We start from the raw sequence: 57671 nt of genomic DNA on the forward strand, positions 1-57671 counted from the left end.
CTGCCAGCCCCGCCGCGACCGCGCCTGCCGCCGCCCCTGCCGCTGCTGCCGAAACCGTGTCGCGACCGGCGGCACCGCGCGCATCCCCGCTCGCCTGCGCCGCCGAGATCGGCACCGCCGCGGCGGCGAAGCGCGTCGCCATCTGCCGCAACGTCTCGCCCGCCACGCACCCGCCGTGCAACGCCGTCAACAGCTGTGCGATGATCGACGACGAGATCGCACGCAGCTGCGCGCTGTTCGACGGCAAGGGCGCGCCGATCGCCGGCTGCACGCCCGCGCCGAAGAGTCCGGCCGCCGCCGCCGCGGTGGTGCGGCTCTATTATGCCGCGCTCAACGCGGGTGACTATGACACCGCCTGGCAGCAATGGGGCGACGGCGGCAAGGCCGGCCAGACGTTCGCCGCCTTCACACGCGGCTTCGCGCAGACCCGCGCGACACAGGTGACGATCGGCACGCTGCCGCCGGCGGAGGGCGCGGCGGGATCCCTCTACCAGACCGTACCGGTGACGGTCGCCGCGACGCTTGCCGATGGCCGTCGCCAGCGTTTCGCCGGCCGCTATGTCGTGCGCCGCGTCAATGACGTCGACGGCGCGACGCCGGGGCAATTGCGCTGGCACCTCGATTCGGCGCAGCTCAAGCCGGTCGGCTGATCCGCCGCTGTCATCAAGCGGTCACCGATACCGCGCATCGCAACAGCTTGGCAGGCGCGGGATCGAGGCGATGGTGACGACGACAGGACCGGCGCTGACCCGGCGCGCGATGATCGGCGGATCGGCGGCGCTGCTGTCGGTCGGCGCACGCGGTGCGGTGCCGCTGCCTGCCGGCCTGTTTTCGCTCGGCGTCGCCTCGGGCGATCCGCTGCCCGATTCGGTGATCCTGTGGACGCGGCTCGCGCCGGTGCCGCTCGATGCCGCGGGCGGCATGCCGCCGGTCGCCGTGCCGGTGCGCTGGCAGGTGGCGAGCGACGAAGGCTTCACCCGGATCGTCCGCGAGGGCGAGGCGCGCGCCGAACCGCGCTGGGGCCATGCGGTGCATGTCGACGTGCGCGGCCTGCGCCCCGCGTCGCGCTATTTCTACCGCTTCCTCGCCGCGGGGGAGACCAGCGCCACCGGTCGCACCCGCACCGCGCCGGCGGCGGGCGCCGCGGTGGAGCGGCTGCGCATCGCCTATGGCTCGTGCCAGAAATATGAATCGGGCTTCTACGCAGCCTATCGCCATCTCGTCGCCGACGATCCCGATATCGTCCTGTTCCTCGGCGACTATATCTATGAGGGCGCACCCACCGCCAAGGATGCGGTGCGGCTGCACCAGAATCCCGAGCCGGTCGATCTCGCCGGCTATCGCGTCCGCTACGCCACCTACAAGAGCGATCCGCTGTTGCAGGCCGCGCATCAGGCGGCGCCCTGGGTGCTGACGTGGGACGATCACGAGGTCGCCAATGATTATGCCGACGCGCTCGACCAGAACAACACCGACCCCGCCGTCTTCCTGCGCCGCCGCGCCGCCGCCTATCAGGCGTGGTACGAGCACCAGCCGGTGCGCGCCGCACCGCCGCTCGGGCCGGCGATGCGCATCTATCATCTGCTCGACTGGGGGCGGCTCGCGCAATTCCAGATCGTCGATGACCGGCAGTATCGCGGCCCCCGCGCCTGCCAGCCCGCCGGCCTCGTCGCCGCGCACCAGCGCTATCGGACGCTGATCCAGCCCTGCCCCGATCTCTCCGCGCCACGGACGATGCTCGGCGCGGCGCAGGAACGCTGGCTGTCGCAGGCGCTCGGCGACAGCCGGGCGCAATGGAATCTGCTCGCGCAACAGACGCTGATGCACCAGCAGGGGCGGATCGACGCCGAGCATCCCGAGCGCGGCGTGCAATATTCGGCGGACAATTGGTCGGGCTATCCCGCCGCCCGCGACGCCATCTACCGCCGCTGGCTCGCCGCCCGCACCTCCAACCCGATCGCGCTCGGCGGCGACATCCATGCCTTTGCCGCCGCCGACATCCACGATCCCGACCGCCCCGACGCCGCGCCGATCGCCGCCGAATTCGTCGGCGGATCGATCACCTCGCTATTCCACGACGCGAGCTTCAAGCAGCAGGCGGCGGCGAACGGCCTCGTCTTCGCCGAGAATGAGGTGCGCGGCTACGGGCTGGTCGACCTGACGCCGCAGGGCGGCAGGATCGCCTTCCGCGGGCTGCGCGATGCGCGCGACCCGCAGTCCGGCATCCGCGACCTCGTCCGCTTCACGCTCGAACCCGGCCGGCCGGGCATCCGCGATCAGCAATCCGTCACCGACCTGTAGCGCCGGTGTAACCGACCGTCCTCCAACCCTGCGCTCACTCGCTCCCCGTCGCGGTCGCCTTGGCTGCCTTGTCGGGTGTCGTTCCCGCGCCGGTGAAGGGCGTCAGGCGGAAGGCGACACGCGTGGGAGCGAGCGATACGCGATATTGCGGCAGCGGCTTGCCGACCGAACTCCATTGCGTGTCGCCGCCGACGCCCCATTGCGCCGAATCGATCAGCAGCGTCACCTGATCGTGCGGCACGACATCGGTCGATTTCCACGTTCCCGGCGCATGGCGGTCGAGGTCGGCATAAGGGAAAGCGAGCGCATTCATCATCAGCGGCGTCGCGCCCTGTACGCGCACGCCGCGGCCCGCGCCCGACAGCTCCATCCAGCGCACGTCGACCTTGTTGCCGGTCTCCTGCGGGCGGATGTAATCGTGGTTCTGCTCGGCGATCGCGCCGCGCCACAGGCCGATCGGCGCCGAGGTCTTGCGATCGACATAGCTTTCGTGCGGACCGCGGCCATACCATTCGACCGTCGTCACATCGGTCGGCATCGCAAAGGCGAGGCCGACACGGAACGGCGGCGGCAGGTCGGTCCTGACCGGCGTCAGCATTCCCGTCACCGCGACCGATCCGTCACCCGCCATCGCATAACTGGTGGTGAAGGTCGCGGCGCCGTCGCCGAGCGCATAATCGACGGCGACGCTCGCGCCGTCGTCGGTGCGGCGGCTGCGCACCGCGGTGACGCGGCGGGTGTCGCTCATCGTCTTCCACATCTTGAGCTGTTCGGCGGTGCCGATGCCGAGGTCGTTGTCCGTGACCGCGCGCCAGAAATGCGGCGTGCCGCCGGTGGCGAGGTCGCGGCCGTCGGCGGTGTAGCGGCGTACCAGCCCGGTGGTGCGATCGATCTCGAGCCGCGCCGTGCCGGCCGACAGCGTGATCGCGCCGTCAGACTCGCGCAGATCGACCGCCCCTGCCGGCGCGGCGGGCAGCGCCGGCGCGCCGCCGAGCGCGAATTGCTCGAAGCCGATCGTCGCGCCCTCCGCCACCGCGGGCACCGCCCCCGCCCTGGCGCGGACGCGCACCGTCACATAATATTCGGCATCGGACCGGCGGGCATAATGTGTCACCGGCAGCGTGATCGCCGTCGCGGCGCGCGGGCCGACCGCCGGGGTCGGCAGATCGCCGTGCGCGACCGCGACGCCATCCTCGAGCAGCGTCCAGTCGAAGGCGAAGCCCGAAAGATCGCGGAAGTCGTGCCGGTTGCGCACCGTCACCCGCCCGCTGGCGGGATCGAAGCCGTCGAACTGCACCGGCGCATAGACCTTTTTCAGCTCGAACAGTTGCGGATTGGGCGTCCGGTCGGACTGCAGCAACCCGTCGCCGAATTCGATGTCGCCGCCCGGATTGGGGCCATATTCGCCGCCGTCCCCCCAATAGCGCCGCCCATCCTTGGTATAGCGGTACATCGACTGGTCGACCCAGTCCCAGGCGAAGCCGCCCTGCAATTTGTCGGGATGGGCGTAGATCGTATCCCAATATTCCTTCAGGTCACCGCCCGAATTTCCCATCATATGGGCATATTCGCACTGAATGACCGGCTGTTTGTAGTTCCAGTTGATGGCGTAATCCGCGAGCTTGACTGCGGGATCGTACATCGGCGCGTAGATGTCGGCATAATCATTGGGGCGATGATCGCCGATCCCATCCCACGTTCCCCAGCCGAGATAGCTGATCAGCCGGCCGGGATCGCGCGCCCGCGCCGCCGCGGCGGCCGCCGCGAAATTGGGGCCGATCCCCGCCTCGTTGCCGAGCGACCAGAAGATCACCGAGGGATGGTTCTTATCGCGCTCGACCATGTTGACGACGCGGCTGACGTGCGCCTTCTGCCACGCCGGATCGAAGCCGACCTGATATTTCGCGCGCTCGCGCGGCCGCCGGTTGGCATAATCCATATAGGCGTGGCTCTCGATATTCGCCTCGTCCATCACATACAGGCCATAACGATCGGCGAGTTCGTAGAGATACGGATCGTTGGGATAATGCGAGGTGCGGATCGCATTGATGTTGTTCTGCTTCATCAGCTGGATATCGCGCTCCATCGACGCGCGGCTGACGACGTGGAAGGTTTCGGGATCATGTTCGTGGCGATTGACACCGCGAATCGTGATCGGCTTGCCGTTGACGGTGACCTGGCCGCCGAGCATCGCGACGGTGCGGAAACCGATCGCGCGCGCGGTCGATTGCAGCAGCGCGCCGCGCGCGTCGAGCACCTCGGTGACCAGCGTGTAGAGTTGGGGCGTCTCCGCGGTCCACGGCCGCACCGCCGGCACCGTGCCGCGCAGCGTCACCGGGCGCTCGCGGGTCGAGGCCGCCAGCGGCTGCGTCTGCGTCAGCACCGGCCGCTCCCCGTCGAGCAGCACCATCCGCACACTCGCCGCGTTCCCCGGCGTCACCGCGACCTCGACGGCGAGCAGGCCGTCGCGATAGGCCGCGTCGAGCCCGGCATGGACGAAGACGTCGCGCGCGCGCAGCTTGGGCGCCGCGACCAGATAGACCGAGCGCTCGATCCCCGAGACTCGCCAGAAGTCCTGATCCTCCAGATAGCTGCCGTCCGACCAGCGGATCACCTGGATCGCCACGACATTCTTGCCGGGCCGGATCCAGCGGGTGACGTCGAAGTCGCTCGGCAGCTTGCTGTCTTCCGAATAGCCGACCTTCTCGCCATTGACCCAGACCGTATAGGCGGAGCCCGCCGCGCCGATATGGAGGATGACGTCCTGCCCGCTCCACGCCGCCGGCACGGTGACGTCGCGGCGATACGATCCGACCGGATCGGTGGCGTGCGGAATCAGCGGGCGGTTGGCGGGAAACGGATAGGTGATGTTGTTGTAGCGCGGCTGGTCATAGCCCTGCGTCTGCCAGTCGGCCGGCACCGGGATCTGCTTCCAGCCCGATACGTCATAGTCGGGCTTCTCGAACCCCGCCGGCAGACGGTCGGCATCGGGGGAGAAGGCGAAATGCCACAGCCCGTCGAGCGGCACGAAGCGCGCCGACGCCGCCTCGTCGCCGGCGAGCGCCTTGGCGCGCGATTCGAACGGAAAGCCGGTGGCGCTCGCCGGCAGCTTGCCGCGCGCGAACACCGCGGGGTTTTCCCAATCGGGGCGGGTGGGGTCGATCTGCACCGGCTGCACCTGCGGCGCGCCGTCCTGCGCCCAGGCGGCGCTCGCCACCACGCTGCCGATGATCCCCGCCCAAAGCCATGACGCCCGCATGTTGCCGCTCCCCCACGTTATCATGTCAGACATATCGTATACGAAGCGTCGTGCAAGCCATCTTGATCGCCAGTGTTCCCGGCCCGGGCGGAGACGGTGCTTGCGCCCTCCGTCGGCCGCTGCAATTCTACTCCGACATAAGGACTTGAAGCGAGAGGAAGCAGGATGAGCCATGTCAGCCGCAGGGGCGTCACGCGCCGGACGCTGCTCGCCGGCGCCAGCGCGCTGGTCGTCGCCGGGCGGGCAAGCGCCGCCCTGCCCGCCGATCGGATCACCAAGGTCGCGCCGGTGCCGATGCGCGACGTGACGCTCAAGCCGTCGCCCTTCGCCGACGCCTTCGCTGCCAACCGCCGCTATCTGCTGTCGCTCGATCCGGAACGGCTGCTGCACAATTTCTACGTCTCCGCCGGGCTGCCCGCGCCCCGGCCGGTCTATGCCGGCTGGGAGGCGCAGGGGATTGCCGGCCATTCGCTCGGCCACTGGCTGTCCGCCTGCTCCCTCGTCGTCGCCAATACCGGCGATGCCGCGGTCGCCGCGCGGCTCGACCATGCGCTCGCCGAGATGGCGCGCATCCAGGCTGCGCATGGCGACGGCTATTGCGGCGGCACCACCGTCGATCGCGACGGCAAGACGGTCGACGGCAAGATCGTCTTCGAGGAGGTGCGGCGCGGCGACATCCGCACCGGCGGCTTCGATCTCAACGGCGGCTGGGTGCCGCTCTACACCTGGCACAAGGTCCATGCCGGATTGCTCGACGCGCATCGCCTCGCCGGCAATCGCCGCGCGCTGCCGATCACGCTCGGCCTCGCCGGCTATCTCGCCGGCGTGCTCGAGCCGTTGAGCGAGGCGCAGATGCAGCAGGTGCTGCGTGCCGAACATGGCGGTCTCAACGAGGCTTATGCCGATACCTATGCGCTGACCGGCGATCCGCGCTGGCTGCGCATGGCGGAGAAGATCCACCACCGCGCGGTGCTCGACCCGCTCACCGCGGGGCGCGACCAGCTCGCCGGGCTGCACGCCAATACGCAAATCCCCAAGCTGATCGGCCTCGCCCGGCTGTACGAGCTGACCGAAACGCCGCAGCATGCCGCGGCGGCGCGCTTCTTCCACGATCGCGTCGTCCGCCATCACAGCTATGTCATCGGCGGCAATTCCGAACGCGAACATTTCGGTCAGCCCGACCAATTGTCGAAGCGGATCACCGAGGCGACGTGCGAGGCGTGCAACAGCTACAATATGCTGAAACTGACCCGGCACCTCTATGCGTGGCAGCCGAGCGCCGACTGGTTCGACACCTATGAACGGATCCAGCTCAACCATATCCTCGCGCACCAGCGCCCGGATACCGGCCAATTCGTCTATTTTATGCCGCTCGCGCCCGGCGCCCGGCGCAGCTATTCGACCGCGGAGGAAAGCTTCTGGTGCTGCGTCGGCTCGGGGATGGAGAGCCACGCCAAACATGCCGATTCGATCTTCTGGCACGATGTCGCCCCGGCCGGTGCGCTCTACGTCAATCTCTACATCGCCAGCCGCCTCGACTGGCGGGACCGCGGCCTCGCGCTCGATCTCGACACGCGGATGCCGGCGGAGGGCGAGGCGACGCTCACCATCCGCCGCGCGCCGCGCGCCGTGCAGCGGATCGCGCTGCGCATGCCGGGCTGGGCGGCGGGCGCGACCGTCGCGCTCAACGGCCGGCCCGCCGCGGCCACGATGCGCGACGGTTACGCCGTGGTCGAGCGGCGCTGGCGCGCGGGCGACCGGTTGCGCGTCGTGCTGCCGATGCGGTTGCGCGCCGAGCCGGTCGCCGACGATCCGTCGCTGGTCGCCTTCGCGCACGGGCCGCTGGTGCTCGCCGCCGATTGCGGCCCGGCGTCGGCGGCCTATGACGGCATGGGTCCGGCGCTCGCCGTCGACGGACCGGCGGTGGCGGCGCTGCGCGCGGACGATGCGGCGGACGTCCATCGCTTCACCGCGCGGGGTGCGCTCGGCGAACCGCTGACGCTCAGCCCCTTCTACGCGCAATATGACCGGCGCACCGCGGTCTATTTCCCGACCTTCACCACCGCCGCCTGGGTCATGGCCAAGCCCGGCTATCTGCGCGCGCAGGCCGAGCGGCAGGCGCTCGCCCGCCGCACCGTCGACGTCGCCTATCTCGGCGAGATGCAGCCCGAGCGCGATCACCTGTTCACCGCGAGCAAGCCCGAGACGGTGCAGCTGCACGGCCGCTCCGCCCGCAAGCTGCGCGCCGGCGAGACGATCACGCTGACGCTGCGCCGCCGCCCCGGCGCGGCGGTGCTGCGCGTCGTCTATTGGGGCGATCAGGTGAAGGACCGCGCGCTGACGATCCGCGTCGACGGCACCCCGGTCGCGACCGAACGCCGCGAGGGGCCGGCGCAGGAGGGGTTCGTCGCGATCGACTATCCGCTCCGCGCCGCGGGTGAACAGGGCAAGAGCGCGGCGGTCGTGCAATTCGCCGGCGAGACGGGCGAGATCGACCTGTACGAGGTGCGCATGATGAGCGCGGTGGAGGCCGGGCTGGTCTGATCGGCGGGGCGCCGGGCCGCATGCCTCCGGCGGGCGAAAGGCCCCTTGCATCCATCGTGTTGCCGCGGACATAAACATGTCCGAATCTGCCAGACAGTGGATAGCGAAAGGGACGCGATGCGAAGCGAGGCAATAGCGGACGGACGATGGCACAGGCTGGTCACGCGGGTCGGTCTCGCGCTTGCGTTGCTGACCACCGCCGCGACCCCCGCGCCGATCGCCTCGCGGACCGTCACCGTGACGCTGCGGCCGGCGATCGATCGCCCGTCGACGCGGTTCGAGGGCTGGGGCACCGCGCTGGCCTGGTTCGCCAACGTCACCGGCGGCTGGCCGGAGGCGGACCGCAGCCGCCTTGCCGACCTCTTCTACGGCGCGAAGGGGCTGGGCTGGACGATCGCGCGCTACAATATCGGCGGCGGCGGCGCGGCGGATGCCAAGCCCTATCTGCGCACCGGCGCGGCGGTGCCCGGCTTCTGGCGGCTCCCGCCGGGCGTCGCCGGCACGGACTGGCGCGCCGACGATCCGTTGATGTGGGACTGGACGCAGGACGCCAACCAGCGCTGGTGGCTCGATGCCGTGCGGGATCGCGTGCCGGGTGCGATCTTCGAGGCTTTCTCCAACTCGCCGCCATGGTTCATGACCGTCTCGGGCCGCGTCTCGGGTGCCGAGCGGCGCACCGACGACAATCTGCTGCCCGGCCGCGAGCCGCTGTTCGCCGCCTATCTCGCGCGCAGCGTCGCCGAATTGCAGCGCCGCCACCATATCCGCTTCCGCACGCTGTCGCCGATCAACGAGCCCAACACCGATTATTGGTATGCCGCCAATACGCAGGAAGGCGCGCACTGGAGCCCGGCGCGACAGGCGGCGATGATCGACGCCGCCGACACCGCGCTCAAGGCCGAGCGGCTGACCACCGTGATCGCCGCGCCCGACGAGACCAATGCGCGACTGTTCCTCGCCGACCTCGCCGCCTATCCGCCGGAGACGCTGGCGCGGATCGGCCAGCTCAACGTGCACAGTTACGGCACGCTGTATCAGACGGGGGTGCGCGATGCGGCGCGCGCCGCCGGCATCCGGCTGTGGATGAGCGAGAATGACACGCCGCTCGACGGCGACCGCGAGAATTTCGACGGCATGCCCTCGGCGCTCGCCTTAGCCGATCATGTCGTCGCCGATCTCAAGCGGCTCGAGCCCGCCGCCTGGATATTCTGGCAGGCGGTCGAGAACCTGTCCGGCGGCAACGGCAAGCCGACCTCCAACTGGGGGCTGATCAAGGCCGATCTCGCCGCGCCGGCCGCCGGGCCGCATGCGATCCACGTCACCCGCAAATATTGGGCGATGGCGCAGTTCAGCCGCTACATCCGTCCCGGCTACCGACTGGTCGCGGTCGACGACATGGACAGTGCCGCGGCGCTGTCGCCCGATGGTGCGACGCTGGTGCTGGTCCATGTCAACGGCGGCATCGCGCCGCGCCGGCTCGCTGTGCCCGCCGGCTGGCGCGTGCAGGCGGTGCGCACCGATGCGACGCATGACGCGCGCTGCGTCGCCGGGCTGATCGCGCCGCCGCAGTCCGTGACGACGCTGATCCTCACCCGCGGCGGCGCGCGCACCACCTGTGCGTAGCGCGCGGTGCACATTGGGCGGCACACGAAGGCATATGTAGGACAACACCGGACCGAAAAGCGGCGGCGAGAGTGCCTCAACCGCCGCGCATCGCCTGTTCGGTATCCTTGCGCGCCTGGTCGATCAGCGCGGTGGTGGCCGCATGCGCCGCCGCCGGATCGCCGCGGGCGACCGTCTCGAACAGCAGCTGATGCTGCGGGATCGAATCGACATATTCGGCGACGACGCGATATTTGAAGAAGGTCGTCCAGCGCACCGCCGACGAGATGCTGCTCGACAGGCTGGCGAGCAATTCATTGGCGGTCGCCTCGAGCAGGACCTGATGGAACTGCTCGTCCGCCGCCTGTCCCGCGACGCTCTCCAGCCCGTGCTGCGTCATCAGTTCGAGCGCATGGCCGAGCCGCGCCAATTGCCGCGCCGTCCGGTTGGTCGCGGCGAGCGCCGCCGCGGCCGGCTCGACGATCAGTCGCAGCTCGAACAGGCTGCGCACGAAATTGACCGGCGGCGCGCCTTCGAACATCCAGCCGAGCATCTCGGTGTCGAGCAGGTTCCAGTCGGCCCGTTCGCGCACCCGCGTCCCCGTCTTGCGACGACTTTCGATCAGCCCCTTGGCGGTGAGCATGCGCAGCGCCTCGCGGATGACGTTGCGTGCGACACCGAATCGATCGGCGAGGTCGAACTCGCCGGGAATGGTCTGCCCGGGGTGATAGTCGCCGGTGACGATGGCGACACCCAATGTCCGGGCGATGGTGACATGGGCCGGCCTGATCCGCTCGCGCTTCGCCAATTCTGTGAACCTTCCCAACGATATGACCCCGGATCGTCGCGCCTTCCGACGACCGCGGCAAGCCATGCCGAAAATTTCCATTTGTAGGGCATTTTAGTCGTAGTTGCCCGATCCCCGCTTGCACGGGTGAAGCAAGTCCTCATACATGAAAGCTTGAGCGGACAGAGAGTTGGTCCGGGGGAGAGAGATATGATCAAGCCGACCGGGGTGATGCGCAGCATCGCGATCACCAAGCGCCTGCTCGCCGCCGGCGCGTCGCTTGCCGCGCTCGCCGCGCTGCCCGCCGCCGCCGACCCGCTCGCGATCGTCGATCGCAACGGCGGCATCGTCTCGATCGAACCCTATGCGCCCAATATTGTCCGCGTGACGATCGCGCTCGACAAGGCGCTGGCCGTCGCACCACCGGGCGAAGGCCCCAACGCCAAGCCCGACGCGAGCGGCTGGACCCACCGCACCGACGCGAGCGGCGACGTCTTCGCCTCGCCCGCGCTGACGCTGACCGTCGCGGCGCAGCCCTGGCCCGGCGCGCCGACGCAGATGCAGCGCTATTTCGCGCCGTCGCTGCCGCCGGTGGCCATCTCGGTGCGCGGTGCCGACGGCCGCACGCTGCTCGACATGACCGGCTGGGAAATGGCGCCGCATACCGTCAACGACGAGAAGACCTTCCGCGTCGGCGCCAGCTTCGCGGTGCAGCCGGGCGAACATTATTACGGGCTCGGCCAGAATCAGGAGGGCGTGCTCGACCTCAAGGGCCGGACGATCGACTGCCGCCACAATTACGATGCGCCGGCGGGCGAGAGCGTCTGCGTACCCTTCATGGTCACCAACAAGGGCTATGGCATCGTCTGGGACAATCCGTCGGCGACCATCGTCTCGCCCGGCCTCAACAATGCCACCCACTGGCAGTCCAACGTCGGCGAGCGCGTCTCCTTCTTCGTCATCACCGGCGACACCACCGACCAGCTCTACGCCGGCTATGCCAGGCTGACCGGCGCGACGCCGCTGCCGCCCAAGGCGGCGTTCGGGCTGATCCAGTCGAAGGCGCGCTACGAGACGCAGAAGGAATTGCTCGACGTCGCGCAGGGCTATCGCCAGCGCAACCTGCCGCTCGACGTGATGGTGCTCGACTGGTTCTACTGGACGCGGATGGGGCAGCTCGACATCGATCGGACCTATTTCCCCGATCCCAAGGGCATGAACGACACGCTGCACCGGCTCGGCATGCATTCGATCATCAGCGTCTGGCCGCGGTTCGAGCGGGAGTCGCGCTATTACGACTTCCTCGGCGCCAAGGGCTGGCTGCTCCATGACAAGGACGGCAGCGTCGTCGACGGCCTGCCGATCCGTGCCGATCGCGCCGGCGCGCTGATCGATTCGACCAATCCGGAGGCGCGCCAGTGGTTCTGGGGCAAGATCCGCGACAATATCGCCAGCCAGGGCTTCGACTGGTTCTGGCTCGACGAGACCGAGCCCGATCTGGTGCCCGATGGCCATCAATTCTCGATCGGCTCGGGTGACCGCTACCACAATCTCTATCCGCTGGTGCATACCAGCAGCGTCGCGGAGGGCTCGGCGAAGGACCGGCCCGACATGCGCAACCTGATCCTCGCGCGCGCCGCCTATCTCGGCACGCAGCGCAACGGCGCATTGTTCTGGTCGTCGGACGTCCAGTCGACGTGGGAGGCGCTGCGCCGCCAGGTGCCCGCCGGGCTCGGCTTCACCGCGACGGGCATGGCCTATTGGAGCAGCGATACCGGCGGCTGGCAATATCCCGCCGGGCCGAAGGCGGAACGACCGCCGCTGCTCGATCCCGCCGGGGCGACCGCGATGGCGCCGAGCTATGCCGACTATCCCGAGCTGTTCACGCGCTGGTTCGCCTATAACAGCTTCACCCCGACGCTGCGCATCCACGGCCAGCGGCCGGCGACCGCGCTATGGGACTATGGCACCGCGGCCGAGCCGGTGCTCGCCAACTTCCTGCGGCTGCGCTACGCGCTGATCCCCTATCTCTACGCGCTCGGCCATCGGACCGCGGAGACCGGTGCGCCGTTCATGCGCGCGCTGTTCATGGACTTCCCCAACGATCCCGCGGTGGCGACGATCGGCGATGAATATATGTTCGGCCCCGCCTTCCTCGTCGCGCCGGTGACCGATCAGGGCGTGACCAGCCGCAAGGTCTATCTGCCCGCCGGCGCGGACTGGTATGACTATTGGACCGACAAACGCTACACCGGCGGCCAGACGGTCGATGCCGCCGCGCCGATCGACAAGATCCCGCTGTTCGTCCGCGCCGGATCGATCGTACCGATGGGCGTGCAGGTGCCGAGCACCGCGACCGCCCAGCCGCTGGAGAGCATCCGCGTCTATCCCGGCCGCGACGCCAGCTTCACGCTGTACGACGACGACGGCGTGACCAACGCCTATCGCAAGACCGGCGGCAAGACCGCGACGCTGCGCTGGAGCGAGGCGAGCGGCAAGCTCAGCGCCTCGGGCCGGCTGCCGACCGGCCAGGACGTGGGCGGACTGGTCCGCGTCGTCGCCGCCAAATAGGCCGTGCCACCTTCCCCGTCGAATACGGGGAAGGTGTGGCTTTCCAGACACGTACATTCACGAAGCCGACACAATCGGGTCTTAGCGCGAACCTCCGTCGGGGGGCGGGCACCACTATCACCGGCCGGCTGCACGGATCAATTCCGGCGCCGGTCGGGCGGGCCGCCCCCCTCTTCTTCAGGGGGACCATTCGTGACCAAGACGTTCAAGACCTTGCTGCTGCTCGGCGCCGCCGGACTCGCCGCGCCCGCGCTCGCCCAGACCGCGACGCCCGCGACCGATGCTGCCGCCACCGACACCACCGCCACGCCCGACGCCGCCGCCGATCTCGGCGACATCGTCGTCACCGCCGAACGCCGCTCGGAGAATCTGCAGCGCGTGCCGCTGTCGGTCGCGGTCGTCGGCGGCAGCGATCTGCGCGCCTTCCAGGCGGGCGGCGAGGACATCCTCGCGCTGTCGGGCCGCGTGCCCGGCCTCTATATCGAGACGACCACCGGCCGCATCTTCCCGCGCTTCTACATCCGCGGCCTCGGCAATATCGATTTCTACCTCGGCGCGAGCCAGCCGGTGTCGATCATCCAGGACGATGTCGTCCTCGAACATGTCGTGCTCAAGTCCAACCCGGTGTTCGACGTCAATCAGGTCGAGGTGCTGCGCGGCCCGCAGGGCTCGCTATTCGGCCGCAACACGACCGCGGGCATCATCAAGTTCGACACGATCCGCCCGAGCCAGACGTGGCAGGGCCGCGTCGCCGCCTCGGCGGGCAGCCTCGGCACCTTCACCTATGACGCCGGCGTCGGCGGCCCGCTCGTGCAGGACAAGGTGGCGATCCGCCTGTCGGGCCTGCTCCAGCACCGCAACGACTGGGTCGACAACAGCTTCGCCGGCACCAGCCAGGACGGCACGCGCACGCCGCAGAAGAACGCCATGGGCGGCTTCGACGAGCGCGACGTGCGCTTGCAGGTGCTGCTGACCCCGAGCGACGCCTTCTCGGTCAACGTCTCGGGGCACGCCCGCGGCTATCACGGCACCTCGACGATCTTCCACCGCGCCGCGCTGCGCAAGGGCTCGAACTCGGTCTCGGCCGAGCCGCGCGACCGCATCGCGCTCGACGAGGGCAACAACAACCCGCAGGATTACGACACCTACGGCACCTCGGTGAACGCGGCCTATGACTTCGGCCCGGTCACGCTGACCTCGATCAGCGCCTATGAGACCACCTCCGGCTACAGCCGCGGCGATACCGATGGCGGCGCCGGCGCCAACTTCCCGGTCAACGGCGTCGCCAACGGCTTCGGCCAGAGCCAGGGCAACATCCGCGCGCTCGGCCAATATACGCAGGAGGTGCGGCTCGCCTCGCAGGCCGGCCAGCGCTTCACCTGGCAGGTCGGCGGCTTCTACTTCCGCCAGAACGACACGACCGACTTCTACCAGCGCAGCTATTTCCTCACCACGGCGGCGCGCAATCCGAACAATTGGGTGCGGCTGCGCGACATCAACACCAGCTGGGCGGCGTTCGGTCAGGCGAGCTTCAAGGTGACCGACGCGTTCACGATCACCGGCGGCGCACGCTATACGCAGGACATCAAGCGCACCACGCTGGTCAAGCCGGTGTTCAACGTCGCCGGCACGGTCAACCAGTTCCGCCTGATCAACCCGACCGCGCCGACGTCGGTGCGGCTGGAAGGCAAGGAGCCGAGCTGGGACGTGTCGGCGCTCTACACGATCGATCCGTCGAGCAGCGTCTACGCCCGCGTCGCGCGCGGCTTCCGCGGCCCGACGATCCAGGGCCGCTCGGCGGTGTTCAACTCGCCCTTCACCACCGCGTCGAGCGAGACGATCACCTCCTATGAGGTCGGCGCCAAGGGCATCTTCCTCGACGGCCGGCTGCGGCTCAATTCGTCGCTGTTCACCTATACGGTCCACGACATCCAGCTCAACGGCAACGACGTCAACGGCAATGGCGTGCTGTTCAACGCCGACAAGGCGCGCGCTTGGGGTGTTGAGATCGACAGCGAGTTCCGCCCGGTCCGCAACCTGACGCTGACGCTCGGCGCCAGCGCGCTCAAGTCGAAGATCGAGGACAAGCGCGTCTATGCGCAGGTCTGCATCCTCAACGGCGTGGTGGTCTGCACGGTGCAGGATCCGACGATCAAGGTCGGTGCCAACACCTTCGCGCAGATCGACGGCAATCCGCTGCCCAATGCGCCGCGCTGGAACCTCGACGCCACCGCCCGCTACGACCTGCCGCTGTCGAACGACGGCAAGCTGTTCGTCGCCACCGACTGGAACATCCAGGGCTATACCAACTTCGTCCTCTACAAGACCAAGGAGTTCTACGCCGACGGTAACTTCGAAGGCGGCGTGAAGGTCGGCTACACCTCGCCCGACAACAATTACGAGATCGCGGCGTTTGCGCGCAACATCACCAACGAGAAGAACCTCAAGGGCGTGATCGAGAATTATATGGCGGCGGTGTTCAACGAACCGCGCGTGATCGGCGTCTCGCTGAGCGGCCGGTTCCGGTAATCCGGGGGGTGCGCTTCGGTCTGCCGGGGCGCACCTGTCGGTCTTTTCCGGAGAGACCGGCACGCGTCAGACGTGACGGATCGCTTTCGGCGATATTCCGCAAGAGCGATCTTCCCGCGAAAAGCACCACCTCACCCCCCTGACGCGCCACCCCGGCGAAGGCCGGGGTCCAGATGGGTGACGGTAGGCATTATCCAATGGCGTTTTCCCAACTGGGCCACGCCTCCGCCGGAGCGGTCCGTGAAAATCGCTGACGCCTTACCGCCGGGAATATAGCAGCTGCGCAGAACAGAAGTGCACTGCTCCTCGTGTCTGGGCGGCCTCCAGCGCGGGAGCACCAGACACCGCACGCTTCCCGAACAAAGCAGAGACAAAAAAGGCCGGTGGATCGCTCCACCGGCCTGTCTTCATTGCAGCGACTGGGTTACGCCGCCTGCTTCGCCCGGCTGGCGCGCTTGCGCTCGTTCGGGTCGAGGAAGCGCTTGCGCAGGCGGATCGTCTTCGGCGTGACTTCGACCATCTCGTCGTCGTCGATATAGGCGATCGCCTGTTCCAGCGTCATCTTCTTCGGCGGGGTGAGGCGGATCGCATCGTCCTTGCCGCCGCTGGCGCGGAAGTTGGTCAGCTGCTTCGCCTTCATCGGATTGACCTCGAGGTCATCCGTCTTGGCGTTCTCGCCGATGATCATGCCCTCGTAGAGCGCCTCGCCATGGCCGACGAACAGCACGCCGCGATCCTCGAGCGGGCCGAGCGCATAGCCCTGCGCCTCGCCGGCCCCGTTGGAGATCAGCACGCCGTTCTTGCGGCCTTCGATCGTGCCCTTGTGCGGACCGTATTTCTCGAACAGCCGGTTCATGATGCCAGTGCCGCGCGTGTCCGACAGGAACTCGCCGTGATAGCCGATCATGCCGCGCGACGGCGCCGAGAAGGTGATGCGCGTCTTGCCGCCGGTCGACGGACGCATGTCGGTCAGCTCCGCCTTCCGCAGGTTCATCTTCTCGACGACGGTGCCCGAATGCTCCTCGTCGACGTCGATGATGACGGTCTCATACGGCTCGGTCTTCTTGCCGTTCTCGTCCTCGCCGAACAGCACGCGCGGGCGGCTGATGCCGAGCTCGAAGCCCTCGCGGCGCATCGTCTCGATCAGCACGCCGAGCTGAAGCTCGCCACGGCCGGCGACTTCGAAGCTGTCGCGGTCGGCGGCTTCGGTCACCTTGATCGCGACGTTCGATTCGGCTTCGCGCAGCAGGCGATCGCGGATCATGCGGCTCGTCACCTTGGTGCCCTCGCGACCCGCCATCGGCGAATCGTTGACCGCAAAGCGCATCGACAGCGTCGGCGGATCGATCGGCTGCGCGTGCAGCGGTTCGGTGACGGTCGTGTCGGCGATCGTGTTGGCGACGGTGGCGACGGCGAGGCCGGCGAGGCTGATGATGTCACCCGCCTTGGCTTCCTCGACCGGCACGCGGTCGAGGCCGCGGAACGACAGGATCTTCGACGCGCGGCCCGTCTCGATGATGTTGCCGTCGTTGTCGAGCGCGTGGATCGGCTGGTTGAGCTTCACCGTGCCCGAATTGACGCGCCCGGTGAGGATGCGGCCGAGGAAATTGTCGCGGTCGAGCAGCGTCACCAGGAAGGTGAACGGCACGTCCTCCACTTCCACCTTGGGGGCGGGGACGTGATTGACGATCGTCTCGAACATCGGGATCAGCGTGCCTTCGCGCGCGTCCATGTCGGTCGAGGCATAGCCGTTGCGGCCCGAAGCGTAGAGCACCGGGAAGTCGAGCTGCTCGTCATTGGCGTCGAGCGACACGAACAGGTCGAACACCTCGTCGAGCACTTCCTGGATGCGCGCGTCGGGACGGTCGACCTTGTTGACGACGACGATCGGCTTGAGGCCGAGGGCCAGCGCCTTGCCGGTGACGAACTTGGTCTGCGGCATCGCGCCTTCCGACGAATCGACCAGCAGGACGACGCCGTCGACCATGCTGAGGATGCGCTCCACCTCGCCGCCGAAATCGGCGTGGCCGGGCGTGTCGACGATATTGATCCGCACCGTCTCGCCGCCGCCCGGAGGCGCCCAGTCGACCGAGGTCGGCTTGGCGAGAATGGTGATCCCACGCTCCTTTTCGAGGTCGTTCGAATCCATGGCGCGCTCTTCGACACGCTGGTTGTCGCGGAAGGTGCCGGACTGGCGGAAGAGCTGGTCGACCAGCGTCGTCTTGCCGTGATCGACGTGCGCGATGATCGCCACGTTGCGGAGGCTCATGGGAATTCCTGAATCAATGGAGCTTGGATTGCGCGCCCCCATAGACGAAATGTTGCGCCGCGGGAAGGGGAGGCGTTCGGGGCTCCTCCCCGCCCGGCCATTGCACGGCACCGCCTGCGCGTATTACAGCTCCAACACACTTGCCGTCGCGCGCGAACGCGACCATTTTGCGCAAAGCTGGTTGGGAGACGAATGGCATGGCGACGAATCTGGACACGCCCGAACGCGACCTGGTGCTGACGCCGCCCGATCCGGTGCCGACCGTCGCCGCCGAGCGCGCCGCCGGGCTGGTGCCGATCGACGATGCCAAGAAGACGCAGCTCGAACAGCGCGTCGACGCCTTCGTCGCCGATCTCGTCGCCGAGGACGTCAACAGCCCCGAATTCGGCAAGCGCGTCGATGCGATCACCGCGATGGGCGCCAAGGAGATCCGCGAGGCGGCCGGCCAGTCCAATCGCTTCCTCGACCGGCCGATCCGCGCGATGGACAAGGACAGCGGCGTCGGCGCCGATCTCGCCCAATTGCGCCGCGTCATCGAAGAGCTCGATCCCGGTCGCAAGGGCGCGCTGTCCGGCCCCAAGAAGATCTTCGGCATCATCCCCTTCGGGTCGAAGATGCGTGATTATTTCGAAAGCTACCAATCGTCGCAGACGCATATCAGCGCGATCCTCAAGAACCTCGCCGCCGGCAAGGACGAGCTGCTGATGGACAATGCCGCGATCGATACCGAGCGCGCCAATCTGTGGAGCGCGATGGGCCGGCTCGAACAGATGATCCACCTCAGCAAGGCGATGGACGCCAGGCTTGAGGACAAGGCGAACGAGCTCGACGCGACCGATCCCGCCAAGGCCAAGGCGATCCGCGAAACCGCGCTCTTCTACACCCGCCAGCGCACGCAGGACCTGCTCACCCAGATGGCGGTGACGGTGCAGGGCTATCTCGCGCTCGATCTGGTCAAGAAGAACAACGTCGAGCTGGTCAAGGGCGTCGACCGCGCCTCGACCACCACCGTGTCGGCGCTGCGCACCGCGGTGACCGTGGCGCAGGCGCTGACCAACCAGAAGCTGGTGCTGGAGAGCATCACCCAGCTCAACACCACCACCGCCAACATCATCGATTCGACCGGCAAGCTGCTGCGCTCGAACACCGCGGCGATCCACGAACAGGCCGCCGCATCGACCATCCCGCTGGAAACGCTGCAGCGCGCCTTCCAGAACATCTACGACACGATGGATGCGATCGACACGTTCAAGCTCAAGGCACTCGATTCGATGAAGACCACCGTCACCACGCTCGGCAACGAGGTCGAGAAGTCGAAAGGCTATATCGCCCGTGCCGAGGGCGCGAACCAGGCCGCGCTCAAGGGTCCCGGCGCGACCGATACCTTTCGGCTCGAGGCGGTGTAAGCGATGACCGAGGTCGACCAGCAGATCGAGCGCGCCCGCGCGGTGATGGCGCGGATCAGCGAGGATTATCGCGGTCAGGCCGGCGCCGCCTATCGCGCGCACGGCAAGCGGATCAAGCGCCGCGCGACCAGCGTCGGTCGGCGGCTGGCGCTGATCTGCGCGGTCGATGCGCTGATCCTGATCGCCGCCGCGGTGATCGGCATGATCGTCCCGCTCGGCCTGTTCGGCGCGCTCGCCGTGCTGCTGCTGATGGCGGCGGTGACGATCGGCATCGCGCTCGCGCCCGTCGCCCGCGCCCCCAGCGAGAAGGTGCTGCGCGAGGCGGACATCAAGGCGCTGCCCGCCAAGACCGAACGCTGGCTGGAAGCACAGCGCCCCGCTCTGCCCGCCCCGGCGCGCGGGCTGGTCGACCAGATCGGCGTGCGGCTCGAGACGCTGTCGCCGCAGCTCGGCCGGCTCGACGGCAAGGAGGAGGCCGCCTATGAGGTGCGCCGGCTGATCGGCGAGCAGCTCCCCGCCTTCGTCAACGATTATGCCCGCGTCCCCGAACCACTCCGCCGCGTCGAGCGCAACGGCCGCACGCCGGACGCCGAGCTGATCGCCGGCCTGCAACTGATCGAGCGCGAGATCGCCGACATGACCGCGCGGCTCGCGCAGAGTGACCTCGACAGCCTGTCGACCCGCGGCCGCTATCTGGAGATCAAATACCGCGACGAGGGGCATGGCGCGGGGTGATGGTGGGCGATGACGGGCTCGAACCGCCGACATTCTCGGTGTAAACGAGACGCTCTACCAACTGAGCTAATCGCCCCCTTTCGGGAGAACCCGCGTCATACCGTCATTTTCGGGACGGGCAAGCGGCGGATCGTCTCCCGCCCGATCAATCCGCCAGCGGCGCATCCGGCAGATAGCCGACCTTGCTGATCGCGGTGCCGTTGGGGTTCTTGCCGGCGCGGTAGAAGGCGCTGACCTTCTGGCGCTGGGCCCAGGTGAGTTCGTCCCAGTCGGCGCGATCGTTGCTGGGGTGGCGCTGGCCGACCGCCACCCGGTCGGTCGCCCCGGCCTTCGCCGGCGCCGGCCGCGGCCTGGGGCGGCCGATGCCCTTGTCCTTCAGCTCGTCGTCGAACTCTCCCTCGCCCACCGCCTGTTCGAACATGGTGAGGAATTCGGCGAAGCGATCGACCGGCAGGTGATTAGTCGCGGCGCCGTTGATCTCCAGCACCTCGCCGCCGACCTTGACGGTGAAGGCGACGACGTTGTTCTTGATCTGCCACCAGCGGCTGGCGACGCGCGTCTGATCGTCACCGCGGCTGGCGAATTGCTCGCGCGCGCGGCGGATGCCGTCGAGCACCGGCTTGCGGATCTTGCCGGGATCCTCGACCTGATTGTTGAAGGCATCCGCCAGACCGACATTGTCGATGAAGCCCGCCAAAGTCCCTTTGATGCCCATAACGCTCCCTCGTCAGGGAAGGGCGGCTACGCATCAAAACTTACCGATTGGTCAACATTTGCGGCGTGCGGCCGCCCCTCATCCCATCGCCTCGATCTTGCGCATCGCCAGCATATAGGCGCGCATCGCCTCGCTCGCGCGCGGCGAGAGCGTCATGAAGGCGCGGCGGCGATCGGTCGGATCGGGATGGCGGATGAACAGGCCGAGTTCGGTCATCTTGGCGATCCAGCGCAAGGCGGTGGTCGGCGCGACGCCGGCGGCGATGCACAGGCTCGACACGCTGACCTGTGCGCCCTCCAATTCGGCGGCGAACAGGTCGAGCAGCATGTCCCAGGCCGGGTCCTCGAACAGCGCCTCGCCGCCGAACTGGCCGAAGAACTTGCTGCGCAGCTGGCGGCACTGGATCAGCCGGCGCACCTCCTGCGCGCGCACCGCGGCGCCGACCGCCGGCTCGCTGCCGTAACTGGCGCGGCGATCGCCGAGGTCGGCGGGGGTGCCGCTCATCCGCATCACCTCGGCGGCGAAGCGCGAGATGCGCGCCATGCCGTCGGTCAGGCGGCGCAACCGCTCCTCGTCGGTCTCGCGGATATTGGGCTGGTACGGCTCGCGCTCGGTCTGCACCGCGTCGCGCAGCCGGTCGCGCAGCCGCGGCCGTGCCGGACGCATCGCCGCGACAAGGCTGGTGACGCGCTGCTGCGGATCAGGATCGCAGAGCAGGTCGGCGGCGGCGCCGAGCAGGTGCCGCGCGATGACGTCGATCTGCACGCCGTCGAAGGCGATCACCGCGGCGACGTCATGCTCGGCCAGATGCGCGGCGATCAGCGGCAGCGTCTCGTCGAGCACCGGCGCGGCGAGGCCGCTCGCCTCGACGACGATGACGTGCCGGCCGGCGAGCAGCGGCAGCGTCGCGGCCACCTGCGCCCAGCCGATCCGCCGCAACAGCCGGCCGCCCGCCTGCGCGACGGCCGTCTCGAACGGGACCGAAACCGGGGGTTCGGCGATCAGCAGCACCGGGCGCCCTCGATCGACATAGGATCGCGTTCGCTCTTCGGTCTCATCGATTGTGGTAAACGTCGCGGTCCCCATGTTCGTAGGATAAGCGGCACGGCAAACGGATCGCGTCTATTCACCTCCATTTCCGGCCCACTCATGGACCTGAAAACATTGGTTCCGACCTTATCATCTCCAGAATGGATATACCGCAGAGTCAGTCGAGTGATTTAACGATTTCCTCCACCATCTTTTTAGCGTCGGCGAGCAGCATCATGGTATTGTCTCTGTAGAAAACATCGTTGTCGACGCCGGCATAGCCGACCCCGCCCATCGACCGTTTGATGAACAGGACGGTCTTGGCCTTCTCGACGTCGAGCACCGGCATGCCGTAGATCGGCGAGCTGCGGTCGGTTTTCGCGGCCGGGTTGGTGACGTCGTTGGCGCCGATGACGAAGGCGACGTCGGTTTGCGCGAATTCGGAGTTGATGTCCTCCAGCTCGAACACCTCGTCATAGGGAACGTTCGCCTCGGCGAGCAGCACGTTCATATGCCCCGGCATCCGCCCGGCGACCGGGTGGATGGCATATTTGACGCGGACGCCGTGCGCCTTGAGCTTGTCGGCCATCTCGCGCAGCACGTGCTGCGCTTGCGCCACCGCCATGCCATAGCCGGGCACGATGATGACCTGTTCGGCCTGGCTCATCAGGAAGGCGGCATCCTCGGCGCTGCCGCGCTTCCACGGCCGGTCGACCTTGACGCCGTCACCGCCGCCGCCGCTCTCCGCGCCGAACCCGCCGGCGATGACGCTGACGAAGCTGCGGTTCATCGCCCGGCACATGATGTAGCTGAGGATCGCGCCCGACGATCCGACCAGCGCGCCGGTGATGATCATCGCGCTATTGTGCAGCGTGAAGCCCATCGCCGCCGCCGCCCAGCCCGAATAGCTGTTGAGCATGCTGACCACCACCGGCATGTCGGCCCCGCCGATCGGCACGATCAGCAGGAAGCCGATCGCGAAGGACAGGATGGTGATCGTCCAGAAGATCCACGCGCTCTGATCCTGGGTGAAGGCGACGATCAGCACCAGGATCGCGGCGAGCACGCCGAGGTTGATGAGGTGGCGACCGGGCAGCAGGATCGGCTTGCCACCCATGTTGCCGTTGAGCTTGAGGAAGGCGATGACGCTGCCCGAGAAGGTGATCGCGCCGATCGCGACGCCGAGGCCCATTTCGATCCGGCTGACGGTGTGGATCACCGCGAACGGCTGGCCGATCATCGGGATTACCCGATCCGCGATGCCGAAGGCGAGCGGGTTGAGGAAGGCGGCGGCGGCGACGAGGACGGCGGCAAGCCCGACGAGGCTGTGGAACGCCGCGACGAGCTGCGGCATCGCCGTCATCGCGATGCGGCGCGCGGTGACGATGCCGATGGCGGCGCCGATACCGATCGCGGCGAGCAATTCGGCGATCGTCGCGCTGTTCAGGCCTCCGCCGTCTGCCGCTGGCACGTGCGTCACCAGCGTCGTCACCACCGCGATCGTCATGCCGATCATGCCGAAGCGGTTGCCGCGCTGGCTCGACACCGGCGACGACAGGCCGCGCAGCGCGAGGATGAAGCACATTCCCGCGATCAGATAGGCGAGTGCCGCCCAAGGATTGCCCGCTACCTGCTCCATGTACCCCCCAACCGTCATCCCGGCGAAGGCCGGGATCCACCACGCCGCGAGCGCTGGTGGATGAATGGACCCCGACCTTGGCCGGGGCGACGAAATCAGTGTTTCGAGGCCGCCGCCGGCCGATCCTTCTTCTTGTACATCGCGAGCATCCGCTGCGTCACCGCGAAGCCGCCGAAGATGTTGACGCTGGCGAGCACCACGGCGAGCAGCCCCAGCCATTTCGACCCGGCGCTTCCCGCCGCCGCCCCGGCGATCAGCGCCCCGACGATGATCACGCTGGAGATGGCGTTGGTCACCGCCATCAGCGGCGTATGCAGCGCCGGCGTCACCGACCAGACGACATAATAGCCGACGAAGCAGGCCATCACGAAGATCGACAGGATCGCAACGAAATCCATCTATTCCTCCCCGGAACGGGGAGGAATGGTCACGACAGCAACCGCGGATGCACTACCCGCCCGCCCTGCGTCAGCCGGATCGCGTCGCCGATCTCCGCGTCGAGCACCGGGCGGCCGGCGTCCTTGTCCCAGAAGGTCGACAGAAAATTGTAGAGGTTGCGCGCAAACAGCGCCGAAGCGTCGGCGGCGAGGCGCGAGGGGACGTTGCGGTGGCCGACGAGGCGGACGCCGTGCCGCTCGAGCACCTGCCCCGCCACCGCGCCCTCGACGTTGCCGCCCTGTTCGACCGCCAGGTCGACGATGACGCTGCCGGCGCGCATCGTCGCGATCTGCGCGTCGCTGATCAGCCGCGGCGCCGGTCGGCCGGGGATCAGCGCGGTGGTGATGACGATGTCCTGCTTGGCGATATGCGCGGAGACCAGTTCGGCCTGCGCCGCCTTATAGGCGTCGCTCATCTCGCCGGCATAGCCGCCGCTGCCCTCGCCTGCGATCCCCTCGACCGCGTCGACGAAGATCGGCTTGGCGCCGAGCGACTGGATCTGCTCGCGCGTCGCGGCGCGCACGTCGGTGGCGGAGACCTGCGCACCGAGTCGCCGCGCGGTGGCGATCGCCTGCAGGCCGGCGACGCCGACGCCCATCACGAACACCCGCGCCGCCGAAATCGTCCCCGCCGCGGTCATCATCATCGGCAGCGCGCGGTCATATTCGGCCGCGGCATCGAGCACCGCCTTGTAGCCGGAAAGGTTGGACTGCGACGACAGGATGTCCATCGCCTGCGCGCGGGTGATGCGCGGCATCAGCTCCATCGCCAGCGCCTCGACGCCGGCCGCGGCATAGGCATCGACGCGGTCGCGGTGGCCGAACGGGTCGAGCGCGGCGACGATCCACGCCCCCGGCGCCGCGCCCTGCAGGGCGGCCGGCTCCGGCCCCTGCACGCCCAGCACGATCTGCGCATCCGCGACCACCGCCGAGCGCTCGGCGACGCGCGCCCCCGCGGCGGCATAGGCCGCGTCGGGACAGGCCGCGGCATCCCCCGCGCCGCGCTCGACCGCCACCTGCGCGCCGAGGGCGATGAATTTCTTGACGGTTTCAGGGGTCGCCGCGACCCGCCGTTCGCCGTCTGCTGCTTCCTTGAGGACGGCGATCTTCATGGCGGCGGCTATGCGATCAGCCAGATCACCAGCGCGACAATCACCGCACAGGCGATCGCACCCCAGAACAGCATCTTGGTGACGCTGATATAGGTCGATTCATGCGCCTTGAGGTCGCCATTGCCGGCCATCATCCATCCCTCATCTGTCATGGCCTGTCCGCCATTGTCGACGATACCTGCCCGCAAAGCCGCGCGGCCGTCAAGACGATGCCCTCAATTCGGGTTTAAGTCGGCCTTTACCCGTGACTTGTATCAGATGCCCCGAACCGGGACGGGAAAGAATCATGACGCGCAATGGACAGCGCCTGCTTTTGCTGATCGACGACGAGCCGGCGCAACGCCGCCTCGTCTCGGCGCTCGCCGCGCGCGCCGGCTGGCGATCGATCTTCGCCGACGATGGCGAGATGGCGCTCGCACAGCTCGGCACGCAGGACGGGATGCAGCTCGATGCGATCCTGCTCGATCACTGGGCGCCAGACGCCGATGCCGCGCCGCTGATCGCCGAGCTGCGCGAGCGGCGCCCGGCGCTGCCGCTGCTGATGCTCACCGCCAACGGATCGGTCGCGCATGCGGTCGCCGCGATGCGTGCCGGGGCGACCGACTTCCTGGTCAAGCCGCTCGCGCCCGAACGGCTGCTCGCCGCGCTCGAATCGGCGGTCGCCGGCACCGCCGCGGGCGAATTGCGGCCGCTGACCGAAAAGATCCCGGCGCTGCTCGCCTTCGACGAGATCGTCGGCTCCTCGCCCGACTTCCGCGCCGCGCTGGCGATCGCCGCCAAGGCGGCGCGCGCCCGCGTGCCGGTGCTGGTCGAGGGCGAGAGCGGCGTCGGCAAGGAGGTGGTCGCCGACGCGATCCACGCCGCCAGCCCGCGCGCCAAGAAACCGATCGTCACCGTCAATTGCGGCGCGATCCCCGCCAATCTGGTCGAATCGGAATTGTTCGGCCATGAGCGCGGCGCCTTCACCGGCGCGTTCGAACGCAAGATCGGCAAGTTCGCCGATGCCGACGGCGGCACCATCCTGCTCGACGAGATCGGCGAGATGCCGCTGGAAACCCAGGTCAAGCTGTTGCGCGTGCTGCAATCGGGCGAGATCCAGCCGATCGGCGCGCGGCATGCGCGCGAGGTCGACGTCCGCGTCATCGCCGCGACCAACAAGAAACTGCTCGAGGAGGTCGAGGCGGGGCGGTTCCGCGAGGATCTCTATTACCGGCTCAACGTCGTCCAGGTGACGATCCCGCCGCTGCGCGAACGGCTTGCCGACGTGCCGGCGCTCGCCCGCCATCTGCTCGCGCGGATCGCGCAGCAACCGGGGCTGCGGCCGCTCGGCATCACCGACGATGCGCTCGCGCTGCTCGTCCAGTACGACTGGCCGGGCAACGTCCGCCAGCTGCAGAACGCGCTGTTCCGCGCCGCGGTGCTGTGCGAGGGCGCGGCGCTGACCCGCTCCGACTTTCCGCAGATCGCCGCGCTCGGCAACCGGCGCGGCGCCGCGACCGGATCGGCCAATGGCTCGGCGGGCGGCATCACCCTGTTCCGGCCCGACGGCAATCTGCGCCCGCTCGAGGATATCGAGGCCGATGTCATCCGCCTCGCCATCGGCCATTATCGCGGCCGGATGACCGAGGTGGCGCGCCGGCTCGGCATCGGCCGCTCGACGCTCTACCGCAAGCTCGGCGAACTCGGCATCGACAACGCCGCCTGACTTTCCGCAATGCGCCCGCCCCTCTATGAAGAGAATCATGCCGGCGCGTCACATCCTCGTCACCGGTGCCGCCTCCGGCATCGGCCTCGCCACCGCGACGCAGCTCGCTACCGGGGACACGCGGCTGGTGCTGGTCGATCGCGATGCCGAGGCCCTGGCGCGTGTCGCGCTGCCCGGCGCGGTCGAGACGCTGGCCGGCGACGTCGCCGACGAGCGCTTCTGGGAGGAGGCCGCACCGCGGCTCGCCGGGATCGATGCGGCAGTGGTGAATGCCGGCGTCGCCGGGGCGGGTGCGATCACCGATCTCGCCTTCGCCGAATGGCGGCGCATCCTCGGCGTCAATCTCGACGGCGCGTTCCTGACGCTGCGCGCGGCGATGCGCGCGATGACCGGCGGCGGTGCGATCGTCGCGACCGCCTCGGCGGCGGGGATCAAGCCCGAAGCCGGCGTCGCCGCCTATGGCGCGTCGAAGGCGGGGCTCATCCACCTCGTCAAGGTCGCCGCCAAGGAAGGCGCGGCGCGCGGCATCCGCGTCAACGCGATCGCGCCCGCAGGTGTCGAGACGCCGGTGTGGGATGCGGTGCCGATGTTCGCCGACCGTGCCGCGGCGATCGGCCGCGACGCGGCGTTCGCCGAACTGGCCGCGCTCGCGACCCCGCTCGGCCGCTATGCCAAGCCCGCGGAGATCGCCGCGCAGATCGCCTTCCTGCTGTCGGATGCGGCGGCGCTGATCACCGGTGCCTGCCTGGTCAGCGACGGCGGCTATACGCTGTAATCACCACAAGACGCCCTTGACCGGCTTCAGCGGCTCGGGCGCCGGATCGCCGATCGACTGGAGCAGGTCGATCTCGATCGTCCGGCACATCGCGGTCAGCGGCACGTCGTGGACGGTGTTGGCGAAGGGATCGACCAGATCGTCGCCGATCTGCAGCACCGCGAGGAACATCAGCCCGGCGAGCGTCGAGCCGAGCGGCGTCGCATAGCCCAGGGTCTCGACCAGCCCGATCGGCAGCAGGATGCAGAAGATGTGGGTGAACAGCGTCGGGAAGAAGCGATATTGATTGGGCAGCGGCGTGTTCTTGATCCGCTCCATGCCGCCCTGCGCGTTGGCGATATCGACCATCGTCGCTTCCATCCGCGTCTGCTGGATGGTGTCGATCCAGCCGCGGCGGCGGGCATCGTCGACGCGGCGGCCGGTGCCGTCGAGCAGGCCGTTGGCGATGTTGGTGCGGGTCAGCGCCGGTTCGGCCTCGCCGCGCGACAGGAACTTGAGCACCTGCTCGTCGACCGGCTGGCGTCGCAACTGACAGCGCAGCGCGTTCACATAGGCGATCTGGCGGATGACGATCGTCCGGCGCAGGTCGTGCGCCTCGTCCGCCGGCAGGAAGTTGCGCGCCTCACGGCTGAGGCTGCGCGAGGCGTTGATCATCGCGCCCCACAGGACGCGCCCTTCCCACCAGCGCTGATAGGCCGAATTGTCGCGGAAGCCGATCAGCAGCGCGAGCACGGTGCCGAACAGCGTCAGCGGCAGCGACGGCGCCTTGAACTCGAGCGCATAGTAACTGACGGTGACGATGACGTCCCAGATGAACAGGATCACCAGAGGTTTCCAGACCTCGGCGACGACGCGGGTGAAGCGGGGCGTGGTTGCAACGATCATAGTGCGTCCAGATGGGATCGAAGCGGCCCGAACGCATCAACATTCGCTTCGCTGCAACGCAAAATCACAATTCAGCCACCGACCAGCGCCTGGTCGCGCAGCCCGCGCCAGACGCGCAGCGCCTGCACGCTCGCCTTGACGTCGTGGACGCGGAGGATCTGCACGCCCGCCTCCGCCCCCTTGAGCGCCAGCGTCAGGCTGCCGCCGAGCCGCTCCGCCACCGGCGCCTCATGATCGAGCGCGCCGATCATCCGCTTGCGGCTCGCGCCGAGCATGATCGCGCAGCCGAGCCCGTGAAAGATGGCGAGGCCGTTGATCAGCGCCAGATTCTCGGCGAGCGTCTTGCCGAAGCCGATGCCGGGATCGACGACGATCCGCGCGCGATCGACCCCCGCCGCGACCACCGCCGCGATCCGCGCCTCGAGCCAGTCGAACACCTCGGTCAGCACGTCGCGATAGCCGGTGCGGGCGTGCCCGCCCTGTTTGGGATCGGGCGAGTGCATCAGCACCACCGGGCAGGCCGCCGCCGCGACCACGCCGAGCGCCTCGTCATCCCACAGCAAGGCCGATACGTCGTTGACGATATGCGCCCCCGCGGCGAGGGCGGCGCGCATCACCGCCGCCTTGCGCGTGTCGATCGAGACCGGCGTACCGCTGCGCGCGAGCCGTTCGACCACCGGCAGGATGCGCGCGATCTCATCGCCTTCCCACACCGCCGCCGCGCCGGGCCGGGTCGATTCGCCGCCGAGGTCGATCAGCGCCGCCCCCGCCGCCGCCATATCGACCCCCGCCGCCGCCGCGGCAGCGGGATCGTCGCCATAGCCGCCGCCGTCGGAGAAACTGTCGGGCGTGACGTTGAGGATGCCGGCGACGAGCGGCTGGTCGAGCCGCAGCGTCCGCTCGCCGAGGTGCAGCGGCGCGCGGGGCGCGGTGATCGCGGCATGGAGGCGGACGGCATGCTCGCCGAGCGTGGCGACCTCCGTAACGGGGATCGTGCGGCGTCGACCGGCTTCGATCACCTCATAGCCGGCGAACCATTGCAGCCCGCCGGCAAGCCGCGCCACCGCGCCGTCCGCCTGCGTGACCGGACTGTCGACGAAATGCACGGGGCGAAGATGGAAGCGCATCGCCGATCCTTCCGACGCGGGCGCCATCGACGCAAGCGCCAATCCTCCCCGGCCGGGGAGGATTTTTATGGTTGCGTCGCCAGCAGGTAGGTCTGCCGCAGCGTATCGATCGGCTGGAGCTTGCCGGCGCCGTCGTGGTGCCAGAAGGTCCAGCCGTTGCACGCCGGCGCGCCCTGCAAGGTCGCGCCGAGCTTGTGGATCGACCCCGCCGCGCCGCAATCGGAGACGAGGCTGCCGTCGGCGCGCACCGTCACGCGGAAGCGGCGCTTGGCGTCGGTCAGCGTCGCGCCGGGGTGGAGATAGCCGTTCTCGACCAATATGCCGAACGCCACCTTGGGCTGCTGGCGCGGGCTCTGCATCGTCGCCAGCGCCGATTCGTCGAGCGGCAGCGCCGCCGCGATCCGCTCTTCCGCGGCGGCAATGTAATCGCCCTCGCGCTCGATGCCGATCCAGCGCCGGCCGAGCCGCTTCGCCACCGCGCCGGTGGTGCCGGTGCCGAAGAAGGGATCGACCACCACGTCACCCGGCTTGGTGCAGGCGAGCAGGATGCGGTACAGCAACGCCTCGGGCTTCTGCGTCGGATGAACCTTGACGCCGTCCTTCTTGAGCCGCTCGCCGCCGCCGCAGATCGGGAATTCCCAGTCGGAACGCATCTGCAACTCGTCGTTGAGCGTCTTCATCGACCGGTAGTTGAAGGTATATTTGGCGCCCTCGCCCTTCGCCGCCCAGATCAGCGTCTCATGCGCATTGGTGAAGCGCGTGCCGCGGAAGTTGGGCATCGGATTGGCCTTGCGCCAGACGATGTCGTTGAGGATCCAGTAGCCGAGGTCCTGCACCGCCGCGCCGACGCGGAAGATGTTGTGATAGCTGCCGATCACCCAGATGGTGCCGTCGTCCTTGAGGATGCGCCGCGCCTCGGCCAGCCAGGCGCGGGTGAAGGCGTCATAGGCGGCGAAGGTGTCGAACTTGTCCCAATCGTCGGTGACCGCATCGACATGGCTGCCGTCGGGGCGGAACAGCTCGCCGCCGAGTTGCAGGTTATAGGGCGGATCGGCGAACACCATGTCGACCGACTTGTCGGGCAGTGCACGCATCGCTGCGATGCAATCGCCACGGACGATCGTGTCGAGCGGCAACGCCGGTGCCGCCATCGGCGCCGCGACGCGCGTCGCCACCTGCACCTGCCTGAGCTTGTCGATAACCGCCATGAGGTCCCCCTTGCCGGCCCATTCGCGCGAAACCGGGGACTCGCGTCAAGCGATCATTGGTTAATCCATCGCCGGCACGCGGCTCTGCCGCGGCGGGCGGGAGCGGCCTCAACCCAGATATGGGGAATCGGCGGCGCGCCCTGCCCCCAAGGCTAGCGTGTGTGACTCAAAAGACTCATCGGCCAAATTGGTGACCGGCGCAGCGCCGATTTCGGCGCCGGCGGGGGTCTCGACGCGCCCGGCGGTGATTCGGGCGACGGCGGCGGCGACCGGCGCGAAGCTGCGGCGGTGGAGCGGCGTCGGGCCATGCTCGCGCAACGCGGCGAGATGGTGCTTGCAGCCATAGCCCTTGTTCGAATGCCAGTGATATTCGGGATGGACCAAAGCATGGTCGCGCATGATGCCGTCGCGGACGTGCTTGGCGACGATCGACGCCGCCGCGATCGACAGGCTGTGCGCATCGCCCGAGACGATCGCGGTGGCCTGGTACGACCAGCGCGGCAGACGGTTGCCGTCGACCAGCACATGGCCGGGATCGCAGCCGAGCCGCGCGACCAGCGCATCGACCGCCAGTGTCATCGCCTTCATCGTCGCCCAATAGATGTTGAGCGTGTCGATCTCGGCCGGCTCGACGATGCCGACGCCATGGACGCCGCGGGTCGTGATCAGCCCGTACAGGCGCTCGCGCTCGGCCGCGGCGAGCTTCTTCGAATCGTCGATGCCGCGCGGCGTACCCTTGGCGGGCAGCACCACCGCCGCGGCGACCACCGGCCCGGCGAGCGGCCCGCGCCCCGCCTCGTCGACCCCGGCGACCGGCGGCAGGCACGCCTTCTCGTGCTTCCAGCCCGGCACGTCAGCTCTCCATCGCATCGAACGGCACCACGCCGAGCGTATGGCCGATCGGCCCATGGCCGCCGCCGAGCGCGGGCGCGTTGACGATCGCGATGCGGACGAAGCGCACCGCGCGGCGGAACGCCGCCTCGATCCCCATGCCGCCCGCCAGCCCGGCGGCGAGCGCGCTCGCCAGCGTGCAGCCGGTGCCGTGCGTGTCGACGGTGTTGAAGCGCCGTCCGACCGCGCGCGCGATCTCCCCCTGCGGCGACAGCAGCCGGTCGACGATCTCCTCGCCGTCGCCATGCCCGCCCTTGGCGACGACGTGACAGCCATGCGCGAGCACCGCCGCCTCGCCGCCCAGCACCGCCATTTCGGGGACGTTGGGCGTCACCACCGAGGCGACGTGCATCAGCCGCCCGAACGCACCCATCGTCGCGGCATCGGCGAGCACCGCGCCGCTGGTCGAGATCATCACCGGATCGAAGACGATCGGCACGTCGAGCTGTTCGAGCAGGTCGGCGACGGCATGCGCGACGCTCGCCGAGCCGATCATGCCGATCTTGACCGCATCGACGCCGATATCCTCGATCACCGAGCGCATCTGCGCGCCGACGACATCGGCGGGGATCGGGTGGATCGCCTGCACGCCGAGCGTATTCTGCGCGGTCACCGCGGTGATCGCAGTCATCGCATGGCCGCCGAGCATCGTCACGGTCTTGATATCCGCCTGGATTCCCGCGCCGCCACCCGAATCGGAGCCGGCGACGATCAGCACGCGCGGGATCATCCTGCGCGGCCGGCGTGGCGGTGGTGGCGGGGCTGGCGGATCGTCGATGCCATGCCGCGCCCTTGCCACAGCTTCACCCGCCGAAACAGGGGAAGGTTGCGGCCGCCCTCCTCGCCGACGCTCCGCCAACCCACCGGAACGTCCGATGCCTCGGACGCCCAGCGTCGCCAGCGCTAGCTCTGAAAGCGGCGCTCCCCCGCCGCGGGATGCGCTTTCAGCACCTTGCCGGAGCGCGTCGGCCGGTCGAGCAGTTCGCCGCCGCATTCCGGGCAACGCTCGTCGAGTTCGTCCGCGCATTCCGCGCAGAAGGTCGTCTCGAGCGAGCAGATGAACGCGCCCGGCGCGTCGGCGGGCAGATCGGCGCCGCAGCGCGTGCAATCGGGGTGCATCGCCAGCATCAGGCGGCCGCCTGCCGCACGGCGTCGCAGATGCGATCGACCACGGTCTCGACCTGCCGCGCGTCGTCGCCCTCGGCCATGACGCGGATCACCGGCTCGGTGCCCGACGGGCGGATGACGAGGCGGCCGGTGCCGGCGAGTTCCGCCTCGGCGTCGGCGATCACCGCCTTCACCGCCTCGTCGTCGAGCGGCTTGCCGCCGGCGAAGCGGACGTTCTTGAGCAGTTGCGGCAGCGGCGCGAACCGGTGCAGCACCTCGCTCGCCGGCGCACCGGCGCGCTTGATCTCGGCGAGCACCTGCAACGCCGCGACGAGGCCGTCGCCGGTGGTGCCATAGTCGGACAGGATGATATGCCCCGACTGTTCGCCGCCGACGTTATAGCCCGAAGCGCGCATCTTCTCGAGCACGTAGCGGTCGCCCACCTTGGTGCGGACGAGGCCGAGCCCCTGCGCCTTGAGGTGGCGTTCGAGGCCGAGATTGGACATCACCGTCGCGACCAGTCCGCCCCCGGCGAGCCGCCCGGCGCGCGCCCAGCCCGCGGCGATCGTCGCCATCAGCTGGTCGCCGTCGACCACCGTGCCGGTCTCGTCGACGACGATCAGCCGGTCGGCGTCGCCATCGAGCGCGATGCCGATATCCGCCCCCGCCGCGACCACCGTCTCCGACAGCGTCTGCGGCGCGGTCGAGCCGACGCCGTCGTTGATGTTGGTGCCGTTGGGGGTGATGCCGATCGACACGACGTCGGCGCCCAGCTCCCACAGCGCCATCGGCGCGACCTTATAGGCGGCGCCATTGGCGCAATCGATGACGATGCGCAGGCCGTCGAGCCGCAGGTCGCGCGGGAAGGTCGATTTGGCGAAGTGGATATAGCGGCCCTGCGCATCGTCGATGCGGCGCGCGCGCCCGATCTGCGCGGGCTGCGACAGCGGCACCTCGCCGTCCTTGGCGCTGTCGATCAATTGCTCGATCGTCGCCTCCGCCTCGTCGGACAATTTGTAGCCGTCGGGCCCGAACAATTTGATGCCGTTGTCGGCGAAGGGATTGTGGCTGGCGGAGATCATCACGCCGATGTCGGCGCGCATCGACTGGGTCAGCATCGCCACCGCAGGGGTCGGCAGCGGGCCGACCATGATGACGTCCATGCCGACGCTGGTGAAGCCGGCGACCAGCGCCGATTCCAGCATATAGCCCGACAGCCGCGTGTCCTTGCCGATCAGCACGCGATGCTTGTGATCGCCGCGCTGGAAGTAGGCGCCCGCCGCCATCCCGACCTTCATCGCCATGCTGGCGGTCATCGCGCCGCTGTTGGTGAGGCCGCGAATCCCGTCGGTACCGAAATATTTCCTTGCCATCGCGTGACATCCGCTCCGCTATGCCGTCTGACCAGCTTCCCGATGCGCCAAGGAACCCGATGTCGCAAGCCACCCGTATCCTGCTGGCGCTGATCGCCGGCATCGCGCTCGGCATCCTTGCCGTGACGATCGACGAACCCGTCGCGCTCGCCATCGCCAGCGTCACCCGGCCGATCGGCGAGGCGTGGCTGCACGGGTTGCAGATGGTGATCGTACCGCTGATCGTCGGGCTGCTCGTCACCGGCATCGCCGCCACCGCCGAGGCGGCCAAGGCCGGGCGGATCGCCGGGCGCGCGGTGCTGTTGTTCGTGATCGTCTTGTGGGGGACGACGCTGATGGCGGCGGCGGTGATGCCGCTGCTGCTCGACCTGTGGCCGCTGCCCGCCGCCTGGTCGGCGGCGCTGCGCCAGGCGCTCACCGCGGCACCGGCGGTCGGCACGGTGCCGACGCTCACCGATTTCTTCGACACGATCGTGCCGACCAACGTCGTCGCGGCGGCGGCGGGCGATGCCTTCCTGCCGCTCACCGTCTTCACGCTCGCCTTCGCCTTTGCGATCACCCGGCTGGAGGATGCGGCGCGGCATCGCCTGACCGAGCTGTTCCGTGCGATCACCGACGCGATGCTGGTGATCATCGGCTGGGTGCTCAAGCTCGCGCCGATCGGCATCTTCGCGCTCGCCTTCGGCGTCGGCGCGCGGACCGGCGCGGCGGCGTTCGGCGCGCTGATCCATTATATCGCCATGGTCTCGACGATCGGGGTGATCGTGCTGCTCGCCGCCTATCTGGTCGCGCGCTTTGCCGGCGGCGTGCCGATCGGCCGCTTCGCCCGCGCGGTCGCACCGGCGCAGGCGGTGGCGATCAGCACGCAATCGTCGCTCGCCTCGCTGCCGGCGATGCTCAAGGGCGCGGGCGAGGTCGGCGTCGCGCCGGCGACCGCGGGGATCGTGCTGCCGGTCGCGGTCGCCATCTTCCGCGCGACCAGCCCGGCGATGAACCTCGCGGTGGCGCTCTACGTCGCGCGCTGGCTCGGCGTGCCGATCGGCACGGGCCAGCTCGCCGCCGGGGTGGCGACCGCGGCGATCACGACGATGGGATCGGTGTCGTTGCCGGGCACGATCAGCTATTTCGCCAGCGTCGCCCCCGTCGCCTTCGCGATGGGGGTGCCGATCGAGGCGCTCGGCCTGCTCGTCGCGGTCGAGACGGTGCCCGACCTGTTCCGCACCGTCGGCAACGTCACGATGGACGTCGCCGTGACCAGCGTGGTGCAGCGGCGGGATTGAGGCCGGCGTTCCGCCCTGCCCTCACCCGTCGATGGCTGCGCCATCTCTCCCCCTCCCGGCGGGAGAGGAAGGGGCCCGCTGCCGCAGCAGTGGGAAGGGTGAGGACAGGCCTCTGATCAGCGGCGTGGCCGCTGCTCGTCCCGCGTATCCACGCCCGCCGCGGCGGGTTCGCCGATCGCCGCCTCGCCGGCGAGCGCATGCTCGGCATCCTCGCCGATCGTGTCGAGGTGCATCAGCCGCGTCACGAACGGCGCCAGCACCAGCACGACGAGCCCCACGCCCATCGAGAACCAGCCGATCCGTCCATAGACGACCAGCACCTGTGCGGGTCCGGCGCCCTCGCCGCCGGTCGCCTGCGCGATCAGCCCGGCGATGAAATTGCCCGCCGCGGTGGCGAGGAACCAGGTGCCCATCATCAGCCCGGTCATGCTCGCCACCGACAGCCGGGTCATCGACGACAGGCCGATCGGCGAGAAGCACAGCTCCCCCATCGAGTGCAGCATGTAGAGCAGGATGACGAAGATCGCCGGGGTGAGGCCGCTCGCCGGCGCGCCGAGGATCAGCGCGAAAAATCCCGCACCGACGAGGACGAGGCCGATGCCGAACTTGAACGGCGCCGACGGCTCCAGCCCGCGCTTGCCGAGTGCCGTCCACAGCAGGCCGAACAGCGGTGCGAGCGTGATGATGAAGAAGGAATTGACCGACTGGAACCACGAGGCCGGCATCTCCCAGCCGAACACCGTGCGGTCCACCGACTGATCGGTGTAGAGATTGAGCGACGATCCCGCCTGTTCGAACAGCGCCCAGAACAGCGGCGACAGCGCGACGAGGAACAGCGCGGCGAAGATGCGATGCCGCTCGACCCGCGGCAGCGCGCGAAACGCGGTGAGCAGGATATAGCCGACGGTCAGCGCCGAGCCGACGATCAGCACCAGCCCGACCGCACCCTGGCTGCGCACCAGCCACCACGACAGCGCGACGCCGACCAGCGCGCCCGCATAGATCGTCCATTCGACCGACAGGCCGATCGGCGACTTGGCGCTGAGCCCGCCGACGACCGGCGGCTCGCCCACGTCGTACAATTCGCGGCGCAGCAGCACGAAAACGACCAGGCCGAGCGCCATGCCGATCCCCGCCGCGCCGAAGCCCCAGCCCCAGCCCATCCGCTCGCCGAGATAGCCGATCAGCAGCGGGCCGATGAAGGCGCCGGTGTTGATCCCCATGTAGAAGATCGAAAACGCACCATCGCGGCGGCTGTCGTCGCGCGGATAGAGTTTGCCGACCAGCACCGATATATTGGCCTTGAGGAAGCCGGTGCCGACGATGATGAAGGCGAGCGCGAGGTAGAAGCCGTTGAGTGCGCTGCCCTGCACACCGGCGGGCGCCTCGAACGCAGCGATCATCAGATGGCCGATGGTGATCAGCACGCCGCCCGCCAGCACCGCCTTGCGCGGCCCGAGATAGCGGTCGGCGATATAGCCGCCGATGATCGGCGTGACGTAGATCAGCGCGGTATAGGCGCCATAGACCGCAAAGGCGGGCTGTTCGCCGAACAGGAAGTGCTTGGTCAGGTAGAAGACCAGAATGGCGCGCATGCCGTAATAGGAAAAGCGTTCCCACATCTCCGCGAAGAACAGCATGAACAGCCCGAGCGGGTGTCCGAGGAGGGTGCGCGCGTGGGCCGGTACGCCGCCTCCGCTCGCCGATGTGATGGCCATAAGGTCTGACAACTCCGACACAAACATGGAGCCTGCCCGATCGGGCGGCGGATCGCGTCAACCTAACGGCTGATCCCCTGCTGTAAACATCGCCGCCAGCGGCTATGGGCGGGCATCATGTTCAACGACACCGCCACGCCGCTCTCGCTGCTCACCACCCGCCGCTCCGGCAAGCCGCGCGATCTCGTCGCCCCCGGCCCCGATGCGGCGCAGCTCGACCAGATGCTCGCCATCGCCGCGCGCACCCCCGATCACGGCAAGCTGTCGCCGTGGCGGTTCGTGGTGATCGACGATCGCGATGCCTTGTCGCAGCTGCTGGCCGACGCCTATCGCGCCGAACGCCCGCAGGCGCCGCGCGGCGACACCGATGCGCTCGACCAGTTCGCGCGGCAGGCGCCGGCGCTGGTCGTGGTGCTGTCCGCGCCGGTGACGACCAGTCACATCCCGCTGTGGGAGCAGGAATTGTCCACGGGTGCAGCGACGATGAACCTGCTGCATGCCGCGCATGCGATGGGCTTCGCCGCGGGCTGGCTGACCGGCTGGCCGACCTTTTCCGATCGGGTGCGCGACGCATTCGGCGCCGCGCCGGAACGGATCGCCGGCTTCGTCTTCATCGGCACGCCGGGACGGCCGCTCGACGAACGGCCCCGCCCGGATCTCGCACGCATCGTCTCGCACTGGCCCAAGGCGGGATGACGCCGCGTCGGTGCGCGATGGACCTTTGTCAGGAATAGTGTATTAAGTCAGCATGACAGCGCTCAGCAACGAGGACAGCCCGGTCTATATCCGGCTACGCGGCACCATCGCGGCAGGCATCCTGCGCGGCGACTATCGCGCCGGCGACCAGCTTCCCTCGGTGCGCGCCTTCGCCGCCGAACATGGCGCCAACCCGCTCACCGTCGCCAAGGCCTATCAGAGCTTCCAGGACGACGGCTATGTCGAGGTGCGCCGCGGCGTCGGCATGTTCGTGCTGCCCGGCGCGGCGGAGAATCTGCGCGCCGCCGAACGCGCCGCTTTCGTCGAGACGCAATGGCCGCGCATCCGCAGCTATATCGACCTGCTCGGCCTCGACGCCGCCGACCTGCTCGCCTGCGAACGGGCGTAGCCCCGCGGGCAGCAAGCCCGGCGCAGGTGTTTCGAGCCTCATACCCTCATCCGTCAGCCCCGGGCCCGTCGAAGGGCGGCTTGCCCGGGTGAGCCAACGCGTGGGAGGGGGCGGGCTTCGACAGGCTCAATCCGAACAGCGGGGAGCCCCCCGCCCCCGGTTCAGAACAACTCCAGCGCCGCCACCTCGTCCGGCGTCAGGTCGATCCCGAACATCAGCGACATCCGCATGCGATAGACGCGGGGGTCGGTGATCTCGGCGACGCTGCTGTTGTCGCCGGCGCGGCGGTGATAGCGGCGGTCGGTCAGCCCGGCGAGGCCGTGCGGCAGAACGATGCTGGCGATGGTCCGCTGGGTGAAGCGGCTCTCCGGCGCGGTCGCGGTCCAGTGGTTGGACAGCGCGAGATCGGCGTCGAACACCTCGGCCTCGTGGAAGCTATATTGCCGCTGCCAGCCCTCGCCGGTGCCGCGCCCGTCGGTCGAGCCGGGATCGCCGCGGCGGCTGAGCATCCAGCCATGCTCCGCGTCGCGCTCGAGTTTGAACGCGGCGCCGTCGGGGGCCTCCGCCTGCCAGCCGTCGGCCAGGGCCATCACCGGCGCGTAGCTGCCGCCGAAACCGGGGTCGGCGATCCAGTCGCGGCCGTCGATCGTCACCAGGCTGAACGTGTGCGTCAGCGGCGGCGCCTGCTCGGCGCCGAGCCAGACGCGGGCGAGCAGCGGGCGGACGGTGAAGCCGAGCGCGGTCAGCGCATCCATGAACAGCCGGTTCTGCTCGAAGCAATAACCGCCACGCTTGCCGGTGACGAGCTTGGCGAACACCGACGCGCCGTCGATCGCGATGCCGCGGCCGAGCCGCACATCGAGATTCTCGAACGGGATCGACAGGCGATGCTCGCGCTGCAACCGGCCGAGCCCCTCGGCATCCGGGGTGACGCGCGCGGGCAGGCCGATGCGGGCGAGATAGGCGTCGAGATCGAACATGGGGTTTCCTTAAAATCCTCCCCGCTCGCGGGGAGGGGGACCAGCCGCAGGCTGGTGGAGGGGGGCTGCCGCACTCGTAGCGCCTGCGGAAGCCCCCCTCCGTCAGCGCTTGCGCGCTGCCACCTCCCCGTACCGGGGAGGATTAGGTCAGGCGGCAAACGCCTCGGCCGGCACCGCGTACAGCACCTCGGCACTGGCGCAAGCCGCCGCCTCGAGCCCCAATGCCTCGGGCACGATCTGGTCGAGGTAGAAGCGTGACGCCGCACGCTTGACGGTGGCGAAGCCGTCGTCGCCCGCGACCAGCCGGCCGGAGCGCTCCATCAGCCAGCCGCAGACCGCGACCGAGGTCATCGTCAGGAACGGATAGCTCGCGGCGAGCCTGTCGTCGGCATCCGCGGTGGCCAGCCGGCGCGCGATCCGCTCGACCGCGTCGATCAGCGCGACGAGCTGCGGATGCGCCGCCTCGCCGCGCATGTCGGCGACCAGCGCCGCGAAGGCGCCGCCATTGTCGAGCGCCAGCTTGCGCCCGACCAGATCGGCGGCCTGGATGCCGTTGGTGCCTTCGTAGATCGGCGTGATCCGCGCATCGCGGAAATATTGCGCCGCGCCGGTCTCCTCGACATAGCCCATGCCGCCGTGCACCTGGATGCCGAGGCTGGCGACCTCGTTGCCGATGTCGGTGCCATGCGCCTTGGCGAGCGGCGTCACCACCTCCAGCCGGTTGCGCGCCGCCGCGTCGCCGAGCGCGGCGCGATCGACCTGCCCCGCGGCATAATAGACGAGCGCGCGCGCCGCCTGCGTCTGCGCCTTCATCCGCAGCAGCATGCGGCGCACGTCGGGATGATCGACGATGCGCACCGCCTCCTTGCTCGCCGCACCGGCCCGCGCCGACTGGACGCGTTCGAGCGCATAGCCGACCGCCTTCTGCGTCGCGCCCTCGGCGATCTGCACGCCCTGCAAGCCGACGTTGAGCCGGGCATTGTTCATCATCGTGAACATCGCGCGCATCCCGCCATGTTCCGCGCCGATCAGCTCGCCGATGCAATCGTCGTGATCGCCGAAGCTCAGCACGCAGGTCGGCGAAGCGTGCAGGCCCATCTTGTGCTCGATCGACACGACGCGGACGTCGTTGAAGTCGCCCGGCCGGCCCTCGGCATCGAGGCGGAATTTGGGGACGAGGAACAGGCTGATGCCGCGCGTCCCTGCCGGTGCATCGGGCGTGCGGGCGAGGACGAGGTGGACGATATTGTCCGCCATGTCGTGGTCGCCGAACGAAATGTAGATCTTGGTGCCCTTGATCGACCAGCGCCCGTCACCGAGCGGCTTGGCGGTGGCGCGCAAGGCGCCGACGTCGCTGCCCGCCTGCGGCTCGGTCAGGTTCATCGTGCCGGTCCATTCGCCGGTGGCGAGATGCGGCAGATACTGCGCCTGCTGCGCATCGCTGCCATGGTGGATCAGCGCCTCGATCGCGCCGACGGTCAGCGTCGGGCAGAGCGCGAAGCCCATGTTGGCGCTGCCCAGCGTATCGAGCACCGCGGTCTGGATCGCGAACGGCAGGCCCTGCCCGCCGAAATCCTCCGGCACGCCGATGGTGCCCCAGCCACCCTCGACGTAATCGTGATACGCCTTGATGAAGCTCGCCGGCATATGCACGCCGTCGGGCGACCATTTGGCACCCACCGTATCGCCCTCGCGATTGAGCGGCGCCCATTCGCCGGCGGCGAACTGGCCGACGCCTTCGAGCACCGCGTCGACCACGTCGGCGCTCGCGGCGGCGAAGCGATCGGTGGCGGCGAGTTCGTCGATTCTGACGACATGCTCCAGCACGAAACGCTGATCGGCCACGGCTGCGGTAAAGGACATCATTCTCTCCTGGTGAGGGAGACGATATAGCCCCGACGGATGGCCGATCCAAACCCGCGCATCTTACCCTACGGCATGGCCGCGCTCGCCGAGGCGGCGGCGCGAATCACCGCCGGCGAATGCGTCGCGGTGCCGACCGAGACGGTCTATGGCCTCGCCGCCGACGCCGGCAACGCCGATGCGGTGGCGGGCATCTATGCCGCCAAGGGCCGGCCGAGCTTCAACCCGCTGATCGTCCACGTTCCCGATCATGCCGCCGCCGAGCGGCTGGTGGTGTTCGACGCCGATGCGCGCGCGCTCGCCGCGCGTTTCTGGCCGGGGCCGCTGACGCTAGTGCTGCCGCTGCGCGACGGCGCGCCGATCGCCTCTTTGGTGACGGCAGGGCTGGCGACGCTGGCGATCAGGGTGCCGCGCCACCGCGCGATGCAGGCGCTGCTCGCCGCGACCGGCCGACCGCTCGCCGCGCCCTCCGCCAATGCGAGCAACCAGCTGAGCCCGACCCGCGCCGCGCATGTCGCGCAGAGCCTCGGCACCCGCGTGCCCTTGATCCTCGACGACGGGGCGACCGAGGCGGGGCTCGAATCGACGATCATCGCCGGGCGGACGATCCTGCGCCCCGGCCCGATCACCGCCGCCGACCTGCCGTTTCCCGCCCTCCCCTATATAAAGGAGTCTGCGATCACCGCGCCGGGGCAGCTCGCCACCCATTATGCGCCGCGCAAGCCGCTGCGGCTCGATGCGACCGAGGCGCGGCCGGACGAGTGGCTGATCGGGTTCGGCGCGGTCGGCGGGGAGGATATGCTGTCGGCAACGGGCGACCTGCGCGAGGCGGCGGCGCGGCTGTTCGACGCGCTCCACCGCGCCGACGCGAGTGACCGCGAGGCGATCGCGGTGGCGCCGGTGCCCGCCGAAGGACTGGGCGTCGCAATCAACGACCGGCTCGCGCGCGCCGCGCATCGCTAGGCGGGCATCTACCCGCCTGTCATTTCCGCGCAGGCAAGACCTGAATAATACTGGCCAGTGCTCCTGCGGACGCAGGAGCCCAGGGGCGCAAGGCAAGTCAGTCGTTGCTCTGCTTGACCTGGGTTCCTGCTTGCGCAGGAACACTGCGACGCTAGGCAACGACACCCACCTCCGTAGTGTTCGCCGCCGAATACGCATCGCCTGCCTGCCAAAGCCTACCAGACGCCGAAAATCCCGGCGGCGCGAGGGCCACCGGGATTCTGGCTTCGCCTGTCCTTGGGGAACAAGCTCGGTCGGCGCCTTTGCCCTTGGGGGGCGGCGCCAGCGCCGATCTGAGGATTACTGGAGCAGCTTGAGCACGCCCTGCTGGCTCTGGTTCGCCTGCGAGAGCATCGCGGTCGACGCCTGGCTGAGGATCTGCGCCTTGGCGAGCGCGGTCGTCTCGGCCGAGAAGTCGGCGTCCTCGATGCGGCTCTTCGCGTCGGTCAGGTTGGTGACGTTGGTGGTCAGGTTGTTGACCACCGACTGCAGACGGCTCTGGCCGGCACCGATCGAGGCGCGGGTCGTGTTGACGGCGCTCAGCGCGGTGTCGAGCGTGGCGAGGGCGTTCTGCGCATTCGTCGCGTTGCTGACCGAGATACCACCGGTGATGCCGTCGGAACCGGCCGGCTGATACATCTGGTCGCCGGTGGCGAGCGTCTTCTCGGTGCCGATGTCAGCCGAAGTGACGGTCGCGCCGCCGAGCTTGCCGCCATAGGCCACGTCTTCCGCGGTGACGGTGCGCTTGGTGCCGACGAGCGGATCGCTCGCGCCGAGCGCGGTGGTCAGGCCGGCGGTCACCGAACCGGCGGTGACGGTACCGCTGACCGGAACCAGGTTGAGCTTGTTGATCGTCAGCTTCATCTGGTCGCTCGAATTGGCGCCCGCCTGGATCGCGATGCTCTGGTCGGCCGAGGCGCTGAACAGCGACACGCCGTTGAACTTGGTCTGCGAGATCGTCACCAGCTGCTTCTGCAGCTCGGCGATTTCCGTGCCCATGTTGGTGCGGTCCGAGTCCTGATAGGTGCCCGACGCCGACTGGACGGCGAGTTCGCGCATCCGCTGCAGGATGTTGCTGGCTTCGCCGAGCGCGCCGTCGGCGGTCTGGGCGAGCGCGATACCGTCATTGGCGTTGCGCACCGCCTGGTTCATGCCGCGGACCTGCGCGTTCATCGAGGTCGAGATCGCGAGGCCGGCGGCATCGTCCTTCGCCGAGTTGATGCGCTTGCCGGTCGACAGACGCTCCATGGCGGTCGACAGCTGCATGTTGGCGGTGGTCGAAGCGTTCGCCGCACGCAGCGACGCGATGTTGGTGCCGATAACGGTCATGTGATGTCTCCAAAAGCTGCGGCGCTCCCCGCCGCCCCCAGAGCGGAGGGCCGAGCCGCCAAATGGGGAAACGGCCAAGCCCCCGGGCGATTTAGCGAAAAATCCGGCGCCGCGATTTTGCCGGCCTCACGCACGTGTCTACGCGCGCGTAGACACGCGGGCGGCACGCGCGTGTCGCGCCCGGAAAAATTTTGCCGGCCTGAAACGGATTTTAATCCCGCATTTACTAGCCGGCCCGCATTGCAGCCTTGTCCTTGGGGGATAGCAATGCGTTCGATTTTTCCTTCCGCTGCGGTGTTGCAGCGTCACTATCCGCTCGTCTCGAGCCTGCGTGCGCAGGGCTTCGGGCTTGGCTCGTTCGAGACGGCGCAGCCGGGTCCGGGCGACCTGTTCCTGATCGCCGAGGGCGAGGCACCGCCGGCGCCGGCGCGCACCGTCATCATCGGCGGCGAGCAGCGCCAGGTGCTGCCGTCGCGCAACGGCAATCCGGCGCGGATCGCCTTCGATGCCGAGGATGCCGCGGTCGGCCACGGCTTCGCCCGTGCGCTCGTCGCCGGGGCCGAGATGCCGACCGCCGCCGATCCCGAAAGCCTCGCGCTGCTGGCGCTCGCCGAGCGCGTCGCGCAGGCGGACATCACCGTGCTGATCAACGGCCCGACCGGCACCGGCAAGGAAGTGCTCGCCCGCGCGATCCACAACCAGTCACCGCGTCGCGACGGCCCGTTCATCGCGATCAACTGCGCCGCTTTGCCGGAAACGATGCTGGAAGCCTTGCTGTTCGGCCATCAGAAGGGCGCGTTCACCGGCGCCTCGTCGGGTGGCGAAGGCTTCTTCCGCGCCGCCGACGGCGGCACCATCCTGCTCGACGAGATCGCCGAGATGCCGCTGCAACTGCAGGCCAAGCTGCTGCGCGTGCTGCAGGAGCGCGAGGTCGTGCCGATCGGCGCCTCGGTGCCGCAGAGCATCGACGTGCGCGTCGTCGCGTGCGCCAACCGCGATCTTCAGGCGGAGGTCGCCGCCGGCCGCTTCCGCGCCGATCTCTACTACCGCCTGTCGGTCTTCCCGCTGTCGACCAAGCCGCTCGCCGAGCGCCCGCAGGACATTCCGGCGCTCGCCGCGACGATGATCCTGCGCCATGCCGGATCGCGCGCGGTGGTGCCCTGGCCGACCGCCGCGGCGATCGAGACGTTGATGGGCCACGACTGGCCGGGTAACGTCCGCGAGCTCGAGAACGTCATCCAGCGCGCGCTGCTGTTCGCCGGCGGCGACACGATCGAGGCGAGCCATATCGTCTTTGACCGGCCGGTCAGCTTCACCTTCCACCGCGATCCCGCGCCGGTGACGCAGCTGTTCGCGGCCCCGGCGCCCGCGCCGGCCGAACCGGCGACCCTCGGCAACGTCGTGCAGATGAGCGAATTCCAGGCGATCCGCGAAACGCTCGCGGCGTGCGGCGGCAGCCGGGTCGAGACCGCGCGCCGGCTCGGCATCTCGGAGCGCACGCTGCGCTACCGCCTCGCCAAGGCGCGCGAACAGGGTGACGATCTCGCCCGGCCGCTCAGCATGGCGGCATCGGCATGACCGGCGTCGCCAATGTCGGCGGCGCGATGAGCGTCGACCGGGTGATGCAGCTGCGCGCGCAGATCCTCGAACGCAATCAGGCGCTGAGCCGCGCCAGCGCGACCGACGGCGCACCGGCGGCGGCCAAGCCGACCAGCTTCGCCGATACGCTCCAGGATGCGCTGAAGGACGTCAACGCCGGCCAGAACAAGGCTTCGGCGCTGTCGGAAAGCTACGAACGCGGTGAGACGGTCGATATCGCCAAGGTCATGCTGGCCCGCCAGCAAGCCTCGGTCGGGTTCGAGGCGACGCTGCAGGTCCGCAACAAATTGCTGTCCGCCTACAAGGACATCATGAGCATGCCGGTGTAATCGATGAGCACTGCCCTCGCCCCCGTTTCGACCTCGGCGCTGCCCGAGAAATTCGCCAACCCGCTGTTGCAGATCAAGGGCGTGCTGGCGCAGCCCGCGGTCCGCCGCAGCCTGCCGATGGCGATGCTCGTCGCGCTGATCGGCGCCGCCGCGCTCGCCTGGATGACCTTTTCGACGCCGACGCAGAAGACGCTGTTCACCGGCCTCACCGACGCCGACAAACAGGCGGTGACCAGCGCGCTGACGCAGGCGAACATCGCCAGCAAGATCGACGAGGGCACCGGCGCACTGACCGTCAACGAGGATCAGTACAGCAAGGCGCGGATGCTGCTCGCCGGCCAGGGCCTGCCGAAACAGGCGCCGGGCGGCTATGCGATCCTCGACCAGCTGCCGATGGGTGTCAGCCGCGCCGTCGAGGGCGAGCGGCTGCGCCAGGCGCGCGAGACCGAACTCGCCCGCTCGATCGAGGATATCGACGCGGTCGCCGAGGCGCGGGTGCATCTCGCCATGCCCGAAGCCAGCGTGTTCGTGCGCGACAATGCCTCGCCCTCCGCCTCGGTGGTGGTCAAGCTGCAGGGCGGCCGTGCGCTCAGCCAGGCGCAGGTCCAGTCGATCGTCAATCTCGTCGCCTCGTCGGTGCCGGGAATGAAGCCCGAAAGCGTCACGATCGTCGACCAGATGGGCGCCTTGCTGTCCAAGCCGGGTGCCGGCGGCGCCGATGCCGACAGCGACGCGCGGCTCGAGATGCAGCGCAAGACCGAGGACAAGGTCCGCCAGCAGCTCGTCCAGTTGCTCACGCCGCTGGTCGGTGCCGGCAATTTCACCGCCGAGGTGCAGGCCGACATCAACCTCGACCAGACGCAGGCGACGCGCGAAACCTATGACAAGGCCGGCGCGCTGCGCGCCGAGACGGGCAATTGGGTCGGCAATCAGGCGAACGCGCCGGCGACGCCGGGCGGCATCCCCGGTGCGCTGTCCAACACGCCGCCGCCCGCCAGCCAGCTCCAGACGCCGCAGCCCGCGGTCGGGGCGAGCGGCAATCCCGCCGCCGCGCCGACGCCGACCGCCGGCGGCCCCGCCCCCAATCCCAACAAGCAGAGCGACAGCTTCCAGCGCGCCTATGACCTCGGCAAGGAAGTGTCGGTGACGCGGCAGGCGCCCGGCTCGGTCAAGCGGCTGTCGGTGGCGGTGCTGCTGCGCGATCCCGACAAGTCGCGGCGCACCGCGGCGGAGATCACGCAGATCACCGATCTGGTGAAGAGCGCGGTCGGCTTCGATCAGGCGCGTCAGGATCAGGTGACGGTGATCAGCCGCAAGTTCGCCGACACCTCGGCGGATACGAGTGGTCCCGCCTGGTATGACAATGCCTGGCTGCCGGTGCTCGCCCGCAACGCCACCGCGATCCTGATCGCGCTGCTCGTCCTGCTGCTCGGCGTGCGTCCGCTCGCCAAGGGTCTGATGAAGAAGCGCGAGGATGCCACCCCGGCGCTCGCCGGCCCCGGCGGCACGATCGCCGGCGGCGAGAGTGACGGCATCACGGTGCACGAGGCGGTCAGCCTCGACCGGCTCGAGGCGACGCAGACGGTCGACGACCGGATCGGTGCGGTGCGCGGCTTCACCCGTGACAATCCGGCACGCGCCGCGCTGGCGATCCGCGACATGATCAAGGCCGACGCCAAGTGACCGCCGCCCCTGCCCCCGCGCGCACCTATACCGGCGTCGAACGCGCCGCGGTGCTGATGATGCTGGTCGGCGAGGACGAGGCCGCGGCCATCCTCCAGAAGCTCGACCCCGAGGAGGTGCGCCAGCTCGGCTCGGCGATGTTCGCGGTCGCCGACGTCTCCGAACAGGAGATGGAGGACGTGCTCGACGATTTCGTCGGCAAGGCGCGCGAGCGCACCGGCGTCACCTTCGAACCGCGCCCGCGCATTGAGGCGGTGATGAACCGCGCGCTCGGCGCCGAGAAGGCGGAGAGCGTGCTCGCCCGCATCACCCCGCCCGAAGCGGCGTGCGAACTCGAATTGCTCGACTGGCTCGACGCCAGCGAGATCGCGCAGATGATCGAGAAGGAGCATCCGCAGATCGCCGCGGTGATGATCGCCAACCTCGACCCCGCGGTCGGCGGCCAGGTGCTCGAACTGCTCCCCGATGCGGTACAGCCCGACATCCTCCACCGCATCGCCCGGCTGGGGCCGATCAACGCCGATGCGATCGACACGCTGAAGACGGTGCTCGCCAACCGGCGCGGCGGCAGCGGCGGCGGCTCGGCGAGCGGCCTGTCGCTCGGCGGCACGCGCGAGGCGGCGAAGATCCTGCAGGGCGCGCGCAAGGCCACCGAACAGCGCGTGCTGCCCAAATTGTTCAAGATCGACAAGGATGTCGCCAAGGCGATCGAAGAGGCGATGTTCGTCTTCGACAATCTGCTCGACATGGACGACAAGAATCTCGGCACCCTCATCCGCAACGTCGACGGCGACATCCTGTCGCGCGCGCTCAAGGGCGTCGACGAGAATGCGCGCAACCGCTTCCTCGGCTGCATGTCGGCGCGGGCCGCCGACGGCATCCGCGACGAGATGGAGGCGCGCGGGCCGATGAAGCTCGCCGAGGTGCTGGAGGCGCAGAAGGCGATGATCGGCATCGCGCGCAACCTCGCCAAGGACGGCACGATCATGATGGGCGCGGGCGACGACGATTATGTCTGAGTTCGTCGCCGGCTTCGCCGCCCGTCACGACACCGCCGCGCATCTGTTGCAGGCCGCTTTCGCGCCGCAGGCGGGCTTCTCGCCGCGCGACATGTGGGCGACGCTGGAACGGACGATGGGCGCCGCGCCCGATCCCGAACCGCGCTCCGGCCCGCGCCACTTCAGCCCGGCCGATCCCGGCGGCGACAAGCCGACGCGCGGCTGGGACCCGCTCGACAGCGAGGCGGAGCCGACCGGCTTCATCGATCCGATCGAGACCGCGCATGCCGCCGGCTATGCCGAGGGCCTCGCCGCCGCCGCCGCCGCTGCGCGGGAAAGCGGCGACCGCGACCGTACGCTGCTCACCCAGCTCACCGCCGCGCTCGCCAACGGCCATCAGCTCGACCGCGACCGTATCGCCGGACAGTTGCGCCAGACGGTGCTGCTGCTCGTCAACAAGCTGGTCGGCGAATGCGGCGTCGCGCCGGCGGTGCTGACCGCGCGGATCGAGGCGGCGGCCGAACTGCTCGCCGAGGCGGGCGAATCGGCGCTGCTGCGGCTGCATCCCGACGACCTGCCGCTGGTCGACGGCGCGCTGCCCAAATCGATCTTCGCCGCGGGCGATGCGGCGCTGGCACGCGGCAGCTTCGTGCTCGAAAGCGCCTCGACGCTGATCGAGGACGGCCCGGCGCTGTGGCTCGGCCAGCTCGCCGAGGCGATCGACCGGATCCCCGTGCCGCCGCTGGAGGCGCGCGCGTGTTGAACCGCTTCACCAGCGACTATCTCGAAACGCTCGCCGTCACCGATTTCCGCCCGGCGCCCAAGGTGTCGGGCCGGCTCGCCTCCTATGACGGCCTGCTGATGGAAGCGGTCGGCCTGTCGCTGCCGGTCGGCACGATCTGCGAGATCGGCGAAACCGGCGCCAAGGTCGAGGCGGAGGTGATCGGCTTCCGCAACGGCCGCACCTTGCTGATGAACCTCGGCGGTCCCGCCGCGCTGCTGCCGCGTGCGCCGGTCCGCCCCGTCGGCCCGCCCGGCGAGGCGGAGGTCGGCGCGGCGCTGCTCGGCCGCGTCGTCGACGGCGCCGGCCGGCCGATCGACGGGCTCGGCCCGATCCGCGGCGCGGGCAGCTGGCCGCTCGCCGGCAAGCTGCAATCGCCGCTCGACCGCGGCCGCGTGCTCGAACCGATGGACGTCGGCGTCCGCGCGATCAACGGCCTGCTGACGATCGGCCAGGGCCAGCGCGTCGGCATCATGGCGGGATCGGGCGTCGGCAAGTCGGTGCTGCTCGGCATGATGGTGCGCGCCGCGCAGGCGGACGTGATCGTCATCGGCCTGATCGGCGAACGCAGCCGCGAGGTCGCCGACTTCCTCGAAACCAAGGTCGCCGGTGCCGCGCGCCAGCGGTCGGTGGTCGTCGCCGTACCCGCCAACCATTCGCCGGTGCTGCGCATCCGCGGCGCGCTGCGCGCCACCGCCATCGCCGAAGCCTTCCGCAACGAAGGCAAGAAGGTGCTGCTGATCATGGACAGCCTGACCCGCGTCGCCCACGCCGGCCGCGAGATCGGGCTGGCGCTCGGCGAACCGGCGAGCGCGCGCGGCTATCCGCCCTCCGCCATCGCGATGCTGCCCAATCTGATCGAGCGTGCCGGCACCGACGTGCGGACCGGCGGATCGATCACCGCCATCTACACGGTGCTCGCCGACGGCGACGACGGCAACGATCCCGTCGTCGATTCGGCGCGTTCGATCCTCGACGGCCATATCGTGCTCAACCGCCATCTCGCCGAGCGCGGCGTCTATCCGGCGATCGACATCGGCCCGTCGGTCAGCCGCGTGATGACCGACATCGCCCATGCCGATCACGTCCACGCCGCGCGCGTGCTGCGCCGCCACCTCGCCACCTATGAAGAGAATCGCGACCTGGTGCTGATGGGCGCCTATCGCCCCGGCGCCGATCCCGCGATCGATGCGGCGATCGCCGCGCATCCGGCGGTGATGGAATATATCCGCCAGGGCTCCGACGACGTCGTCGGGCTCGGCGACGCGATCGCCGAACTGACCGGCGTCTTCGGTGCCTGACGCCAAGAAGCTCGCACGCATCCATCGCGTCCGCACGCTCCAGCTCGGGCTGAGCCGCGCGGACGAGATGCGCGCGCACGAGAAATTCGCGAGCGAGGCGCATCTCGCCCGCCGCATCCAGGCGCTCGCCGATGCGGTGTCGCCGACGCCGGCGTCGCATGACAGCGCCGCCGCGCTCGGCGCGCAGGCGCATTTCCGCGAGCGGCTGCATCAATCCTCCGCCGCGGCGCAGGCGCGCGTCCAGTCCGCCGAGATGTTCGTCAATCGCGCGGTCGAGGCGACGCGCTCCGCCAAGCGCGATCAGAGCGCGATCGAGAAGCTGATCGCCCGCGCCCGCCGCGCCGCGGTGGCGAAGGAGATGCGCGCGCTGGAGGATACACCGCCCGTGTCGCCGCTCAAGGCAAAACGGCACGATCCTTGCTGAGTGACTCGGGACACCCGTGTTGCTGACGAGATTGCCCCGATGATCACCCCCGCCTCCGCGCTGCTCACGATCGCCCCCGGCCAGCCGGGCAAGGGCGTATCCACCGCGGATGGCGACCTGTTCGCGCTGTCGATGCTCGCGGCGGGCGGCGATGCGGCGGATGCCACCGCGCCGATGCTGCCGCCCACGTCCGTGGGGGTGACGCCGATCCGGCAAGAGCTTGCCGCCCCCGGCATGGTGCTGCCGACCGCCCCCGTCGCAACCGTCGCGCCGCCGACGCCTGCCGTCGATCCGGCGCTGGCGTGGCTGGCCGCGGTCGATATGCCGGTGCCCGCACCGCTCGACGTCCCCACCGCACCGCCGACGACGCCGAATGGCGCGACCGCAGCGGCGCTGCCGGTCCAGCCCATGCCGGACGCTGCCGCCCCGACGATCGTGGTGGCCGCGCCGCCGGCACGTCGCCAGCCGGCGGCGCCTGCTGCCGCTGTCGCCGCGCCGGTACCGGCGCAGCCGAGCGCGCCGGACGCACCGACGCCGTCGCTCCAGCCCACCGGCGATGCCGCGCCGGCCGAACCGATCGCACCGACGGAGCCGCCTGCGACCGCTCACGTGGATCCCGATGCGGCTCCCGCGAAACCGGCCGCGCCTCCGCTCCAGACGACGGCGGCCCCGGCGACTCCGCTGCCGGGTGGACGACAGACCGCGCTCAGACTCGCTGCGGTCGCAGATCCGTCGACCGCCATGGCCGGCCCGATGCCGGCGGAGGTCGATCTCTCCGCACCGCTGGACGAGGACGAGCCCGCCGAGACGGAGGATGCGGACACCCCCGCAGCCGACACCGCCGCGGTCCTGCCGGCCACGCCGCAACCGGCGATGATCGCCGCGCCACCGCCTGCCGAAACGCCGGCCCCGCCCCCGCCGGCCCCGTCGACAGCGCCCGCAGTCGCGGCGCGCCCCGCCGCACCGGCGACGCGATCGACGGCGGTGCAAGGCGCGCCTCTCGCCGCGCAACCGCAACCGACCTCCACGGTCGCCAGCGCCACGCCGCAGGGCGCGCTACCGGACGCGCAGGCCGACACCGTCGGACGGCCCTTGGCCGCGCCCGAGCAACGCCCGACGCGCGCCACGCAGCCTGCCGCCGCACCGGCTGCGGACATGGCCGCACAGCCGCCGGTCGCCGCTTCCGTTCCGACACAGTCCGCGTCGGTCCGGGCGACCGCGTCGACATCCTCCACCGAACAGCGCTCCGATCCTGCGCGCCCGACCGGACCCTTTGCAGCAGCACAATCAGGCATCGCGCGCACGGTCACGGGCGAAGACGCTCGCCTGGCCGTCCCGGTCGCGGCGCCGATGCCGACACCGACTGTGCCGGCCCCCGCCGCCGCAACCGCCGTCATGCCGCAAGCCACCCCCGCCGCCGCATCGACGCCAGCGCCGCTGGCGACGGCCGGCGCGTCCGTGGCGGACGCCGCGCCGGTCGCACCGACGTCAGCGGCAGCGATCGTGCCGATGCCGGCGCCCAGGACCGTATCAGCGCCCGCATCCGCGCCGCCGCCCGCCCCGGTCCTGCCAGCCTCCGCCCCGTTGATCGCCGCCGCCGCGCCGGTCGCGGTCGCCGGCGCACCGGTGATCGCCGCGACCGCGACGCCCGCCCCCGTCGCGACGCCGCCCGCCGCGCCTGCGTCGACCGCTTCAGCCGTCGCGGCGACCGCCGTTTCCCCCCGTGCCTTCGTCCGCGAGGTCGACGGCCGGCGCCAGAGCGTGACGCTCCGCCCGCAGGCCGCGCTGCCGCAGCCCGCCGCGGGCACCACCGCCCCGGCGGCGCAGGTGTTCGGCGCGGCGATCCAGGCGGCCGGACGCGAGGAGCGCCGCGCCGCCGATCCGGCAGAGCTGACCCCGGCGCTCACCGCCACCGGCACCGCTGCCGTCACCACCGCCGCACCGCTCATCACCGACGTGCAGCCGACGCTCGACATGCGCCAGACCGGCTGGCCGACCGCGATGATCGACCATATCGAGACACTGCGCGATGCCGCCAACGCGCAGGACACGCGTATCCGCCTCGTCCCCGATGCGCTCGGCGTCGTCGATATCGCGGTCAAGACGGTCGGCGATGCGATCCACGTCCGCTTCGCCGCCAGCGACGCGACGACACGCAGCCTGATCGAGGAGGCGCAGCCGCGCCTCGCCGCGATCGCCGGTGAGCGCGGCCTGCATATCGGCCAGTCGGTGGTCGAGGCGGCGCCGGTGACGCCGCCCGCCGCCACCTCGCCCCAGACCGGCGCGCAGAACCAGCCGCAGGGCCAGGGCAACGGCACGTCCGCGCAACAGAATAATCCATCGACCGCCCAGCAGGCGCAAACCAACCAGCATCAACAGCAGCAGCGCCAGCCGCAGGCCACACGTCAGCCGGCCGCCCCGGCCCGCGCCCCCTCCCCCGATCGTGACGCCGCCGACGACGGCCGCGTCGCCTGAACCCTGACCGAGGATCCGAAACGATGAGCGACAAACCCGCAGAGGCCCCCAAGAAGAAAGGGGGCAAGATGAAGATCGTGATCATGGCGGTCGCGCTGATCGCGCTCGTCGGCGGCGGCGTCGGCGCCGGCGTCTATGCGGCAAGCAGCGGGCTGATCGGCGGCCATGCCGCCGCGCCGGAGGACCACGGCCCCAAGCTCGTCCCGAAGTCCGAACAGAAGCGTCCCGCCGCGGGCGGCGAAGGCGGTGAGGGGCATGGCGGCGACGCGGCGGCGAGCGGCGGCAAGCACGTCCCCTCGGGCGGCGACGGCGACAAATATGCGTCCAATTACTACACGATGGACCCGCAGTTCACGTCCAACCTGCAGGATTCGGTGCACGTCATCCAGGTCGGCATCGCCATCTCGACCCCCTATGACGACACCGTCATCGAGAATCTGAAGACCAACGATATCGCGATCCGCTCGGCGGTGCTGCTCGCGCTCGGCGACACGCCCGAGGAGCAGGTCTTCACCTCTGCCGGCAAGCAGCAGATGCAGCAGCGGCTGGCCAAGGCGATCAACGCGGTTCTCGAACAAAAAGAGGGATTCGGCGGCGTCAGTAACGTCTACTTTACCAATTTCGTTGTTCAGTGAGCCCATGGTTAACGCCGGATCAACCACGGAACGACGCGCGCGCGAACGCCGGCCTGCCGCCCATGCGGCGGGGCTGGGCGAAGCCAAGCTCAATCCGTTCGGTGATCTTCACACGTTGCAGCACCTCTCCGCGCGCCTCGCGCGGGCGTTGCGCGGCGTGTTCGAGCCGTTGCTGCGGCGCGAGGTGCGCGCCTGGGCGGAGCCGCTCGTCGTCCAGCGCTTCGGCGACTATCGGGCCGAGCGCGCCGACGGACTGACCGCTTGGCTGCCGCTGATCATGGCGCCGCAGGGCGCGACCGGCCTGTGCGTGCTCGACGGCGTGTTCGTGCTCGAGATGCTCGACCTGTTCTTCGGCGGCACCGGCGCTGCGCCGGCGGTGATCCCGACCGAATTCTCGCCCGCCGCCGAGGCGATCGTCGGCAAGATCGGCGCGGCGATCGCCGGGCCGCTGCGCGCCGCCTGGGAACCGCTCGCCAAGATGGACTTCACGCCGACGCGGGTCGAGATCAGCGCGGCGATGCTCGCCACCGACGCCGACGACGCGATGATCGTCACCCGCTTCGGCATCGCCGCGGGCGACGCCCGACCGGTGTTCATCGACCTGCTCTACCCGGTGACCGCGCTCAAGCCGCATGCGCCGACGCTGACCGGCAAGGTGCTCGACAAGCAGGAGGCGGACCCGGCGTGGCGCACCTCGCTGACCCGCGCCGCGATGAACGTGCGCTTCCCGATCCGCTCGGTGCTCGCCGAACCCGTGGTGCCGCTGTCGATGCTGATGAACCTCAAGCCGGGCGACGTCATCCCGATCAGCTTCGGCCCGGAAGTGCCGGTGATGGTCGGCAGCGACTGCCTCGGCCGCGGCACCGTCGGCACCTCGAACGGCCATGCCGCCGTCCGCCTCACCTCCATTGCCCGATTCGACGACGAAGGACCTGACGCATGAACGATATGACCGGCGGCTTCCCGCTCGATGCCGGGGTGGCCGCCAATTTCCGGCTGCTTCAGGACGTCGACGTCAAGCTGACCGTCGAGATCGGCTCGACCCAGCTGACCTTGCGTGAACTGCTCGCGCTCGGCGAGTCGAGCGTGATCGAGCTCGACCGGCAGGCGAACGAGCTGCTCGACGTCTTCGTCAACGGCACGCTGATCGGCCGCGGCGAGGTGGTCACCGTCGGCGACCGTTTCGGCGTGCGGATGACCGAGCTGGTCACGCCGGACAAATCCACCCCCTCGCGCGGCTGAAGACACCCGATGCTCTGGTCCTATATCCTCAAGCTCGTCATCCTGCTGCCGCTGGTCTGCGGCCTGATGATCGGTTGCCTGTACGCGTGGCGCAAGCTCGAGACGCGGATGCCCGGCAAGGCACCCAACCGGCTGATCGGCATCAAGGAAACCATGATGATCTCGCCCGGCCTGCGGCTCGCGGTGCTCGATTTCGAAGGCAGGCGGCTGCTCGTCTCGGTCGGTCGCGGCGGCGTCACCCTGATCGACAAGGCCGACCTGTGAGCGTCACCGTCACCCGCAGCGGCCATGGCCCGGCGCTGATCCGCAGCGCCCGCCCGCGCGCCGCCCGCCCCGCCGCGCGCCGCTGGATCTGGGCGATGCTCGCGATCGCGCTCGCGCTGCTGATCGCGATGCCCGCCTTCGCGCAGGGCCAGCCCGCCGCGCCGGCGCCCGGCGTCGGCGATGCGGTCGACCGCGCGCTCGGCCAGCTGAGTTCGGGCGCCGCCTCGGGCGGCACGCAGAGCGCGCCGCTGTCGCTGTCGCTCCAGGTCCTCATCATCATGGGCCTGCTGACGATCCTGCCGGGCATCCTGCTGATGATGACCAGCTTCACCCGCATCGTCATCGTCCTCGCGGTGCTGCGCCAGGCGCTCGGCCTGCAACAGACGCCGCCCAATCAGGTGCTGATCGGCCTCGCGCTGTTCCTGTCGCTGTTCATCATGGCACCGACGATCAGCCAGATGAACACGCAGGCGATCCAGCCCTACGCCGCCGGCCAGCTCGCCGGCACGCAGATGATCGAGCGCGCCGGTGCGCCGCTCCATGCCTTCATGGTCAAGCAGACGCGGATCAAGGACGTGACGATGTTCGCCGACATGGCGAAGTCCGGCCCCTATAGCGCGTCCGCCGACATCCCCTTCGCGGTGCTGCTCCCCGCCTTCGTCACCTCCGAACTCAAGACCGCCTTCCAGATCGGGTTCCTGATGTTCCTGCCGTTCATCGTCATCGATCTCGTCGTCGCCTCGGTGCTGATGGCGCTCGGCATGGCGATGCTGTCGCCGACGATCATCTCGCTGCCGTTCAAGCTGCTGCTGTTCGTGCTGGTCGACGGCTGGGCGTTGACGATGGGCAGCCTCGCCAATTCGTTCGCGACCTGAGGAGCCAATCATGGACGCCGATTATTTCCTCACCGTCGCCAATCAGACGATGTGGGTGCTCGCGCTCGCCAGCGCGCCGATCCTGATCCCGGCGCTGCTCGCCGGGTTGATCCTCGGCATGATCCAGGCGGCGACCTCGATCAACGAACAGACGCTGAGCTTCGTCCCCAAATTGCTGGTCGTCGCCTTCTCGATCATGATCTTCGGCAGCCTGATCCTCGGCCTGCTCACCGATTTCACCGTCGGCATGTTCGAACGCATCCCGGATCTGGTGAAGTAGTCGATGCTCGGCTTCGGCCTCGCCATCGAACCGCAGATCTGGGCGCTGATCTTCGTCATGGTACGGATCGGCGCGGCGTTCATCGTCGCGCCGGTGTTCGGCGCGGTGGCGGTGCCGCTGCCGGTGCGCGTCGGCCTGTCGGGCGCGATCGGCATCTTCGTGCTCAAGGTCCATCCGGTGGTGCCGCCGGCGCAGATCTTTGCGGCGGCGACCTTCCTCGCGATCTTCGCCGAGGCGCTGGTCGGCACCGCGATCGGCTTCATCCTGCAGATCGCCTTCGCCGCGCCGATGATCGCGTCGGAGATCATCGGCGGGTCGATGGGCATCGGCTTCGCCTCGTCGATCGATCCGCAGAACGGCCGCTCGACGCCCGCGCTCGGCCAGTTCTTCACGGTGATGCTGACGCTGCTGTTCCTGTCGGCGGACGGTCATCTCGTCCTCGTCGAGCTGCTGGTGAAAAGCTATGAGACGATGCCGCCGGGCAGCTGGATCGCGCCCGAACGGCTGCGGCAGATCGCCTTCTTCGGCGGCTATGCCTTTCTCGCCGGACTGCTGCTCGCGTTGCCGGTCGGCTTCCTGCTGCTCTGCCTCAACCTGATCGTCGGCATGGTCAGCCGCGCCGCACCCGCGCTCAACCTCTTCTCGGTCGGCCTGCCCGCCAGCCTCGCCGTCGGCGTCGTCGCGCTCGCCGTCGCCTTCCCGGCGATGGGCGATTACATGCTCGTCATCGTCCGCGAAGGGCTCGCCGCGACCCAAGGTCTGGTGATCGGCTGATGTCGGAGGGTGGCGACAAGACGGAAGCCCCGACGGCCAAGCGCAAGCAAAAGGCCGCCGAAGACGGCAACATCCTCAAGTCGAAGGATTTCGCCACCGCATTGGTGGTGATGGCCGGCGTCGCCTGGCTGATCTTCGCCGGCCCGTCGCTGATCGCGGCGTGCAAGGCGGTGATGGCGGCGAGCTTCCAGTTCGACCGGACCGACGTCGAGGATTTCTCGCCGTGGCGGCCGTTGCAGCAGGCGGGATGGAAGCTGCTGCCGTCGCTGATCACCTTGTTCGCGGTCAGCATGGTCGCGACGATCCTCAGCTCGGCCGGGCTCGGTTCGCTGACCTGGAACAACAAGCTGATCGCCTTCAAGGGCAATCGCATCAATCCCGCCTCCGGCCTCAAGCGGATCATCGGCCCGCAAGGATGGATCGAGCTCGGCAAGTCGCTGCTCAAGGTCGTGCTGCTCGGCGCGATCGGCGCCTATATGCTGTGGTCGTCGAGCCGCGCGACGCTCGGCCTCACCTCGTCGAGCCTCGGCGATGCGGTGGCGGAGCTCGGCGGCACCTTCACCGGCATCATGATCGCGATGGCCGGCGGCCTGTTCGCGATCGCGCTGTTCGACGTGCCGGTCCAGATCCTGCAACTGCTCAGCAAGCTGCGCATGACCAAGCAGGAGGTGCGCGACGAGCACAAGGAAACCGAAGGCTCGCCCGAGGCCAAGGGCCATCAGCGGGCG

At 69.2% G+C, this 57671-nt stretch carries 49 protein-coding genes, 1 tRNA gene and 1 pseudogene (1 of these 51 running past the window's edge); 30 read left to right on the forward strand and 21 right to left on the reverse strand.

The window, feature by feature from the left end:
- Nucleotides 1-650: hypothetical protein (locus tag BW41_RS13990; protein ID WP_037535133.1), on the forward strand; the 650-nt coding region annotated here is incomplete at its 5' end.
- A 70-nt stretch (nucleotides 651-720) separates the two neighbouring features.
- Entirely contained in the window at nucleotides 721-2301 is a 1581-nt protein-coding gene (locus tag BW41_RS13995; protein ID WP_037535134.1) for an alkaline phosphatase D family protein, read from the forward strand.
- A gap of 34 nt (nucleotides 2302-2335) precedes the next feature.
- Here the strand turns inward: BW41_RS13995 and BW41_RS14000 are convergent, their stop codons facing one another.
- Entirely contained in the window at nucleotides 2336-5560 is a 3225-nt protein-coding gene (locus tag BW41_RS14000) for a glycoside hydrolase family 2 TIM barrel-domain containing protein (RefSeq protein ID WP_037535135.1), read from the reverse strand.
- Nucleotides 5561-5725: 165 nt separating this feature from the next.
- Here BW41_RS14000 and BW41_RS14005 point away from each other — a divergent pair, with 165 nt between their 5' ends.
- Both BW41_RS14005 and BW41_RS14010 read left to right on the forward strand, forming a co-directional pair.
- On the forward strand, nucleotides 5726-8104 hold the full coding sequence (locus BW41_RS14005; RefSeq protein WP_037535136.1) for a glycoside hydrolase family 127 protein: 2379 nt from the start codon (nucleotides 5726-5728) through the stop codon (nucleotides 8102-8104).
- Nucleotides 8105-8221: 117 nt separating this feature from the next.
- On the forward strand, nucleotides 8222-9727 hold the full coding sequence (locus BW41_RS14010; RefSeq protein ID WP_081793106.1) for a glycoside hydrolase: 1506 nt from the start codon (nucleotides 8222-8224) through the stop codon (nucleotides 9725-9727).
- A 76-nt stretch (nucleotides 9728-9803) separates the two neighbouring features.
- On the opposite strand, the gene BW41_RS14015 is transcribed toward BW41_RS14010, so the two are convergent.
- The gene (locus tag BW41_RS14015) at nucleotides 9804-10532 is read right to left on the reverse strand and encodes a FadR/GntR family transcriptional regulator (RefSeq protein WP_235199773.1); all 729 of its coding nucleotides are present in this window, start codon (nucleotides 10530-10532) and stop codon (nucleotides 9804-9806) included.
- 171 nt (nucleotides 10533-10703) lie between these two features.
- Here BW41_RS14015 and BW41_RS14020 point away from each other — a divergent pair, with 171 nt between their 5' ends.
- Together BW41_RS14020 and BW41_RS14025 are read left to right on the forward strand one after the other, a co-directional pair.
- Entirely contained in the window at nucleotides 10704-13064 is a 2361-nt protein-coding gene (locus tag BW41_RS14020) for a glycoside hydrolase family 31 protein (protein ID WP_443027648.1), read from the forward strand.
- 192 nt (nucleotides 13065-13256) lie between these two features.
- Nucleotides 13257-15593, forward strand: a complete 2337-nt coding sequence (locus tag BW41_RS14025; protein ID WP_037535139.1) for a TonB-dependent receptor — start codon at nucleotides 13257-13259, stop codon at nucleotides 15591-15593.
- Between the two features lie 424 nt (nucleotides 15594-16017).
- On the opposite strand, the gene typA is transcribed toward BW41_RS14025, so the two are convergent.
- Nucleotides 16018-17862: a translational GTPase TypA gene (typA, locus tag BW41_RS14030; RefSeq protein WP_037535140.1), complete on the reverse strand. Its 1845-nt coding sequence runs from the start codon at nucleotides 17860-17862 to the stop codon at nucleotides 16018-16020.
- Nucleotides 17863-18059: 197 nt separating this feature from the next.
- Here typA and BW41_RS14035 point away from each other — a divergent pair, with 197 nt between their 5' ends.
- Complete coding sequence (locus BW41_RS14035; protein ID WP_037535141.1) at nucleotides 18060-19268, forward strand: toxic anion resistance protein; 1209 nt, start codon at nucleotides 18060-18062, stop codon at nucleotides 19266-19268.
- A 3-nt stretch (nucleotides 19269-19271) separates the two neighbouring features.
- The gene (locus BW41_RS14040; RefSeq protein ID WP_037535142.1) at nucleotides 19272-20003 is read left to right on the forward strand and encodes a hypothetical protein; all 732 of its coding nucleotides are present in this window, start codon (nucleotides 19272-19274) and stop codon (nucleotides 20001-20003) included.
- Here BW41_RS14040 and BW41_RS14045 read toward each other — a convergent pair.
- From BW41_RS14045 to BW41_RS20645, 7 genes are all read right to left on the reverse strand, one after another.
- Nucleotides 20004-20079, reverse strand: a tRNA-Val gene (locus BW41_RS14045).
- A 69-nt stretch (nucleotides 20080-20148) separates the two neighbouring features.
- Entirely contained in the window at nucleotides 20149-20718 is a 570-nt protein-coding gene (locus BW41_RS14050) for a hypothetical protein (RefSeq protein ID WP_037535143.1), read from the reverse strand.
- Nucleotides 20719-20796: 78 nt separating this feature from the next.
- Nucleotides 20797-21729: a MarR family winged helix-turn-helix transcriptional regulator gene (locus BW41_RS14055; RefSeq protein ID WP_235199774.1), complete on the reverse strand. Its 933-nt coding sequence runs from the start codon at nucleotides 21727-21729 to the stop codon at nucleotides 20797-20799.
- Between the two features lie 196 nt (nucleotides 21730-21925).
- Complete coding sequence (locus BW41_RS14060; RefSeq protein ID WP_037535145.1) at nucleotides 21926-23386, reverse strand: NAD(P)(+) transhydrogenase (Re/Si-specific) subunit beta; 1461 nt, start codon at nucleotides 23384-23386, stop codon at nucleotides 21926-21928.
- A gap of 95 nt (nucleotides 23387-23481) precedes the next feature.
- Entirely contained in the window at nucleotides 23482-23784 is a 303-nt protein-coding gene (locus BW41_RS14065) for an NAD(P) transhydrogenase subunit alpha (RefSeq protein WP_037535146.1), read from the reverse strand.
- 29 nt (nucleotides 23785-23813) lie between these two features.
- Entirely contained in the window at nucleotides 23814-24935 is a 1122-nt protein-coding gene (locus BW41_RS14070; RefSeq protein ID WP_037535147.1) for an NAD(P) transhydrogenase subunit alpha, read from the reverse strand.
- An 8-nt stretch (nucleotides 24936-24943) separates the two neighbouring features.
- On the reverse strand, nucleotides 24944-25087 hold the full coding sequence (locus tag BW41_RS20645; RefSeq protein WP_235199775.1) for an aa3-type cytochrome c oxidase subunit IV: 144 nt from the start codon (nucleotides 25085-25087) through the stop codon (nucleotides 24944-24946).
- A gap of 134 nt (nucleotides 25088-25221) precedes the next feature.
- On the opposite strand from BW41_RS20645, the gene BW41_RS14080 reads away from it, so the two are divergent.
- Nucleotides 25222-26640: a sigma-54-dependent transcriptional regulator gene (locus BW41_RS14080; protein ID WP_037535149.1), complete on the forward strand. Its 1419-nt coding sequence runs from the start codon at nucleotides 25222-25224 to the stop codon at nucleotides 26638-26640.
- Nucleotides 26641-26677: 37 nt separating this feature from the next.
- Entirely contained in the window at nucleotides 26678-27415 is a 738-nt protein-coding gene (locus tag BW41_RS14085; protein ID WP_235199776.1) for an SDR family NAD(P)-dependent oxidoreductase, read from the forward strand.
- On the opposite strand, the gene BW41_RS14090 is transcribed toward BW41_RS14085, so the two are convergent.
- From BW41_RS14090 to glmM, 7 genes and pseudogenes are all read right to left on the reverse strand, one after another.
- Nucleotides 27416-28300: a bestrophin family protein gene (locus tag BW41_RS14090; protein WP_037535151.1), complete on the reverse strand. Its 885-nt coding sequence runs from the start codon at nucleotides 28298-28300 to the stop codon at nucleotides 27416-27418.
- Nucleotides 28301-28371: 71 nt separating this feature from the next.
- Nucleotides 28372-29427 (reverse strand): dihydropteroate synthase, encoded by a 1056-nt coding sequence (folP, locus tag BW41_RS14095; RefSeq protein WP_037535318.1) that lies wholly within the window; start codon nucleotides 29425-29427, stop codon nucleotides 28372-28374.
- A 65-nt stretch (nucleotides 29428-29492) separates the two neighbouring features.
- Nucleotides 29493-30635 carry a site-specific DNA-methyltransferase gene (locus tag BW41_RS14100; protein WP_037535152.1) on the reverse strand — a complete coding sequence of 381 codons (1143 nt, stop codon included), beginning with the start codon at nucleotides 30633-30635 and terminating at the stop codon, nucleotides 29493-29495.
- Between the two features lie 258 nt (nucleotides 30636-30893).
- Nucleotides 30894-31487 (reverse strand): annotated as a pseudogene (locus BW41_RS14105) (ribonuclease HII); the annotation flags it as partial.
- A 1-nt stretch (nucleotide 31488) separates the two neighbouring features.
- Nucleotides 31489-32256 carry a bifunctional hydroxymethylpyrimidine kinase/phosphomethylpyrimidine kinase gene (gene thiD / locus BW41_RS14110; RefSeq protein ID WP_037535153.1) on the reverse strand — a complete coding sequence of 256 codons (768 nt, stop codon included), beginning with the start codon at nucleotides 32254-32256 and terminating at the stop codon, nucleotides 31489-31491.
- A 173-nt stretch (nucleotides 32257-32429) separates the two neighbouring features.
- Nucleotides 32430-32654 carry a DUF1272 domain-containing protein gene (locus BW41_RS14115; protein WP_037535154.1) on the reverse strand — a complete coding sequence of 75 codons (225 nt, stop codon included), beginning with the start codon at nucleotides 32652-32654 and terminating at the stop codon, nucleotides 32430-32432.
- On the reverse strand, nucleotides 32654-34006 hold the full coding sequence (gene glmM, locus BW41_RS14120; RefSeq protein WP_037535155.1) for a phosphoglucosamine mutase: 1353 nt from the start codon (nucleotides 34004-34006) through the stop codon (nucleotides 32654-32656). Before glmM ends, BW41_RS14115 begins: the two co-directional genes overlap by 1 nt.
- 59 nt (nucleotides 34007-34065) lie before the next feature.
- On the opposite strand from glmM, the gene BW41_RS14125 reads away from it, so the two are divergent.
- Nucleotides 34066-35286, forward strand: coding sequence for a dicarboxylate/amino acid:cation symporter (locus BW41_RS14125; protein WP_037535156.1), 1221 nt, complete (start codon nucleotides 34066-34068; stop codon nucleotides 35284-35286).
- A gap of 116 nt (nucleotides 35287-35402) precedes the next feature.
- Here the strand turns inward: BW41_RS14125 and BW41_RS14130 are convergent, their stop codons facing one another.
- Nucleotides 35403-37004: a peptide MFS transporter gene (locus BW41_RS14130; RefSeq protein ID WP_037535157.1), complete on the reverse strand. Its 1602-nt coding sequence runs from the start codon at nucleotides 37002-37004 to the stop codon at nucleotides 35403-35405.
- A 117-nt stretch (nucleotides 37005-37121) separates the two neighbouring features.
- Here BW41_RS14130 and BW41_RS14135 point away from each other — a divergent pair, with 117 nt between their 5' ends.
- Both BW41_RS14135 and BW41_RS14140 read left to right on the forward strand, forming a co-directional pair.
- Entirely contained in the window at nucleotides 37122-37700 is a 579-nt protein-coding gene (locus BW41_RS14135; protein ID WP_037535158.1) for a nitroreductase family protein, read from the forward strand.
- Nucleotides 37701-37752: 52 nt separating this feature from the next.
- Nucleotides 37753-38109 carry a GntR family transcriptional regulator gene (locus tag BW41_RS14140; protein WP_037535159.1) on the forward strand — a complete coding sequence of 119 codons (357 nt, stop codon included), beginning with the start codon at nucleotides 37753-37755 and terminating at the stop codon, nucleotides 38107-38109.
- 161 nt (nucleotides 38110-38270) lie between these two features.
- Here the strand turns inward: BW41_RS14140 and BW41_RS14145 are convergent, their stop codons facing one another.
- Entirely contained in the window at nucleotides 38271-39089 is an 819-nt protein-coding gene (locus BW41_RS14145) for an arylamine N-acetyltransferase family protein (protein WP_037535160.1), read from the reverse strand.
- 147 nt (nucleotides 39090-39236) lie between these two features.
- Nucleotides 39237-40955, reverse strand: a complete 1719-nt coding sequence (locus BW41_RS14150) for an acyl-CoA dehydrogenase (protein WP_037535161.1) — start codon at nucleotides 40953-40955, stop codon at nucleotides 39237-39239.
- 36 nt (nucleotides 40956-40991) lie between these two features.
- On the opposite strand from BW41_RS14150, the gene BW41_RS14155 reads away from it, so the two are divergent.
- Nucleotides 40992-41915 carry an L-threonylcarbamoyladenylate synthase gene (locus tag BW41_RS14155; protein WP_235199777.1) on the forward strand — a complete coding sequence of 308 codons (924 nt, stop codon included), beginning with the start codon at nucleotides 40992-40994 and terminating at the stop codon, nucleotides 41913-41915.
- 339 nt (nucleotides 41916-42254) lie between these two features.
- Here BW41_RS14155 and BW41_RS14160 read toward each other — a convergent pair whose 3' ends face one another.
- The gene (locus BW41_RS14160; RefSeq protein WP_037535163.1) at nucleotides 42255-43283 is read right to left on the reverse strand and encodes a flagellin N-terminal helical domain-containing protein; all 1029 of its coding nucleotides are present in this window, start codon (nucleotides 43281-43283) and stop codon (nucleotides 42255-42257) included.
- A 267-nt stretch (nucleotides 43284-43550) separates the two neighbouring features.
- On the opposite strand from BW41_RS14160, the gene BW41_RS14165 reads away from it, so the two are divergent.
- The 16 genes in view from BW41_RS14165 to BW41_RS14240 are tightly spaced (at most 39 nt apart) and all read left to right on the forward strand, a layout consistent with a single transcriptional unit that may run on beyond the window.
- Nucleotides 43551-44861, forward strand: a complete 1311-nt coding sequence (locus BW41_RS14165; RefSeq protein ID WP_037535164.1) for a sigma-54 interaction domain-containing protein — start codon at nucleotides 43551-43553, stop codon at nucleotides 44859-44861.
- Complete coding sequence (gene fliE, locus BW41_RS14170) at nucleotides 44858-45211, forward strand: flagellar hook-basal body complex protein FliE (RefSeq protein ID WP_037535165.1); 354 nt, start codon at nucleotides 44858-44860, stop codon at nucleotides 45209-45211. The genes BW41_RS14165 and fliE overlap by 4 nt, the downstream gene beginning before the upstream one ends.
- 3 nt (nucleotides 45212-45214) lie before the next feature.
- The gene (gene fliF, locus BW41_RS14175) at nucleotides 45215-46894 is read left to right on the forward strand and encodes a flagellar basal-body MS-ring/collar protein FliF (protein WP_037535166.1); all 1680 of its coding nucleotides are present in this window, start codon (nucleotides 45215-45217) and stop codon (nucleotides 46892-46894) included.
- Nucleotides 46891-47913: a flagellar motor switch protein FliG gene (gene fliG, locus BW41_RS14180; RefSeq protein ID WP_037535167.1), complete on the forward strand. Its 1023-nt coding sequence runs from the start codon at nucleotides 46891-46893 to the stop codon at nucleotides 47911-47913. Before fliF ends, fliG begins: the two co-directional genes overlap by 4 nt.
- Complete coding sequence (locus BW41_RS14185; RefSeq protein WP_037535168.1) at nucleotides 47906-48655, forward strand: FliH/SctL family protein; 750 nt, start codon at nucleotides 47906-47908, stop codon at nucleotides 48653-48655. Before fliG ends, BW41_RS14185 begins: the two co-directional genes overlap by 8 nt.
- Entirely contained in the window at nucleotides 48649-49974 is a 1326-nt protein-coding gene (locus tag BW41_RS14190; RefSeq protein ID WP_037535169.1) for a FliI/YscN family ATPase, read from the forward strand. Before BW41_RS14185 ends, BW41_RS14190 begins: the two co-directional genes overlap by 7 nt.
- Nucleotides 49967-50398 carry a hypothetical protein gene (locus BW41_RS14195; RefSeq protein WP_037535170.1) on the forward strand — a complete coding sequence of 144 codons (432 nt, stop codon included), beginning with the start codon at nucleotides 49967-49969 and terminating at the stop codon, nucleotides 50396-50398. Before BW41_RS14190 ends, BW41_RS14195 begins: the two co-directional genes overlap by 8 nt.
- A gap of 39 nt (nucleotides 50399-50437) precedes the next feature.
- A complete protein-coding gene (locus BW41_RS20160) occupies nucleotides 50438-52873 on the forward strand; it encodes a flagellar hook-length control protein FliK (protein WP_051583510.1) in 2436 nt (811 codons plus the stop codon).
- 23 nt (nucleotides 52874-52896) lie between these two features.
- Nucleotides 52897-53508 carry a flagellar basal body-associated FliL family protein gene (locus BW41_RS14205; RefSeq protein ID WP_037535171.1) on the forward strand — a complete coding sequence of 204 codons (612 nt, stop codon included), beginning with the start codon at nucleotides 52897-52899 and terminating at the stop codon, nucleotides 53506-53508.
- Nucleotides 53509-53512: 4 nt separating this feature from the next.
- Nucleotides 53513-54451, forward strand: a complete 939-nt coding sequence (locus tag BW41_RS14210; RefSeq protein WP_037535172.1) for a flagellar motor switch protein FliM — start codon at nucleotides 53513-53515, stop codon at nucleotides 54449-54451.
- Nucleotides 54448-54750, forward strand: a complete 303-nt coding sequence (gene fliN, locus BW41_RS14215; protein ID WP_037535173.1) for a flagellar motor switch protein FliN — start codon at nucleotides 54448-54450, stop codon at nucleotides 54748-54750. Before BW41_RS14210 ends, fliN begins: the two co-directional genes overlap by 4 nt.
- 9 nt (nucleotides 54751-54759) lie before the next feature.
- Entirely contained in the window at nucleotides 54760-55014 is a 255-nt protein-coding gene (locus BW41_RS14220; RefSeq protein WP_037535174.1) for a flagellar biosynthetic protein FliO, read from the forward strand.
- Nucleotides 55011-55889, forward strand: a complete 879-nt coding sequence (gene fliP / locus BW41_RS14225; protein WP_037535175.1) for a flagellar type III secretion system pore protein FliP — start codon at nucleotides 55011-55013, stop codon at nucleotides 55887-55889. Before BW41_RS14220 ends, fliP begins: the two co-directional genes overlap by 4 nt.
- A gap of 10 nt (nucleotides 55890-55899) precedes the next feature.
- Nucleotides 55900-56169: a flagellar biosynthesis protein FliQ gene (gene fliQ / locus BW41_RS14230; protein WP_037535176.1), complete on the forward strand. Its 270-nt coding sequence runs from the start codon at nucleotides 55900-55902 to the stop codon at nucleotides 56167-56169.
- A 3-nt stretch (nucleotides 56170-56172) separates the two neighbouring features.
- Nucleotides 56173-56943, forward strand: a complete 771-nt coding sequence (gene fliR, locus BW41_RS14235) for a flagellar biosynthetic protein FliR (protein ID WP_037535177.1) — start codon at nucleotides 56173-56175, stop codon at nucleotides 56941-56943.
- On the forward strand, nucleotides 56943-57671 hold the 5' portion of the coding sequence (locus tag BW41_RS14240) for an EscU/YscU/HrcU family type III secretion system export apparatus switch protein (protein ID WP_037535178.1). 411 nt of this gene lie beyond the right edge of the window; only the first 729 of its 1140 coding nucleotides appear in the window; its start codon is at nucleotides 56943-56945; its stop codon lies off the right edge, out of view. The genes fliR and BW41_RS14240 overlap by 1 nt, the downstream gene beginning before the upstream one ends.

The organism is Sphingomonas sp. RIT328, assembly GCF_000632225.1.
GTDB lineage: Bacteria > Pseudomonadota > Alphaproteobacteria > Sphingomonadales > Sphingomonadaceae > Sphingomonas > Sphingomonas kyungheensis.

Coding starts and splice junctions, on each gene's coding strand:
- BW41_RS14155 (WP_235199777.1), top strand. CDS start 40,992: ATGGCCGATCCAAACCCGCGCATCTTACCCTACGGCATGGCCGCGCTC.
- BW41_RS14205 (WP_037535171.1), top strand. CDS start 52,897: ATGAGCGACAAACCCGCAGAGGCCCCCAAGAAGAAAGGGGGCAAGATG.
- BW41_RS14220 (WP_037535174.1), top strand. CDS start 54,760: ATGCTCTGGTCCTATATCCTCAAGCTCGTCATCCTGCTGCCGCTGGTC.
- fliR (WP_037535177.1), top strand. CDS start 56,173: ATGCTCGGCTTCGGCCTCGCCATCGAACCGCAGATCTGGGCGCTGATC.
- fliQ (WP_037535176.1), top strand. CDS start 55,900: ATGGACGCCGATTATTTCCTCACCGTCGCCAATCAGACGATGTGGGTG.
- BW41_RS14135 (WP_037535158.1), top strand. CDS start 37,122: ATGTTCAACGACACCGCCACGCCGCTCTCGCTGCTCACCACCCGCCGC.
- BW41_RS14000 (WP_037535135.1), bottom strand. CDS start 5,560: ATGCGGGCGTCATGGCTTTGGGCGGGGATCATCGGCAGCGTGGTGGCG.
- BW41_RS14125 (WP_037535156.1), top strand. CDS start 34,066: ATGTCGCAAGCCACCCGTATCCTGCTGGCGCTGATCGCCGGCATCGCG.
- BW41_RS14040 (WP_037535142.1), top strand. CDS start 19,272: ATGACCGAGGTCGACCAGCAGATCGAGCGCGCCCGCGCGGTGATGGCG.
- BW41_RS14150 (WP_037535161.1), bottom strand. CDS start 40,955: ATGATGTCCTTTACCGCAGCCGTGGCCGATCAGCGTTTCGTGCTGGAG.
- fliF (WP_037535166.1), top strand. CDS start 45,215: ATGAGCACTGCCCTCGCCCCCGTTTCGACCTCGGCGCTGCCCGAGAAA.
- BW41_RS20160 (WP_051583510.1), top strand. CDS start 50,438: ATGATCACCCCCGCCTCCGCGCTGCTCACGATCGCCCCCGGCCAGCCG.
- BW41_RS14070 (WP_037535147.1), bottom strand. CDS start 24,935: ATGAAGATCGCCGTCCTCAAGGAAGCAGCAGACGGCGAACGGCGGGTC.
- BW41_RS14085 (WP_235199776.1), top strand. CDS start 26,678: ATGCCGGCGCGTCACATCCTCGTCACCGGTGCCGCCTCCGGCATCGGC.
- BW41_RS20645 (WP_235199775.1), bottom strand. CDS start 25,087: ATGACAGATGAGGGATGGATGATGGCCGGCAATGGCGACCTCAAGGCG.
- fliN (WP_037535173.1), top strand. CDS start 54,448: ATGAACGATATGACCGGCGGCTTCCCGCTCGATGCCGGGGTGGCCGCC.
- BW41_RS14185 (WP_037535168.1), top strand. CDS start 47,906: ATGTCTGAGTTCGTCGCCGGCTTCGCCGCCCGTCACGACACCGCCGCG.
- BW41_RS14035 (WP_037535141.1), top strand. CDS start 18,060: ATGGCGACGAATCTGGACACGCCCGAACGCGACCTGGTGCTGACGCCG.
- BW41_RS14145 (WP_037535160.1), bottom strand. CDS start 39,089: ATGTTCGATCTCGACGCCTATCTCGCCCGCATCGGCCTGCCCGCGCGC.
- BW41_RS14050 (WP_037535143.1), bottom strand. CDS start 20,718: ATGGGCATCAAAGGGACTTTGGCGGGCTTCATCGACAATGTCGGTCTG.
- BW41_RS14010 (WP_081793106.1), top strand. CDS start 8,222: ATGCGAAGCGAGGCAATAGCGGACGGACGATGGCACAGGCTGGTCACG.
- thiD (WP_037535153.1), bottom strand. CDS start 32,256: ATGATCCCGCGCGTGCTGATCGTCGCCGGCTCCGATTCGGGTGGCGGC.
- glmM (WP_037535155.1), bottom strand. CDS start 34,006: ATGGCAAGGAAATATTTCGGTACCGACGGGATTCGCGGCCTCACCAAC.
- BW41_RS14060 (WP_037535145.1), bottom strand. CDS start 23,386: ATGGAGCAGGTAGCGGGCAATCCTTGGGCGGCACTCGCCTATCTGATC.
- BW41_RS14115 (WP_037535154.1), bottom strand. CDS start 32,654: ATGCTGGCGATGCACCCCGATTGCACGCGCTGCGGCGCCGATCTGCCC.
- typA (WP_037535140.1), bottom strand. CDS start 17,862: ATGAGCCTCCGCAACGTGGCGATCATCGCGCACGTCGATCACGGCAAG.
- BW41_RS14020 (WP_443027648.1), top strand. CDS start 10,704: ATGATCAAGCCGACCGGGGTGATGCGCAGCATCGCGATCACCAAGCGC.
- BW41_RS14065 (WP_037535146.1), bottom strand. CDS start 23,784: ATGGATTTCGTTGCGATCCTGTCGATCTTCGTGATGGCCTGCTTCGTC.
- BW41_RS14140 (WP_037535159.1), top strand. CDS start 37,753: ATGACAGCGCTCAGCAACGAGGACAGCCCGGTCTATATCCGGCTACGC.
- BW41_RS14100 (WP_037535152.1), bottom strand. CDS start 30,635: ATGGCGGTTATCGACAAGCTCAGGCAGGTGCAGGTGGCGACGCGCGTC.
- BW41_RS14210 (WP_037535172.1), top strand. CDS start 53,513: ATGGTTAACGCCGGATCAACCACGGAACGACGCGCGCGCGAACGCCGG.
- folP (WP_037535318.1), bottom strand. CDS start 29,427: ATGCGCTTCCATCTTCGCCCCGTGCATTTCGTCGACAGTCCGGTCACG.
- BW41_RS14130 (WP_037535157.1), bottom strand. CDS start 37,004: ATGGCCATCACATCGGCGAGCGGAGGCGGCGTACCGGCCCACGCGCGC.
- BW41_RS14005 (WP_037535136.1), top strand. CDS start 5,726: ATGAGCCATGTCAGCCGCAGGGGCGTCACGCGCCGGACGCTGCTCGCC.
- BW41_RS14165 (WP_037535164.1), top strand. CDS start 43,551: ATGCGTTCGATTTTTCCTTCCGCTGCGGTGTTGCAGCGTCACTATCCG.
- BW41_RS14090 (WP_037535151.1), bottom strand. CDS start 28,300: ATGATCGTTGCAACCACGCCCCGCTTCACCCGCGTCGTCGCCGAGGTC.
- fliE (WP_037535165.1), top strand. CDS start 44,858: ATGACCGGCGTCGCCAATGTCGGCGGCGCGATGAGCGTCGACCGGGTG.
- BW41_RS14160 (WP_037535163.1), bottom strand. CDS start 43,283: ATGACCGTTATCGGCACCAACATCGCGTCGCTGCGTGCGGCGAACGCT.
- BW41_RS14080 (WP_037535149.1), top strand. CDS start 25,222: ATGACGCGCAATGGACAGCGCCTGCTTTTGCTGATCGACGACGAGCCG.
- BW41_RS13995 (WP_037535134.1), top strand. CDS start 721: ATGGTGACGACGACAGGACCGGCGCTGACCCGGCGCGCGATGATCGGC.